The following is a 54,144-nucleotide window of genomic DNA, read 5'->3' as shown; positions in this document are numbered from 1 at the left end:
GTTCACCGTGCGTCCCGCCGTGTACGCCAACGACGACCGGCTCCGCGTCCGCAACCCCTTCCGGACCATCGCGCTGCCCTGGGCGTCCGTCGCGACGCTCCGCTCGGGCTACTCGAACGAGGTCCTCACCAACGACGGCACCAAGTACCAGCTCTGGGCGATCCCCGTCTCCCTGCGCGGCCGCAAGAAGGCCGCGCGCAGGCAGTCCCAGGCCGCCGCCTCCGGCGACCCGACGGCCGGCGGCCGCCCCTTCCTCGACCCCGGCCGCTCGTCGACCCGCGCCAGCGGCGACCAGGCCATGGACGAGCTGCGCGAGATCTCCGAACGGCAGGCCGGATCCGAGTCCGCGCAGGGCGAGCCCGCGGTCCGCTGGGCGTACGAGATCGTCGCCCCGGCCGCGGCGGGTGCGGTGCTCCTCGCCGTGCTGCTCGCGGTGACCTGACCTCCGGTCCCGAGGCTTCCTACGGCGGGCCGAGCCACGCCAGGAGCATGTGGCCGCCGAACGCGGCCGACGTGAGCGCCGCCGCCGAAAGGACCGTCACCGCCACCCGCGTCCGCGCCCGCGCGAGCGCCACGGCGAGCGGCAGCAGCAGCGGGAAGCCCGGCAGCAGGAAACGGGCCCGCGGGAAGTAGACCCCGCTGCTGCCGAGCACGATCAGCAGGAGCAGGCCCGTGAAGAGCAGCAGGGGCAGCGGCTGGCGGTCCGCCGCCGAGAGGACGTAGAGCACGACCGAGCCGAGCAGCACCGCCGTCACCATCGCGAGGAACAGCTGCGGCCGCTCGACCACGAAGAGCCCGTGCATGCGGCGCAGCGTCTCCACGCCGCCGTCCCATTCGTTGTGCCACAGCCGCTGTACGGCGAAGTAGCCGTCCCAGCGGCCCAGGCGCAGGCCCACCCAGCCGACGTACGCCAGCCAGCCGAGCGGGGCGAGCAGGGCGCCCGCGAGCGCGCGGGCGTGAAAGGGGGCGCGGCGCAGGGAGAGCAGCGCGGCCACGGACACCGCCGCCGCGAGCGCCACCCCCGTGGGACGGGTCAGGCCCGCGAGCGAGGCCAGCGCCCCCGCCCACACCCAGCGGCCCGTCAGGACCGCGTACAGCGCCCACGCGGCGAACGCCGTGAACAGCGACTCGGTGTAGCCCATCCACTGCACGAGCGCGACGGGCAGGCTGCCCCAGAGCGTGGCGAGCACGACGCCGGTCCGCCGGCCGTACAGGCGGTCGCCCACCGCGAAGATCCCCCACGCGGCGGCGAACGACGACACGAGCGCGACCGCGAGGCCCGCCGCGCCGCGCGGCAGCGCGGGGACGAGGGTGTCGCCCGCCCTGATCAGGGCGGGGAAGAGCGGGAAGAACGCGAGGTTGTTCGCGTCGAAGTGCGTGCCCAGCGCGTGCGCGTAACCGTGCTCGGCGATCTTCAGGTACCAGTCGCAGTCCCACGACTCCATCAGCAGGTGCCGGACCCCGCGGCGCTCGCGGTGGGCCCACGCGGCGAACACCAGCAGCCCGAGGGCGCGCACGGCCGCGTACGCGAGGAGCGCGGGGGAGGCGTGCCGCAGGGCGCGCACCGCACGGTCCGCGCGGCCCGTGCGCGGGCGTGCGGTGCCCAGGGGGCTCCTGGACGCGGGGACCCGGGACGGGGCGGCGGCCCTGGGCTCGGAGATTCCGTACGGCACTGCGGCAGCTCCCGGAACGTGATCGTGCGCTACCGGTCGACCCTTCCTGGGGGACCGGCAGCGCACCGGATCGCTGCGGCAGCTGCCCTAGCGGAACCACTCGGACGGGTGGCTCCCCTCGGGATCAGATGCCCGCCGCCGCCGAGAGGTCGCGCTTGATCGTGGCGAGGAGGTCCGTCGCCTTCGCGCGGGCCGCCGGGAGCTCCGACCGCCCGGAGACCGGGACGACGACCTCCAGGTAGCACTTGAGCTTCGGCTCCGTGCCGCTCGGGCGCACGATGACGCGGGCACCGTCGAGCGTGTAGCGCAGGCCGTCCGTGGGCGGGAGCTTGTCCGTGCCCCGCGTCAGGTCCTCCGCCTTCGTCACGGGCAGGCCCGCCAGCTCCGTCGGCGGCTGCTCGCGCAGGCGGCGCATCGCGTCCGCGATCAGCGACAGGTCCTCCACGCGGACCGACAGCTGGTCGGTGGCGTGCAGGCCGTGCTCCACGGCCAGGTCGTCGAGGAGGTCCAGGAGGGTGCGGTTCTCTTCCTTGAGACCGGAGGCCAGCTCGGTGAGCAGCAGTGCGGCGGTGATGCCGTCCTTGTCGCGTACGCCCTCGGGGTCCACGCAGTAGCCGAGCGCCTCCTCGTAGCCGTAGCGCAGGCCGTCGACGCGGGCGATCCACTTGAAGCCGGTGAGGGTCTCCTCGTAGCCGAGGCCCGCCTTCTCGGCGATCCGGCCGAGGAGGGAGGAGGAGACGATCGACTCGGCGAAGGTGCCCTGTGCGCCGCGCTCGACCAGGTGCGCGGCGAGGAGCGCCCCGACCTCGTCGCCGCGGAGCATCCGCCAGTCCGCGCCGTCCTTGACCGCGGCGGCGCAGCGGTCCGCGTCGGGGTCGTTGGCGATGATCAGGTCCGGGGCGGGGGTGGTGCGGGCCGCCGTCGCGAAGGACAGGTCCATCGCGCCCGGCTCCTCCGGGTTCGGGAACGCGACCGTGGGGAAGTCCGGGTCCGGCTCGGCCTGCTCGGCGACGAGGACCGGGGCGGGGAAGCCGGCGCGGGCGAAGGCCGCGAGGAGGGTGTCCTTGCCGACGCCGTGCATGGCCGTGTAGACGGCGCGGGCGGTGCGGGGGGAGTCCGGGGCCAGGACGGCGTCCGTACGCACCAGATAGGCCTCCAGGACGTCCTCGGACAGGATTTCCCAGCCGGCCTCGGGGCGGGGCACGTCGTGGAGGCTCGCGATCGCGTCGATCTCGGCGGCGATCTCCGCGTCGGCGGGCGGGACGATCTGGGAGCCGTCGCCGAGGTAGACCTTGTAGCCGTTGTCGCGCGGGGGGTTGTGGCTGGCGGTGACCTCCACGCCCGCGACCGCGCCGAGGTGCCTTATGGCGAAGGCGAGGACGGGGGTGGGCAGGGGGCGGGGGAGCACGGCCGCGCGGAGGCCGGCGCCGGTCATCACGGCGGCGGTGTCGCGGGCGAAGTCGGCGGACTTGTGGCGGGCGTCGTAGCCGATGACGACGAGGCCGTCGGTCTGTCCCTTGCCCTTGAGGTACGCGGCGAGGCCGGCGGCGGCGCGGATGACCACGGAGCGGTTCATGCGCATGGGGCCCGCGCCGAGTTCGCCGCGGAGGCCGGCGGTGCCGAACTGGAGGGTGCCGGTGAAGCGTGCGGTGAGCTCGTCCGTGTCCGCGGATTCGATGAGCTTGGCCAGCTCCTCGCGGGTCTCGGGGTCCGGGTCCTCGGCCAGCCAGGCCTGGGCCCGCGCGATGAGTTCGGAGGTGTCCTGCGAGTCGTCCTGCACGGTGTCTTCAGCCTCTCGTGTTCGGGGGTGTCGTTGACGGGCGTCACGCCTCGTTCTGGCGGGGGCGCCTTGGGGCTGGCTCCTGAGCCTTGGGCGGTGCGCCTTTGTCCGTCTGTGGGGCGGGGCCGCGGGGGTATGTGCGTACTCGCCATCCCTGCGCCCCGCCCCAAGTCCAAAGACGCCAGAGCTGGCTCGGTGCTCCGTTCGCACATACCCCCACGTCCCCTCGGGAGCGCGTGCGCCTGCCGGCCGGTGGGGGCCGGTGCGCCCACGCCGCGGCGGGCGGGACCGTGCCGCTCCGCTGTGGGCAGGCGTTCCGCAAGGCGGAACGGGTGGGCACAGCCCACGGTGCCGGGCAGCGACAAGTGTGGCTCCCGCCCCGGTGCAGGTGGGGCGTCGGCCCAGGAGCGGGCAGCGGTGAGCGAGGGCCCCGCCCCGGTGCAGGCGGGGAGCCACGGTGCGGGGCGCCCCGCCAGGCAAGGCGCCCCCGCCCGCTAGATGCGGCCCAGCACCTGGCCGAGGAGTTCGCCCATCCGGGTGGCGCTGTCGCGGCCCGCCTGGAGCACCTCCTCGTGGTTGAGGGGCTCACCCGTCATGCCCGCGGCGAGGTTCGTGACCAGAGAGATGCCGAGCACCTCCGCACCCGCCTCGCGCGCGGCGATCGCCTCGAGGACGGTCGACATGCCCACCAGGTCCGCACCGATCGTGCGGGCCATGCGGATCTCCGCCGGCGTCTCGTAGTGCGGGCCGGGGAACTGCGCGTACACACCCTCTTCGAGGGTCGGGTCGATCTCCTTGCAGAGGGCCCGGAGACGGGGGGAGTACAGGTCCGTCAGGTCGACGAAGTTCGCGCCGACGATCGGCGACGTCGCCGTGAGGTTCAGGTGGTCGCTGATCAGCACCGGCTGACCGGGCCGCATGCCCTCGCGCAGCCCACCGCAGCCGTTGGTGAGCACGATGGTCTTGCAGCCCGCGGCCACGGCGGTGCGGACACCGTGCGCGACGGCGGCCACGCCACGGCCCTCGTAGTAGTGGGTGCGGCCCAGGAAGACCAGGGCGCGCTTGTCGCCGACCTTGAAGGAGCGGATGCGACCGCCGTGGCCCGCCACCGCCGGCGGCGGGAAGCCGGGCAGCTCGGTGACCGGGAACTCGGCCTCGGGGGTGCCGAGCGCCTCGACGGCCGGCGCCCAGCCGGAGCCCATCACGAGGGCGACGTCGTGGGTCTCGGCGCCCGTCAGCTCGCGCAGGCGCGCGGCGGCGGCGTCGGCGGCGGCGTAGGGGTCGCCCTGGATGTCGTCCGGAATAACTGAAGCGTTCACGTCGATGAGAGTAGCCGCTCGCGCCCTACGCGCGTAGATGACGATGCTCACGGGATTTCGATCGTTGTCTTGTCGTTTTCGACGAGACCCGTCAGCAGGGGCGCTTGCGCAGCTCCATCACGTAGTCGTGGGGGGCGCCCGCGGACTCCGCAGCGTCGGCCAGTTCGCCCAGGTAGCGGGCCGAGGGGAGGCCGCCCTCGTAGCCGTTGAGGACGTACACCCATGCGGGTTCCTCGCCCTCCAGCGTGTGGACGCGCACCCGCATGCGCCGGTAGATGTCGAGGCCGACGCCTTCCCAGCGGTCCATGGAGTCCTCGTCCATGGGAGCGATGTCGTACAGGGTCACGAAGACCTGGGAGCGCGGGGCCTCGACGATGGTGGCGAGCGCGCCCTCCCACCCCATGTGCTCCCCGCCGAAGGTGAGCCGCCAGCCGTTCAGCCAGCCGGTCGCGCGCAGCGGCGAGTGCGGGGCGCGGCGTGACATGAGCCGCGGATCCAGATTGCCGGCGTACGCGGCGTAGAGCGACATGAGGTCGAGGGTACGACAGCAATCGGGTGTGCCTCTCCCGCGTCCGGAGGACCGCACGGACGGGGCCGTCGCACGGACGGAGGGCCCCGGCGCGTTGCTGTCTTGAAGCGTGCGGGACAATGGAGTACGTGACTCGGATCGTGATCATTGGTGGCGGACCCGGCGGATACGAGGCGGCCCTCGTGGCCGCCCAGCTCGGCGCGGAGGTGACCGTCGTCGACTGCGACGGTCTGGGCGGGGCGTCGGTGCTCACCGACTGCGTGCCGTCGAAGACTCTGATCGCGACGGCCGAGGTGATGACCAGCTTCGATTCGTCGTACGAGGAGCTCGGGATCATCGTCGCGGACGACACCCCGCACATCGACACCCCCGCGCGCGTGGTCGGTGTGGACCTGGGGAAGGTCAACCGCCGTGTGAAGCGCCTGGCGCTCGCGCAGTCCCACGACATCACCGCCTCCGTCACGCGGGCGGGCGCGCGCGTGCTGCGCGGCCGCGGCCGCCTGGAGGGGCAGCAGGACATCGACGGGTCGCGCAAGGTGATCGTGCGCGCCGCCGACGGCACCGAGGAGACGCTCGTCGCCGACGCCGTGCTGATCGCCACCGGCGGTCACCCGCGCGAGGTGCCCGACGCCCAGCCCGACGGCGAGCGCATCCTGAACTGGACGCAGGTCTACGACCTCGACGAGCTGCCCGAGGAGCTCATCGTGGTCGGCTCCGGCGTCACCGGCGCCGAGTTCGCCGGCGCCTACCAGGCCCTGGGCTCCGAGGTCACCCTCGTGTCCAGCCGCGACCGCGTGCTGCCGGGCGAGGACCCGGACGCCGCCGCCGTCCTGGAGGACGTCTTCCGCCGCCGCGGGATGAACGTCATGTCCCGCTCCCGCGCCGCCTCCGCCAAGCGCGTCGGCGACCGGGTCGAGGTCACCCTCGCCGACGGACGCGTCATCTCCGGCACGCACTGCCTGATGGCCGTCGGCGCCATCCCGAACAGCAGCGGCATGGGCCTGGAGGAGGCCGGGGTCAAGCTGAAGGACTCCGGGCACATCTGGACCGACAAGGTCTCCAGGACGTCCGCCCCGGGCGTGTACGCCGCCGGTGACGTCACCGGGGTCTTCGCGCTCGCCTCCGTCGCCGCGATGCAGGGCCGCATCGCGATGTACCACTTCCTGGGCGACGCGGTCACCCCGCTGAACCTGAAGACCGTCTCGGCGAACGTCTTCACGGACCCGGAGATCGCGACCGTCGGCTACAGCCAGGCCGACGTCGACGCCGGAAAGATCGACGCCCGCGTCGTCAAGCTGCCGCTGCTGCGCAACCCGCGCGCGAAGATGCAGGGCATCCGCGACGGCTTCGTCAAGATCTTCTGCCGTCCCGGCACGGGCATCGTGGTCGGCGGTGTGGTCGTCGCACCGCGCGCTTCGGAACTGATCCATCCCATCTCGATCGCGGTCGACAACAATCTGACGGTCGAGCAGATCGCGAATGCGTTCACCGTGTACCCATCCCTTTCGGGGTCGATCGCCGAGGTGGCGCGTCAACTCCACACCCGGAAGGCCGCGGGCGAAGGCTGATCCCGGCTCCGGCGCGAATGAACTCTTCGCAGGTCACGCGCTGTTGCGGCCCATTCGCGCGGCATAGGCGTACTGAGTGGGCACCTATACCACTTCCCACCCTGCCGTGCGAACAACTTCTGTAATTCGGCGCAAACTGCTGAAAGCAGACGGTCGTTGGGGTTACTGTCAGTTTCGTGTTCGCTGCAGAACGTCGCCAATTGATCCTCGAAATGGTGCGAGCCAACGGAGCGGTATCGCTTCGTGAGCTCGCCCGCGTCGTCCAGACCTCCGAAGTGACCGTACGGCGGGACGTGCGCGCGCTGGAGGCAGAAGGACTCCTCGACCGCCGACATGGCGGTGCGGTATTGCCGGGCGGATTCACGCGGGAGTCCGGCTTTCCGCAGAAATCACATCTCGCGACCGCCGAGAAGACGGCCATCGCCGATCTCGCGGCGGGACTCGTCGAAGAGGGCGAGGCCATCGTCGTCGGGGCGGGTACGACCACGCAGGAGCTGGCCCGACGGCTCGCGCGGGTGCCCGGCCTGACCGTTGTCACCAACTCCCTGCTGGTGGCGCAGGCGCTGGCCCATGCCAACCGGGTCGAAGTCGTCATGACGGGCGGCACCCTGCGCGGTTCGAACTACGCGCTGGTGGGCAGCGGCGCCGAGCAGTCCCTCCAGGGGCTGCGGGTGTCGCGCGCCTTCCTCTCGGGCAGTGGTCTGACCGCCGAGCGCGGCCTGTCCACGTCCAACATGCTCTCCGCGAGCGTGGACCGCGCGCTGGTGCAGGCGGCGGCCGAGGTCGTGGTGCTCGCCGACCACACCAAGCTCGGCACCGACACGATGTTCCAGACGGTGCCGACGGACGTCATCACCCGGCTGGTCACGGACGAACCGCCCGCGCACGACGACCGGGCCGCCACGGAGCTGCAGGCCCTGGCCGACCAGGGTGTGCAGATCGCGGTGGCGGGCGGCTCCGCGGGCCCTAACGCGGGGCCCGGTGCCGAATCCGTGCCGGCGGGGCGTCAGTCGCGCCGGGACGTGCCCCTGCCGGGTCAGCGTCGCAACCACGGGGCGGGTCCGGGTCAGCAGCTGCGCAGCGCGCTCCTCGGGGAGCAGCCGCCCGGCGAGCGGGCCGCCCGGGTCGCGGATCTGCGCCGCCGCTGACCTCCGGCGGGGCCGGGACGGCCGCGCCGGGACGTGACGCACCGTGACGGCACGGCCGCCGGAGCGGGCGTCACGCCGCGGGCTGCCCGTCGGCCTTCAGGCCCCGCAAGGTCAGTGTGAGCAGCCGGTCGGCCAACTTCGGGTCGTCCGGGGTCTCTTCGGCCGCCAGCGAGATCGCGTTGGTCAGCTGGAGCAGGTCGGAGATGGAGACGTCGGGGCGCACGGCCCCCGCCTCCTGCGCCCGCGCGAGCAGCGCCGCGCCCGCCTCGCGCATCGGCATGGAGCACTGCGCCAGCGCCGAACTGTCGTCGTGCGACGCCGACATGAGCGCGCTCGACAGGCCGCGGTACTCACCCGCATGAGTGACGATGGCGCGCAGCCACGCCACCAGCGCCGCGCAGGGCTGCGGATCGTCGAGCAGCGCCCGCGAGCGCGCGAGGAGATCGCTCACCGCGTCCTCCCAGACCGCGCTCATCAGCGCGTGCCGGTTCGGGAAGTGCCGGTAGAGCGTGCCGATGCCGACGCCCGCGCGGCGCGCCACGTCCTCCAGGGACGCGCCCGTGCCGTGCTCGGCGAAGGCGGAGCGCGCCTCGGCGAGCAGCCGGTCGTAGTTGCGGCGGGCGTCGGCCCGCATGGTGCGCGCCGACTGTGCCCCCTGCTGCGGCGCTCTCGCCTGCTGGCCCGTGCCGGTCGTCATCCCCGCACCCTTCGTGAACGTACGCGTCCCTCAAGGATGCCACTGCCCGCGGGGCGCGACCGGGTGAGGTCAGGACGGCCGCCGGCCGAAGAAGGCGTCCAGCTCCGCCCTGGCCCTGCGCTCGCGCCGGTGCGGGGGCAGGGCGCCCCCGCTCAGGTTCCGGGTCAGCCACAGCACCAGCGGATACGTGACGCAGGTGCCGACGACCGTGCCGCTCAGCACCCCGGTGGCCAGGTCCCCCATGATCATCAACTCACTCTCGTACGAAGCTTCTTGGTGGCGCTCGCGCGGCCGCTCCCGGCGCCGGGGCGGAAGCCGTCGCGGGCCGTGGCGATCATCGTGGCGCCGTTGTCGGGGACCACCGCGCCGTAGCCGAGCAGGCGCCAGCGCGTGTCGACGGCGTCGCTCGCGTAGTACGGCACCGGGCCGGCCGCGGACGGCACCAGGAGCGGCGCGGGCTCCCGTGCGCAGCGGTGGCAGGCGGCGACCTCCTCGACGCCCTCCACGGCGACCGGGGGCGCCACCCGCGCGTGCCCGCGCGCGTGCAGCGGATTGAAGTAGCAGGGCGGATCGGGCCGCAGCGGCCTCTCCGTCACCAGCGCCTCCAGGGCGCGCATCCCGATGCGGCCGAACTCCACGCCCGCGACGAGCTCCCCGAGCGCGTACGCGGCGTCGTAGGCGGGGTCCGGGCTGCGCGGCCCCGCGTCGGCGGGGCTCAGCACGGAGTGGATCACCGAGTTGCTCGCCTGGATCGACGCCGTGACCGCGAACGCGTTCAGCTCGTGGCGCAGTCCGGGCGAGAGCGCGCAGGTGTCGCGCAGGGTGTCGCCGAGCGCGGACGCGTCGCCGAGCAGCTCCGCGCGCTGTTCGGCGTGCGGGCGCAGGGCCTCCGGATCGCCGCGCGGGTCCGGCGGCGGGGCGCGCCAGTCGGGCGCGGGCAGCGGCAGGGCGAAGGTGTAGGGGCGGCGCCGGCCGAGCGGCAGTGCGGTGAAGCGGCGCAGCAGCGCCACGGACAGGCTCACGGCCAGGCCGAGGACGAGCCCCGCCTCGTAGTGCTCCCCGGTCCCGGCGCCCGCCGCGAGCCACCCGGCGCCGGTGATCGCCCCCGCGGCGGCGAGCACACCGATGACATCCCCCGTGCGTTTCACTGAAGTCCCCCCGTGGCCTTCGGTTCTACGTGGGAGTAGGACGCGGGGAGAGGGGCGGGCGGTTGCGCGGGGCGGGCCCGGACGATCACCGGTTCCGCGCGCGTGCGCCCGTAGAAACGCCGGACGGGCTGGATCGCTCCAGCCCGTCCGGTCCCGGTGCGCCGACGCGGTCGCCGGCGCCGGTTCAGTCCTTGATCTCGCAGATGACCGCACCGGAGGTCAGGCTTCCGCCCACCTCCGCGGCCAGGCCCTTGATCGTGCCCGAGCGGTGCGCGTTCAGGGGCTGCTCCATCTTCATGGCCTCCAGGACGACGATCAGGTCGCCCTCCTTGACCTCCTGGCCCTCCTCGACCGCGACCTTGACGATCGTGCCCTGCATGGGCGAGGCGAGGGTGTCGCCGGAGGCGGCCGGGCCCGACTTCTTGGCCGCGCGGCGCTTGGGACGGGCGCCGCCCGCCGCCGCGGTGCGCGCGATCGTCATGCCCAGCGAGGACGGCAGCGAGACCTCCAGGCGCTTGCCGCCGACCTCGACGACGACCGTCTCGCGGCCCGGCTCCTCGTCCGCCTCGGCGTCCGCGGGGGGCGCGGCGAACGGCGGGATCTCGTTGACGAACTCCGTCTCGATCCAGCGCGTGAAGATCGTGAACGGCTCGTCGGAACCGGTGAGTTCGGGCGCGAACGCCGGGTCCTTGACGACGGCGCGGTGGAACGGGATGGCCGTGGCCATGCCCTCCACCGTGAACTCCGCGAGGGCGCGCGCGGCACGCTGGAGCGCCTGCTCACGCGTGGCGCCGGTGACGATCAGCTTGGCCAGGAGCGAGTCCCAGGCCGGGCCGATGACCGAGCCGGACTCGACGCCCGCGTCCAGGCGCACGCCGGGACCCGAGGGGGCGTCGAAGCGGGTGACGGTGCCGGGCGCGGGCAGGAAGTTGCGGCCCGGGTCCTCGCCGTTGATGCGGAACTCGAAGGAGTGACCGCGCAGTTCGGGGTCGCCGTAGCCGAGCTCCTCGCCGTCGGCGATGCGGAACATCTCGCGCACGAGGTCGATGCCCGCGACCTCTTCGGTGACCGGGTGCTCCACCTGGAGACGGGTGTTGACCTCCAGGAAGGAGATCGTGCCGTCGGCGCCGACGAGGAACTCGACGGTGCCCGCGCCGACGTAACCGGCCTCCTTGAGGATGGCCTTCGAGGCGCTGTAGAGCTCCTCGACCTGCGCGTCCGAGAGGAACGGCGCCGGGGCCTCCTCGACGAGCTTCTGGTGGCGGCGCTGCAGCGAGCAGTCACGGGTCGAGACGACGACCACGTTGCCGTGCTGGTCCGCGAGGCACTGGGTCTCCACGTGCCGCGGCTTGTCGAGGTAGCGCTCGACGAAGCACTCGCCGCGGCCGAAGGCCGCCACGGCCTCGCGCACCGCGGAGTCGTACAGCTCGGGGACCTCTTCGAGGGTGCGGGCCACCTTCAGGCCGCGGCCACCGCCGCCGAACGCCGCCTTGATGGCGATCGGCAGGCCGTGCTCCTCGGCGAAGGCGACGACCTCGTCGGCGCCCGAGACCGGGTCCGGGGTGCCCGCGACCAGCGGGGCACCGGCGCGCTGCGCGATGTGGCGGGCGGCGACCTTGTCGCCCAGGTCGCGGATGGCGTGCGGCGGCGGGCCGATCCAGATCAGGCCCGCGTCGAGGACGGCCTGCGCGAACTCGGCGTTCTCGGACAGGAACCCGTAGCCGGGGTGGATCGCGTCCGCGCCCGCGTCCTTGGCCGCGGCCAGCACCTTGGAGATGTCCAGGTAGCTGGTGGCCGGAGTGTCACCGCCCAGGGCGAACGCCTCATCTGCCGCGCGGACGTGCAGAGCGTCCCGGTCCGGGTCTGCGTAGACGGCTACGCTCGTGATCCCTGCATCCCGGCATGCCCGAGCAACGCGGACAGCGATTTCGCCACGGTTGGCGATGAGCACCTTGCGCACGATGGCTCCCTCCTTGAAACAAGCCGAGTTTAGGGACTGCCGACACGGGCTTACGACCCGTCCCCATTAGTGAGCTTGCCCACACGGAGGGTGATTCGAGGCCGGCTGGGTCCGCGAAATCCCTTGTCGTACCGCGGTACGCAGGGTCCTTCCCCGGCAGCGTAGCCCTCCGGTGTGGTCAAGGTCTCTGTGAGGCCGCGCTGCGGCGGGACGGCTTTCTTTGTGGAGTCCCTACGAATGGCCCAATGATTCTTTGCCTGCGACACAGCCCTTGTCCCTGGGTTTACCCGTTAGTAGCGTTCGCGATGGCTCGAACGTACTTGGGGTAACAGCAGCGGAAAGAGGGTGGGGCGCCGTGGCGCGCAGACCGGTGGCCTGGGTGGCCGCGATCGTTCTCGTCGCGGAGGCGATTGGCATCGCGCTCCTCAACTGGTTCCTCGGCCTCGTCGTCGACAAGCAGGACATGTCGCTGGCGGGCCTCGACCCGCGCGCGACGACCGTGTCGACCTGGATCGCCGGCGCCCTCTTCGGCGGCTATCTGCTGCTGTGTGCCCTGGTCCTGGCCCGCACCGCGGCCCGCGACCGGGGCCCCGGCGGCTTCGGACGGCTGCTCCTGATCAGCTGCGCCGTCGTGCACGGGCTGCTCGGCGCCTTCTCCGTCGGCCTGGTGGGCTGGGCCGCGTTCGCCTTCATGATGGTCGTGCTCGGCCTGATCGTCCTCACGCTCGTGGCGTACGACAAGAAGCAGCGGCAGGACGAGGGCGAGGCCCGGCAGGGCGGTGCGGCGCAGGAGAACGGGGCGCCCGAGAACGGCGCCCCGCAGCCCGCCTGAGCCGCCCGGCGGCCCGCCCGGGCCGCCCGCACCGCCCCTCGGCTACTTCTGCCACAACTCCGTGATGCCCACGCCCAGTTCGGCAAGGAGGCGGCGCAGCAGCGGCAGTGAGAGGCCGATGACGTTGCCGTGGTCGCCGTCGATGCCCTCGACGAAGGGCGCCGAGCGGCCGTCCAGCGTGAACGCGCCCGCCACGTGCAGCGGTTCGCCGCTCGCGACGTACGCGGCGATCTCCTCGTCGGAGGGCTCGCCGAAGCGGACCACGGTCGACGCGGTCGCCGACGCGTACCGGCCCGAGACCGTGTCGCGGACGCAGTGGCCGGTCTGCAGGACGCCCGCGCGCCCGCGCATGTCCTTCCAGCGCGCGGTGGCCTCCTCGGCGTCGGCCGGCTTGCCGAGCGCCCGGCCGTCCAGTTCGAGGACCGAGTCGCAGCCGATCACCAGCGCGCCCTTGGCGTCGGGCCGCGCGGCCACCACGGACGCCTTGGCCTCGGCCAGGGCGAGGGCGAGCTCGGCGGGGGTGGGCGCGGAGACCTTGTCCTCGTCGACGCCGCTGACGATCACCTCGGGGGCCAGACCGGCCTGCCGCAGCAGGCCGAGGCGCGCGGGGGACTGGGAGGCGAGGACGAGACGGCGGGGCTGATCACTCATGCGGTCAGCGTAGGCGCTCCGCCGCGGGGCCGGGGCCGGCCGGGACGCTCAGCGGATGCTCAGCACGAACATCGCCACGACCATGGCCAGGGCCAGGACGACTCCCGCGCGGCGCATCTTGGCCTGCATGTCCCGCATGTCCTTGGGAGGGGTGTCCTCCGGGTCCGACCACAGCATGGACTCGATACTGCGGCCGGGGTGGCCGGGGCGCCTGAGTACGCGTACTCAAGTTCCCCGGCCCGACTCACCCATGCCCGGGCCCCTCTGGGCCTATCCGGACCTATCCGGGCCAGTAGGTGCGGCCCCACGCCGTGGGGGAGGGCGCGGGCAGCCGGTGGCGGGCCACCCGCGCGGGGTCGGCCCAGGAGTCGGGCAGCGCCGGCGCGCCGGACGGCTGGTCCGCCACCGCCGCGGCGCGCGCCTGGACCACCGCCAGGGCGGCGGCGAGCTCCTCGGGGGTCGGGTTGCCCCGAACGACCTTGATCATGAGGGCTCCTAACGGGTTCGCGGCTTACAGGGGGATGTTGCCGTGCTTCTTCGGAGGCAGGGATTCCCGCTTCGTACGCAGTTGACGCAGGCCGCGCACCAGGTGGGACCGGGTCTCCGACGGCATGATCACGGCGTCGATGTAGCCGCGCTCGGCCGCGGTGTAGGGGTTGAGGAGCGTGTCCTCGTACTCCTGGATGAGCCGCGCGCGGACCTCCTCGACGTCGTCCCCGGCCTCGGCGATCGTGCGGCGGTGCAGGATGTTCACCGCGCCCTGCGCGCCCATCACCGCGATCTGCGCGGTCGGCCAGGCGAGGTTGAGGTCGGCGCCCAGGTGCTTGGAGCCCATGACGTCGTACGCGCCGCCGAAGGCCTTGCGCGTGATGATCGTGATCAGCGGGACCGTGGCCTCCGCGTACGCGTAGATCAGCTTGGCGCCGCGGCGGATGATGCCGGTGTGCTCCTGCTCGACGCCCGGCAGGAAGCCCGGCACGTCGACGAAGGTGACGACCGGGATGTTGAACGCGTCGCAGGTGCGGACGAAGCGGGCGCCCTTCTCGGACGCGTCGATGTTCAGACAGCCGGCGAACTGCGTGGGCTGGTTGGCGACGATGCCCACCGGGCGGCCCTCGATCCGGCCGAATCCGGTGAGGATGTTCGGCGCGAACAGCGGCTGCGTCTCGAAGAACTCCGCGTCGTCCAGGACGTGCTCGATCACGCCGTGCATGTCGTACGGCTGGTTCGCGCTGTCCGGGATGATCGTGTCCAGCTCCCGGTCCTCGTCGGTGAGTTCCAGGTCCGCCTCCTCGGGGAAGGCGGGCGGCTCGCTGAGGTTGTTCGACGGCAGGTACGACAGGAGCGACTTGACGTACTCGATGGCGTCCTTCTCGTCGCCCGCCATGTGGTGGGCCACGCCCGAGGTGGAGTTGTGGGTGCGGGCGCCGCCCAGCTCCTCGAAGCCGACGTCCTCGCCGGTGACCGTCTTGATGACGTCCGGGCCCGTGATGAACATGTGCGAGGTCTGGTCGACCATGACCGTGAAGTCGGTGATCGCGGGGGAGTAGACCGCGCCGCCCGCGCACGGGCCGACGACCAGGGAGATCTGCGGGATCACGCCGGAGGCGTGCGTGTTGCGGCGGAAGATCTCGCCGTACATCCCGAGGGCCATGACGCCCTCCTGGATGCGGGCGCCGCCCGAGTCGTTGATGCCGACCACCGGGCAGCCGGTCTTCAGCGCGAAGTCCATGACCTTGACGATCTTCTGTCCGAAGACCTCGCCGAGCGCGCCGCCGAAGACGGTGAAGTCCTGCGAGAACACCGCGACCGGGCGGCCGTCGACCGTGCCGTAACCCGTCACCACGCCGTCGCCGTACGGCCGGTTCTTCTCCAGGCCGAAGTTGGTCGAGCGGTGCTGCGCGAACTCGTCGAACTCGACGAAGGAACCCTCGTCGAGGAGCAGTTCGAGCCGCTCGCGCGCCGTCAGCTTCCCCTTCGCGTGCTGCTTCTCGACCGCGCGGGCCGAGCCCGCGTGCTTGGCCTCCTCGATGCGGCGCTGGAGATCCGCGAGCTTTCCGGCGGTCGTGTGGATGTCGATCTCGGACATAGGGATGCGGCTCCCTGCCTGCTCAAAGGTGCGTACGGCGGCTTACGGCTGGCTGCTGCGACCGGCGACTGCGACTGGCGGCCACGGCTGGCTACTGACCCGTAGCGTATCGGCGTCGATACCGTTCGGCAGTGCGGCGTTTACCACACCTAAGGTGGCTTGCATGACGCCGTCAGATGCTCAAGACAACCGCTGGTCCGACCTCGACCGGCCGCCGCTGGGCGCGGCCTCCCTGCGGCGGGCGCTGGTGCGGGACGGGGGGCTGTGGACCTCGCTCGACGTGGTGGCCGCCACCGGGTCCACCAACAGCGACCTCGCGGCGCGGGCCGACGAGCTGCCCGAAGGGGCGGTGCTCGTCGCCGAGGAGCAGAGCGCGGGGCGCGGGCGCCTGGACCGCCGGTGGTCGGCGCCGCCGCGCTCCGGGCTCTTCTTCTCCGTGCTGCTCAAGCCGTCGGACGTGCCCGTGGAGCGGTGGGGGTGGCTGCCGCTGCTCACCGGGGTCGCCGTCGCGACCGCGCTTTCGCGGGCGGCGGGGGTCGACACGGCACTCAAGTGGCCCAACGACCTGCTGGTGACCGTGGGCGGGGAGGAGCGCAAGGCGGGCGGGATCCTGGCGGAGCGGGCCGGGTCCGCGGACGGCGGGGGTGTCGTCGTGGGCGTCGGCCTCAACGTCACGCTCCGCGCGGACGAGCTGCCCGTGCCGACGGCGGGGTCGCTGGCGCTGGCCGGGGCGAAGGTCACGGACCGGGATCCGGTGCTGCGGGCCGTGCTGCGGTCCCTGGAGCAGTGGTACGGGGACTGGCGGGCGGCGGGCGGTGATCCGGGGGCGTCCCGGCTCCAGGAGACGTACGCGGCGGGGTGCGCGACGCTCGGGCGGCGGGTGCGGGCGGAGTTGCCGGGGGATCGGGAGCTGGTGGGCGAGGCGGTGGCGCTCGACGCGGACGGCCGCCTGGTCCTGACCCTCCCGGACGGCGAACGCCGCGCTGTGGGCGCGGGCGACATCGTCCACCTGCGCCCTGCGTCGGCTTGACCCCTGCGCGTTGCCTGGCGGGGCGCCTTGGGCGGTGCACCTAGGGTCCGTCTGCGGGGCGGGTGCGTGGGCGTCTGGCGGGTCGTCTTGGGCGGTGCTGCGCCTTGGGCCCGTCTTGGGGGTGGGCGTCGTGGGCGTCTGGCGGGTCGTCTTGGGCTGGTGCGCCTTTTGTCCGTCTCGGGGGCGGGGCCGCGGGGGTATGTGCGTACTCGCCATCCCTGCGCCCCGCCTCAAGTCCAAAGGCGCTATTGCTGGCTCGGTGCTCCGTTCGCACATACCCCCACGTCCCCTCGGGAGCGTTTGCGCCTGCCGGCCGGTGGGGGCCGGTGCGCCCGTGCCGCGGCCGGTGGGCAGCAGACCGGCCGTCCGTGCTGTGAGCGGCGGCGCGGTGGGTATGTGGCCGCCCCCCCCCGCTGTGGTCGGCGGCACTGGCCGGGTAGCCGCTCCTGCTGTGGTCGGCGGCACGGTGGGCATGTGGCCGCCCCCTGCTGTGGGCAGGCGTTCCGCAGGGCGGAACGGGTGGGCACAGCCCCCGGTGCCGGGTGGCGGGAAGTGTGGCTCCAGCCCCGGCGCAGCCGGACCGTGCCGGGTGGTGGTGAAGGGGGCGCCCGCCCCGGCGCAGGCGGGGAAGAACCCCGGGGCCGGGCGGCGATGAGCGCGGCGCCCGACCCGGTGCGGGGAGGCAGGGACCCCGGGGCCGGGCGGCGAGGTGAGGGCGTCGGCGCCGGGACCGGTGGAGTCGGGAGTGAGCTGCGGCACACCTGCCGTAAAGTTGACGCCGGTCGATACCTGACCGCGGCAGATCGGAAGGGCAGCAGGCGTGACCGTCGACGACACGGGCTCCGGCACGGGTGCACACCCCGCCCCCGACGGCGGGACAGCCGGAGCCGTCGCCGCACATGAGGCGGGGAGCGCGGTACCGGACGTACCCGAGGTGGACGAGAAGCAGGACGGCGAGGCGAAGGACCCGCTCGCCCTCCGGCTTGAGCAGCTCATCCTCGGCGCGGACCGGCGCTACACCCCCTTCCAGGCGGCCCGCAGCGCGGGCGTCTCCATGGAGCTGGCGTCCCGGTTCTGGCGGGCCATGGGCTTCCCCGACATCGGCCAGGCCAAGGCCCTGACCGAGGCCGACGTACTCGCGCTGCGCCGCCTCGCGGGCCTCGTCGAGGCGGGCCTGCTGAGCGAGGCCATGGCCGTGCAGGTGGCGAGATCGACGGGCCAGACCACGGCCCGGCTCGCCGAATGGCAGATCGACTCCTTCCTGGAGGGGCTCACGGAGCCTCCCGAGCCGGGCATGACCCGCACGGAGGTCACGTATCCGCTCGTCGAGCTGCTCCTGCCCGAGCTGGAGGAGTTCCTCGTCTACGTGTGGCGCCGCCAGCTCGCCGCCGCCACCGGCCGCGTCGTGCAGGCCGCGGACGACGAGGAGATGGTCGACCGGCGCCTGGCCGTGGGCTTCGCCGACCTGGTCGGGTTCACGCGGCTGACGCGGCGGATGGAGGAGGAGGAGCTCGGCGAGCTCGTGGAGGCCTTCGAGACCACCGCCGCCGACCTCGTCGCCGCGCACGGCGGCCGCCTCATCAAGACGCTCGGCGACGAGGTCCTGTACGTCGCCGACGACGCCGGTACCGCCGCCGAGATCGCGCTGCGGCTGATCGAGACCATGGCCAACGACGAGACCATGCCGGAGCTGCGCGTCGGCATCGCCTTCGGGACCGTGACGACCCGGATGGGCGACGTGTTCGGTACGACGGTGAACCTCGCGAGCCGGCTCACGTCGATAGCTCCCCGCGACGCCGTCCTCGTGGACGGCGCCTTCGCGGAGGAGCTGACGCGCACGGGCGAGGCACCGGCCTCCGAGACGGAGGCCGCGGAGGCGGCGGCCGTGGCGGAGAAGGAGGGCGAGGAGCCCCCCTCGTACCGCTTCGCGCTCCAGCCGATGTGGCAGCGGCCCGTCCGCGGCCTCGGCGTCGTCGAGCCGTGGCTGCTGGCCCGCCGGAGCTGACGGCCGCCCCTTCCCGGGGCGGCGCCCGGCTGACATGATCCCCGGGTAACGGTCGTTAACCGGAGGAGGCGTCATGGGCGACGAGCAGCGGTACGGGGAGTACGTGGCGGTCAGGCGGCACGGACACGTCGCCGAGCTCGTCCTGGACCGGCCCAAGGCGATGAACGCTGTCTCCTCGGAGATGGCCCGTTCCATCGCCGGGGCCTGCGCCGCCCTGTCCGATGACCAGGACGCCCGGGTCGTCGTGCTGACCTCCACCCATGAGCGCGCGTTCTGCGTCGGCGCCGACCTCAAGGAGCGGAACTCCTTCAGCGACGCCGAGTTGCGCCGTCAGCGGCCGACCTCCCGTGGCGCCTACGGCGGCGTCCTCGACCTGCCCATGCCCACGGTCGCCGCGGTGCACGGCTTCGCGCTCGGCGGCGGCTTCGAGCTCGCGCTCTCCTGCGACGTGATCGTCGCCGACGCGACCGCGGTCGTCGGGCTGCCCGAGGTGTCCGTCGGCGTCATCCCCGGCGGTGGCGGCACCCAGCTCCTGCCGCGCCGCGTGGGCGCCGCCCGCGCCGCCGAGCTGATCTTCTCGGCGCGCCGCGTGGAGGCCGCGGAGGCGCGGGAGTTGGGCCTGGTCGACCTGCTGGTCGACGCGGGCGGGGCCCGTACGGAGGCGCTCGCGCTCGGTGCCCGCATGGCCGCCAACTCGCCCGTCGGCCTGCGCGCCGCCAAGCGCGCCCTGCGCCTCGGGCAGGGCCTCGACCTTCAGGCGGGTCTGGAGGTCGAGGACGCGGCGTGGCGGACGGTGGCGTTCTCGGGGGACCGGGCGGAGGGCGTCGCGGCGTTCAACGAGAAGCGCAAGCCGGAGTGGCCGGGGGAGTAGGGGCAGGCTGCGGGTGCCGGTGCCGGTGCCGGTGCCGGTTCCTGCGCCGGTTCCTGTGCTCGTGCGGGTGCGGGGCTTGGTCCGTACTATGTCCCGAAGTTCCAAAATGCCGTAAACCTCCTAGCCTGGAGGGATGGGTGAGGATGTTCGGCTCCGGGCCGTGGTGGAGCTCGCGCAGGGAATGGCCGCCGCGCACACTCCGCGCGAGTCCTGGCGGGCGGCCGCTCTCGGTGCCTGCCGCGCGCTGAACGGGAGCTTCTCCGCGCTGTCCGTGTGGGAGCGGGACCTCGGCCGGCTGCGCGTCCTGGTGAACGTGGGCCAACGCGTCCCGGGCGAGGAGGAGTTCCCGGAAGGGGAGGCCTACCCCGTCCACCAGTTCCCGGAGATCACCGAGTTCCTGCACGAACGCTGGGCGGGCGGCGGCGAGCCGAACGCCTGGGTCGAGACCGCCGAGGGCCCCGAGGGCGCCCGCGCGGCCGGCTACTGCCATCAGCGCGTGGCCGCCCTGCGCCGTCGCGGGCGCGGCTGCTGCGTGGTCGCGCCGATCGTGCTGCACGGGCGGGCCTGGGGCGAGCTGTATGTGGCGCGCCCGCTCGGGGAGCCGGTCTTCGACCGGGCCGACGCCGACTTCGCGACGGTCCTCGCGGCGGTGGTCGCCGCCGGGATCGCCCAGACCGAACGCCTGGAGGAGGCGCGCCGGCTGGCCTTCACGGACGCGCTCACCGGGCTCGCCAACCGCCGCGCGGTCGACCTCAGGCTCGACGAGGCGGTGGAGCGGCACCGCGCCGACGGCTCCGTGGTGAGCCTGGTCGTCTGCGACGTGAACGGGCTCAAGCGGGTCAACGACACCCGGGGCCACGCGGTCGGCGACCGCCTCCTCGAACGCTTCGGCTCGGTCCTCTCGCTCTGCGGCGCGATGCTGCCGGGGACGCTCGCGGCGCGGCTCGGCGGCGACGAGTTCTGCCTCCTCTCGGTGGGGCCGGGCGCCGACGAAGTGGTGCGGGTCGCCGACGAACTCTGCTTGCGGGCCGCCGAGTTGGAGCTCGGAGACGGGGTCGCCTGCGGGGTCGCATCGACCGGCGACCCGATCGGTCCGGTGCGCTCGGCCCGCCGTCTCTTCCGCCTCGCCGACGCGGCGCAGTACCGCGCGAAGGCCGCCCGCGCCGCCAAGCCGGTGGTCGCCGGGCGCGAGGGCGCGGACGACCCGGTGGTCCGCCTCGCCGACTCGGCGGCGGGGGCGCCGGAGGAGGGGGAGCGGCGGAGGTTCAGGGGACGGGGCTGACCTGGCGGTAAGTGGTCCGGGCCAATCTCACCCGTGACACCTGGCGATTCAGTCCGTACGCTGCTGAATATGGATATGCACAGCGTGGGCACCGTGGCCCTTGGGACGTCCGGGACGACCGCCTCGGACGTCGTCGCCGTCGCGCGCGGGAACGCGCGGATCGAACTGACCGAGGAGGCGCGGACCGCGCTCGCCGCCTCGCGCGAGATCGTCGACGCGCTCGCGGCCAAGCCCGAGCCCGTGTACGGCGTCTCGACCGGCTTCGGCGCCCTCGCCACGCGCCACATCGGCCCCGACCTCCGTGCCCAGCTGCAGCGCAACATCGTCCGCTCGCACGCGGCCGGGATGGGCCCGCGCGTGGAGCGCGAGGTGGTCCGCGCGCTGATGTTCCTGCGCCTGAAGACGGTCTGCTCCGGCCACACGGGCGTACGCCCCGAGGTCGCGCAGACGATGGCCGACGTCCTGAACGCGGGCATCACGCCCGTCGTCCACGAGTACGGCTCGCTCGGCTGCTCCGGCGACCTCGCCCCGCTCAGCCACTGCGCGCTGACGCTCATGGGCGAGGGCGACGCCGAGGGCCCCGACGGCGCGGTGCGCCCCGCGGGCGAGCTGCTCGCCGCGCACGGCATCACCCCCGTCGAGCTGCGCGAGAAGGAGGGCCTCGCCCTCCTCAACGGCACCGACGGCATGCTCGGCATGCTGGTCATGGCCCTCGCCGACCTGGAGACCCTCTACAAGTCGGCGGACGTCACCGCGGCCCTGACGCTGGAGGCTCTGCTCGGCACCGACAAGGTCCTCGCGCCCGAGCTGCACGCCATCCGCCCGCACCCGGGCCAGGCCGCGTCCGCCGCCAACATGCTCGCCGTCCTGGCCGGTTCGGGCCTCACCGGACACCACCAGGACGACGCGCCGCGCGTCCAGGACGCGTACTCGGTGCGCTGCGCCCCGCAGGTCGCGGGCGCGGGCCGCGACACGATGGCGCACGCGCGCCTGGTCGCCGACCGCGAGCTGGCCGCCGCCGTCGACAACCCCGTCGTCCTGCCCGACGGCCGCGTCGAGTCGAACGGCAACTTCCACGGCGCCCCGGTCGCGTACGTCCTGGACTTCCTGGCCATCGCGGCGGCGGACCTCGGCTCGATCGCCGAGCGCCGCACGGACCGCCTCCTCGACAAGAACCGCTCGCACGGCCTGCCGCCGTTCCTCGCGGACGACGCGGGCGTCGACTCGGGCCTGATGATCGCCCAGTACACGCAGGCCGCCCTGGTCAGCGAGTTGAAGCGGCTCGCGGTCCCGGCCTCGGCCGACTCGATCCCGTCCTCGGCCATGCAGGAGGACCACGTCTCCATGGGCTGGTCGGCGGCCCGCAAGCTGCGCACCGCCGTCGACAACCTCGCCCGCATCGTGGCGATCGAGCTGTACGCCGCCACGCGCGCCGTCGAGCTGCGCGAGGGCCTCACCCCGGCGCCCGCGACGCAGGCCGTCATCGCCGCCGTCCGCAAGGCGGGCGTCGAGGGCCCCGGCCCCGACCGCTTCCTGGCGCCGGACCTGGCGGCGGCGGACGAGTTCGTCCGCTCGGGGGCGCTCGTCGCGGCGGTCGAGCCGGTGACCGGGGCGCTGGCCTAGCGTTCTCCGCCCGTACGCCGAAGGGGGCGCGGTCACCACGCGGTGGCCGCGCCCCCTTCGTCGTACTCCAGGGCGAGAGCCTCGCGCACGCGGGGCACGAGGGTGCTCCAGGGGAGGGACGCGACCACGGGCAGGCCGTGCCGGGCGGCCTCGCCGCCGAGCCAGCGGCCGTACGCGGCGCTGACCTCGGCGCGTGCCACCTGGCTTCCGCTCTCCGGCTCGCGCGCGGCGTAGTTGGCGGTGATCTGCCGCGGGTCGTCCTCGTGCAGGAACACGGCCCGCACGGTACGGCCGGCCGCCGCGCCCTCGGTGACGGCCCGCGCCGCGACGGCCGGGGTGAGGTAGTCGCCCTCGACCACGGCGGGCACGTCGACGCTCAGGCGGTTGCGCACCACGCCGAGGACGGCGGGCTCCAGGGCGCGGGCGGTGGCGATCTGAAGGGCGAGGACGCGGTCGGCGGGCAGGTCCGCGTCCGCGTCCGCGAGGTCGTCGAAGAGGTGGAGGCCGGGGTGGTGCGCGGCGGTGGTGATCGCCTGCACCGCCTCGACGACGTCGTCGAACTCGACCACGAACGCCTTCGACTCCTCGGCCAGCAGGGCCGCGGCCCTGCTCTTGCCGATGCCGGAGGCGCCGCCGATCAGCACGATGTCCCGGCGCGGGCCCGTCACCGGGCACCCGCCACGCGTGCGGCGATGCCCGCCACGAGCAGGTCGAGGGTGAACTCGAAGAGCTCGTCCGGGTCGTGGGGGTGCGGGTCCTCGGCGGCCCGGCGCAGGTGGGGGAGGTCCTCGACCCCGTCCCGCAGCCAGGGCGGGGGCGCCTGGCGCAGGTCGGCCGGGTCGAGGTCCGGCGGCGGCCGGTCGTGCGCGCGGTCCTCGAACTCGACGAAGCCGACGACCTGACGGATCGTCTCCATGCAGGCGCGGTAGGCGTCCCGGGGCGGCAGGCCCGTCCCGTCGACCCCGGCGAAGAAGCCGATGGCGGCGTCCACGTTGCGGAGCATCGCGGGGTGGCGGGCCAGGGTGACGTTCTCGTGCAGGGCCAGCGTGGTCATGCCGGGGTGGCGTCGGTAGTGCGCGCGCAGGTCGCGGCAGTACGCGCGCAGGGAGTCGGGCCAGCGCCCGGGGGCGGGGTCGAGCGCCGGCGGCCGCCACCGCGACTCGAAGATCTCGGCGGCCACGGTGATCAAGTCCCTGCGGTCCTCCACGTAGTTGTAGAGCGCGCGCGGCGAGACGCCGAGCTCGGCCGCGAGGGACCGCATCGTCAGCTCGGCGGGCCCGTGCCGCCCGAGGTGGTCCAGCGCGGCCCGGCCCACGGAGTCGCGGGTGAGGGTGGCGCGGCCCTTGCGGTGGGTGGGGCGGCGGCGGGTTCCGGCGGGCGGTGGCGGGGTGTCGGGGGCCGGTGTCTCGCTGGTCATCGGGCCAGCGTACGGGCGGCGGCCGGCGGGCGGCGCGGGGCCCGGACCGATGGCGGGGCGGGGCCCGGACCGACGGGCGGCGCCGGACGCGACCCAGAACTTCACACATGTTGACTTTAAGGATGACCCTCGGCAGGGTGATCCAAGTAAGGCTGCCCTCACCAGACTTGGAGCCGCTCATGTCCCGTGTGTCCGGGCTCGCCATGGACCTCGCCCCGCTCCGCGAGAGCCGCGACTTCCGGCTGCTGTACGCCGGATTCCTCGGCGCCCTGCTCGGCACCCTCATGACGAGCGTCGCGGTGGCCGTGCAGGTCTACGACCTCACCGCGTCACCGCTGCAGATCGGCCTGGTCAGCCTCGCGCGGGCGCTGCCGATGGTCGTGGGCGTGCTGGTCGGCGGCGTCCTTGCCGACCGCCACGACCGGCGGACGCTGATGCTGGTGACCCGCCTGCCGCTGACGCTCGTCGCGCTGGGCCTGATGACCAACGCCCTGCTGCCGCAGCCGCAGTTGTGGGTGATCTACGGGGCGACCGGCCTCACCGGGCTCCTCGCGGGGCTCGGCGGACCGGCGATGATGGCGGCCGTACCCGCCCTCGTCGGCACGGAACGCCTCGCGGCGGCGGGCGCGTTGACCGCGGCCTCCACGCAACTGGCCGCGCTGGCGGGACCGGCGCTCGGCGGCGTCCTGGTCGCGGGACCCGGCCTCGCGGCGTGCTTCGCGGTCGACGCGGCGGGGTTCCTGGTCTTCTCGTTGGCGCTGCTCTTCGTACGCCCGCTGCCGCCCGCGGGGACGCCAGCGGGCAAGGGGGTCCGCCCGGCCTTCGTCGCGGTGGCGGACGGGGTGCGGTTCGTGCGGGGGCACCGGCTCATCGTGGGGCTGCTGCTGATCGACGCGGCGGCGATGGTCTTCACGATGCCGCAGGCGCTGTACCCGGTCCTCGCGGACGAGCAGTTCGGCGGCGGCCCCGGGGTGGTCGGACTGCTCTACGCCGCGCCCGCCCTCGGCGCGCTCGTCGGGGCCGCCACCAGCGGCTGGACGGCACGGGCGGGCGGCCACGCGCTGATCGGGGCGGTCCTGGTGTGGGGCCTCTCCCTGGCCGGCTTCGGCCTCACCTCGTCCCTCCCCCTGGCCCTCGCCCTGCTCGCCCTGGCGGGCCTCGGCGACCTGATCTCCGAGACCCTCCGCTCGGCCCTGCTCCAGCACGGCACACCGGACGACCTGCGCGGCCGCGTCAGCGCCCTCTGGATGGTCCAGGCAACGGTCTCCCCGGCCCTCGGCAACGCGGCGGTCGGCTTCCTGGCGGAACTGACCGACGCCCGCTCCGCGGTGCTGACGGGCGGCCTGATCTGCGTGGCGGCGACCCTGGCGGTGGCCTGGAGGTGTCCGGCGCTGCGGGGGGCACGGCTGGGGGCGGACCGGACCGCCGCCGACGTGTCACGTCGAGCGGCGGCGCCGTAGGCCCGTCAGTACGCGGACGGCGACCCGCTCTCGCGTTCCCTGCGCACCGAGTACGCCACGAAGCCCGCGCCCAGGCACAGGAACGTCGTTCCGCCGATCACGTACGGGGTCGAGTCGAAGCCGCCCGTGTCGGCCAGGCGGCCGGTCGCGGCGGGGGACGCGGTCGTTCTGTGGTCGGGGGAGGGCGACGTCGCGGTGCGGTCGTCGCGGGGGGTGTCGTGCGAGGCGGGGGCCGTCGCGTTTGCTGAGGGGACGAACCACAGGGCGCCGAGCAGGGCTCCGGCGGCGGTGGCGGTCAGCAACGGTCGACGTGCGGACACGGGATCGGATCCCCCTTGTGGTGCTGGCGAATTGGCCGTGTGGGCCGATGGTAGTGAAAGCCGCGGGTCGTGGGAAAGCCGCGGGGGACGGGGGCCGTACGCTCCGGCGTATGAGTGGAGACGAGACATCACGTTATGTACGACTGCGGGTCGAAATGGTGGTCGAGGTCGACGACGTGGAGAAGCTGACCGGCGCCGCGCTCGCCCGTATCGCCGAGGACGAACAGATGCCCGCCGAGGAGCGCGCGCACGCCGAGGCGGCCGTCAAGGAGGACGGGGCCGAGGCCCTCGCCTACCTCGTGGACCCCTTCGACCTGGTCAGCCAGGTGCCCGGCACCGAGCTCACCCAGGCCTCGTGGAGCAGTGAGGCGATCGACTACGACCCCGACGCGCCGGGCTGGGACCCGGACGAGGATGATGGCGACGAGGACGACGAGCTGTAGTCCGGATCGAACGGGGTACGCGAGGGACGCAAGGGACCCGCGAGACCCGAGAGATCCGGAATCCGGGGCCCCGGGCGGCAACCGCCGCCCGGGGTTCCGTCGTCTCACCCGGCATGGTCATCGGCCGTCCCGTCCGTCACGATGGTCGACAGGAGACAATCCAGCACCGCGGACGTGGTGTTCCCCACACTTCCCGCGGTTGTGGAACGGGACGAACCGGGCAGGACGTTATGCGGGACTACAGGGGAATCTCGGGGTTGATTTTGGGGATTCGGCAACTATGGAGATGCGTGTGATGACGGACAGTATGCGTCGCAAGCGTGGGCGCAAGGGCCTCGCGGCCGTGTCCGCCCTCGTGGGCGGCGTGCTCGTGCTCTCGGCGTGCAGCAGCGACGACGGCGACAAGGCTTCGGGCGGCAAGGAGTCGCAGAACCAGGTCGACGAGGCGGCCGCCAAGAAGTCCTCCGCCGCCCAGATCAAGATCGCCCCGAAGAACGGCTCCGACAACGCGAGCATCAACAGCGCCGCCAAGGTGACGGTCAGCGACGGCACGCTCACCAAGGTCACGATGAAGAGCGACGCCGGCACCGCCGTCGCCGGCCAGATATCCGCGGACAAGAAGAGCTGGAAGCCCAGCGGCCAGCTGGAGCGCGCCACGAAGTACGAGATCGCGGCGACCGCCACGGACTCCGAGGGCCTCAAGGCGCACGAGAACTCGACGTTCACGACCGTCTCCCAGGCCAACAGCTTCATCGGTAACTTCACGCCCGAGGACGGCTCGACCGTCGGCGTCGGCATGCCCGTGTCGATCAACTTCGACAAGGCGATCAGCAACAAGAAGGAAGTCCAGTCCGCGATCAAGGTGGAGTCCAGCAGCGGTCAGGAGGTCGTCGGCCACTGGTTCGGCGCCAACCGCCTGGACTTCCGCCCCGAGGACTACTGGAAGGGCAACTCCACCGTCACCCTGAAGCTCTCCCTTGACGGCGTCGAGGGCGCCGACGGGATCTACGGCGTGCAGGACAAGACCGTCCAGTTCAAGATCGGCCGCAACCAGGTCTCCATCGTCGACGCCAAGACCAAGACGATGAAGATCACGCGCGACGGCAAGGTCGTGAAGAGCATCCCGATCTCCGCGGGCTCGCCCGAGAACAAGACGTACAACGGCAAGATGGTGATCTCCGAGAAGTTCAAGGAGACCCGGATGAACGGCGCGACCGTCGGCTTCACCGACGGCGACGGCAAGGGCGAGTACGACATCAAGGACGTGCCGCACGCCATGCGCCTGTCGAACTCCGGCACCTTCATCCACGGCAACTACTGGGGCTCGCCGTCCATCTTCGGCAGCGCCAACACCAGCCACGGCTGCATCGGCCTCCAGGACGCCAAGGGCGCGGGCGACAAGGGCACCCCGGGCTCCTGGTTCTACGAGAACTCGATCACCGGTGACGTCGTCGACGTGCGCAACACCGGCGACAAGGTCATCGCCCCGGACAACGGCCTCAACGGCTGGAACATGGACTGGGCGCAGTGGAAGGCCGGCTCCGCCGTCTGATCCCACGGCGCCGCAGGGCGCGTACGCGGTGGCCCGCATCCCGGACGGGGGTGCGGGCCACCGCCGTTCCCGGCACCTTCTCATCGGGCTCTCACCACCGGCTCAGCCCGCTCTTACGCCCGCCTCAGGCGTTCATCACGACGAGCGCCTACTTTTTCGCGACATGTATCACCTCAGCGGTGTCACCAAGCGGTACCTCCGCGACGAGGGGGCGGTCGACGCGCTCGTCGGGGTCGACCTGGTCATCGGCGACGGCGAGCGGATCCTGGTGCGCGGGCCCGCCGGCGGCGGCAAGTCCACGCTCCTGCGGCTGCTCGGCGGCCTCGACCGGCCCACCCGCGGCAGCGTCCTGCTGGACGGCACGGACCTGGCCGCGCTCCCCGAGGCGCGCCTCGCCAACGTCCGCGCCGAGTCGATCGGGTTCGTCTGCCGGTCGTCCGGCCTGGTGCCCGCCCTCAGCGCGCGGCAGAACGTCGAGACGGCGCTCGTCCCGCTGGGCCTCGGCCCGGACGCCCGCGGCGAACGCGCCGCCGCCGCGCTGGACTCGGTGGGCCTGCGGGCGCGCGGCGGACGGCTGCCCGCCGAGCTGGACGGCGGCGAGATCCGGCGCGTCGCCCTCGCCCGCGCCCTGGTCAAGCGCCCCAAGGTGCTCCTCGCCGACGATCCGGCCGGCGGTCTCGCAGGTCCCGGGCGCGCGGCGGTCATGGAGCTGCTCGACGGGCTCCGGGAGGACCACGGCCTCACCCTCGTCCTCGCCACCCGTGACGGCTGCCCCGGCCGTCGCGCCGCACGGGTGATCACGCTCCAGAGCGGCCGTGTCACCCGCCACGGCGGCCGTGCGGCACGCCCCACAGGCCGTGCCGCGCCCTCCGCCGACCGTGCCGCGTCCTCCGCCGACGGTGCCGCGCCCCCTTCGAACGCGGTCGCCGAATAGCCGAACAGGGGCGGTGATTGGCCTGATCCGGGCCAACCACTGTTAAGGCGCCATGAATTGCCCGGCGCATCAACTCTTGACTTCTGTCCCGCTATTGAGCGGCACATCCCCCCTCGGCATACTTCGCTGTCCGAGGGGCGGCAGCCCCTTAACCTCCAGGGGGAGACTTGCACAGACAAGTGAAGAGAGCGTGCGGCGCCACCGTCGCCACGGCGGTCGCCGTGGCCCTCGCGGCGGGCATGACCAGCCCGGCGGCCGCACAGCCGGAGTCCGCCGGCCGCACGGCCGGCGCCGCCGAGGCCGCGGGGACCTCCCGCGTCACCCTCATCACCGGTGACCGCGCCGTCCTGGACGCCAAGGGCCGCGTGATCGGCCTCGACCGGGCCAAGGGGCGGGAGCACGTACCCGTGCAGGTGCGGCGGACCGGCGGGCACACCCTGCTGATACCCGCCGACGCGCAGCGTCTGATAGCCGACGGCAGGATCGACCAACGGCTCTTCGACGTCACCGAGTTGAACAAGAAGCGCAACCGGGCGGCCCAGAAGAAGGGCCTGAAGGTCATCGTCGGCTACCAGGGCGCCGCCACGGCCGCCAAGGCCGACGTCCGCTCGGCCGGCGACACCACGGTCCGCAGGACCCTCAAGGCGCTGAACGCCGACGCCATCACCACGCCCAAGCAGGACGCGCCCGACCTGTGGGCCGCGCTGACCAGCGGCAAGGGCGACACCCGCGCCGCCGCCGGGGTGAGCCACGTCTGGCTGGACGGCGTGCGCAAGGCGAGCCTCGACAAGAGCGTCAAGCAGATCGGCGCCGACAAGGCCTGGGCCGCCGGGTACGACGGCAAGGGCACCAGGATCGCCGTCCTGGACACCGGCGTCGACGCCACGCACCCGGACCTCAAGGACCAGGTCGTCGCCGAGAAGAACTTCACGGAGTCGGCGGACGCCAAGGACCGCTACGGCCACGGCACGCACGTCGCGTCCATCGCGGCGGGCACGGGCGCGAAGTCCGGCGGGAAGTTCAAGGGCGTCGCCCCGGGGGCCAAGCTCCTGAACGGCAAGGTGCTCGGCGACGACGGCTACGGCGAGGACTCCGGCATCATCGCCGCCATGGACTGGGCGGCGACCGAGAAGGCGGACGTCGTCAACCTCAGCCTCGGCGGCGGCGACACCCCTGGTATCGACCCGCTCGAAGCGCAGGTCAACAAGCTCTCCGCGGAGAAGGGCATCCTCTTCGCGATCGCCGCGGGCAACGCGGGCGCGCCCGGCTCGGTGGACTCGCCGGGCAGCGCGGACGCCGCCCTGACCGTCGGCGCGGTCGACGACAACGACAAGCTCGCCGACTTCTCCAGCCAGGGCCCGCGGGTCGGTGACGGCGCGATCAAGCCCGACGTCACCGGTCCGGGCGTGGACATCACGGCCGCCGCGGCGCCGGGCAGCGTCATCGAGAAGGAGGTCGGCCAGAACCCCGAGGGGTATCTGACGATCTCCGGTACGTCGATGGCGACCCCGCACGTCGCGGGCGCCGCCGCCCTCCTCAAGCAGCAGCACCCCGACTGGAAGTACACCGAGCTCAAGGGTGCGCTGACCGCGTCCACCAAGGGCGGCGCGTACACGCCGTTCCAGCAGGGCTCGGGCCGGATCGCCGTCGACAAGGCCATCAAGCAGTCCGTGATCGCCGACCCGGTGTCGGTGAGCTTCGGCGCGCAGCAGTGGCCGCACACCGACGACAAGCCGGTCACCAAGAAGGTGACGTACAAGAACCTCGGCAAGGACGACGTCACCCTCGATCTGACGGTGAGCGCCACCGACCCCAAGGGCCGTCCGGCCCCGGCCGGCTTCTTCGCGCTCGGCGCGAAGAAGGTGACGGTCCCCGCGGGCGGCACCGCCGCGGTCGACCTGACGGCCGACTCCAAGCGGGGCGCGGGCCTGGACGGCACGTACTCCGCGTACGTCGTGGCGAACGGCGGCGGCCAGTCGGTGCGCACGGCGGCCGCGGTCGAGAACGAGGTGGAGTCGTACGACCTGACGCTGAAGTTCATCGGCAGGGACGGCGCCCCCGCGAAGTTCTACGACGGTGACCTGGAGGGCCTGAGCGGGCTCGCCGCGGGCAGGTCCTACGACCCGTACGACGAGTCCGGCACCGTCAAGGTCCGTGTCCCCAAGGGCGGTTACGTCCTGAACTCCGGCATCTACGTCGACCCCGCCGACTTCACCAAGGGCGCCGACTGGATCGCCCAGCCGAAGCTGAGCATCACCAAGGACACGACGGTGACGCTGGACGCGCGGACCACGAAGCCGGTCGACATCACGGTGCCCGAGGCGGGCGCCAAGCTGGAGTTCGCGGCCCCGGACTACAGTCTCGACACCCCCGAGACCAACTACGGCTTCGGCTGGTTCCTCGACTCGTACGCCAACTTCCGTTCCAAGCACCAGGGTCCGCAGGTCACCGACGGCTCGCTGTTCCAGCAGTGGGACGGGCACTGGACCAAGGGCGGCGACACCGAGTACGACATCGTCACCGGCGGCAAGGTCAAGCAGGTCGCGACCGGGTACACCAAGCACTTCAAGGCGAGCGAGCTCGCCACGGTCAAGGTGGGCCTCGGCGCCTCCTCGCCGGGCAAGACGGGCGCGCTGAGCGCCATGGGCCACATCCCGGGCAGCACGAGCGGCGCCTCGATCGGTGTCCCGCAGCCGCTGCCGGGCACCCGGACGCTGCACCTGTCCACGGCGGACAAGGTCAAGTGGAGCCTCGACCTGGAGCAGCAGGCCGGGCGTGACCCGGAGGGCTGGCCCGTCGTCGACGCCGGATACTCGCTCGGCGCCGCGCAGACCTTCAAGGCGGGCCAGACGTACGAGAAGACGTTCAACACGGCCGTGTTCGGGCCGCGCATCGGCGGCGACTTCGGTGTCTTCCGCGACGGCAACGAGATCACGGGCGTCCTGCCGCTGTTCGCCGACGGCAAGACGCACGTGGGCTCCTCGCTGTACACGTCGGTGAAGACGACGCTGTACCGCAACGGCACCAAGCTCGCCGAGAACGAGGACCCGCTGGCCGGCGGCGCGCCGCCGTTCAAGGTGCCTTCGGCGGACGCCGAGTACAAGCTGTCGACGTCCGTGAAGCGCAGCGTCAAGGTGGCCGCGGCCTCCACGCGCATCGACGCGAGCTTCACCTTCCGCTCCAAGAAGGCGGACGCCGTCAGGCTCCCGGTCTCCTCGGTGCGCTTCAGCCCGAAGGTCGACCTGAGCAGCAGGGCCAAGGCCGACGAGAAGCAGTCGATCCCGGTCACGGTCCAGGGCTCGGCGGCGGGCGCCAACCTCAAGTCCCTTTCCGTGTACGTGTCCTACGACTACGGCCAGACCTGGAAGAAGGCCACGGTCACGGGCGGAAAGATCTCCGTGAAGAACCCGGCGAAGGGCAAGGGCATCTCCTTCCACGCCAAGATCGCGGACAAGAAGGGCAACAAGTCGACGCTGTCGATCTACAACGCGTACTACGGCAAGTGAACGCGTAGCGCATAGCCCTTCTGGCTCCACCCGGGCCGATCCGAGGTGTTCGGATCGGCCCGGGGTCGAGTTGAAGGTGGGCGAATGGCGGGTCCGGTCACGTCGGTCGCGGGGCGGTGCCGAACGGGTTGTCGATCGCGTATCGCCAGAAGCCGTCGGCGCCGCGTCGTACCACGTCCGTGGCCGTGGCGACCGTCTCGTCGGCGCCGATCCGCCAGTCGACGATCAGGAGCGCGAGGTCGCCCGCGACGTGCACGTGGCGGGGGTGCACCGAGATCGGCAGGCCGAGGGCGAGGAAGGGGGCGTTCGCGGCGGCGATGCGGGCGTCGCCGTGCACGGCCTCCCCGGACTCGGGGACGAACGCCGCCCCCTGCTCGTACAGCGCGCGCACGGCGTCGGGATCGCCGCTGTTGAACCGTTCGGCGAACGCGGCGGGGACGTCCTCGGGGCGGGTGGGCAGGGCGGGCGAGGGGGACGGGGTGGTTATCGTCGTGGTGGTCATGACCGCACCGTAGGAGGCCCTCTCGTGACTCACCGAACGGTAAGCGGCGTGCGTCCCGGGCTGCCCGACGACGCCCGGGCCGAGGTCGCGGCGCCGAGCCCCGACTGTCCCGTGGAGATCACCCTCGCCGCGCTGCGCGGGCGCTGGACCACGCTCGTGGTCCGCGAACTGCTGCGGCGCGAGCGCCATACCTACGGTGAACTGGCCACCGCACTCCCGCAGTTGTCTGACAAGGTGCTCTCGGAACGCCTCGCGCAACTCACCGACGCGGGCGTCGCGCGGCGCGTCCGCACGGCCGGCTGGCCTTCCACGGTCTCTTATGAACTCACCCCGCGTGGGGCGGAGTTGGGGACCGTTCTGCAGGCGCTCTGGGACTGGGGCGCCGCGGGGGCGGCGGCTCAGGCGGGGGACATCAGCTCGTAGAGGTTGCGCGACGCGTCGACGAAGAACAGGCCGCGCGGGCACAGCGGATGGTCGACGCGGCCGTTGTCCCGGGCGTGCGGCTCGCTCCCGTAGGGGATGCCGAGCTCCTCGATCCGGGCGAGCACCCGGTCGAACGTGGCGGGGTCCACGTCGAAGGCCAGGTGGTGGCCCTCGGGGTCCGGCACCGTCATGAAGTCGAGCGTCAGCTGCTCGTTGACGCGTACCGGGGCGAAGTGGCCGTCGCGGCCCGCGGGCGGCAGCTGCTCCAGGCCCATCACGGAGGCGAAGAAGCGGGCCGCCTCGTGGTGGTCGACGGCGGGGACGATGGTGTGGTTCAGCGTGACGGTCATGGCGTGTCGCTCTCTGGTCGAGGGCCGAGCGCTCCGTGCAGGAGGACGTCGACCAGGTCGGCCGGGGTCGGGTCGAGGCCGTCCACCGGGCCGCGCAGCCCGCTGAACAGCATGCCGAGGAAGATCGCGGCGATCTTCTCGGGGGAGTGGCGCAGGGCCGCGCGGTCGGGCTCGACGAGGTCGGCGAGGCCCTCGCGCAGGGCACGGACGGACGCCTCGCGGCCCGACTGGTCGGGCCGTTCCCCGGCGGAGGGGCCCGAGGGGCGTCCGCGCCGCCGCCCGGTGGCGTGCAGCCCGCCCACCACCGCGCCCATGCGCTCCAGATGGGCGCGCAGCGCGTCGGCGGCCTGCGTCAGACGCTCGGCGAGCGGCTCGTCCAGGGGGATCGAGGCGAGCTCGCGCACCACGTGGTCGGGGCTGACCGCCTCGTGCACACAGGCGTCGAGCACCTCGTCCTTGTCCTTGAAGGCCCGGAAGATCGTGGCCTCGCCGATGCCCGCGGCACGGGCGATCTGCCCGGTGGTGACGGCGGCGCCGTACTCGGCGACCAGGGGAAGGGCGGCGGCGACGATCATCGCCCTGCGCTGCTCGGCGCTCATGCCGGGGGCGCGGCGCCGCGGCGCGTTCGAAGAGGGCGGTGCGTTCGAAGAGGACGGCATGCCCGACAACGTACGGAGTGAGCGCTCACTCCGTCAAGGGTGACGGGCGGCCGGTGGCGCTACTGTGGGGCCATGACGAAGATCCAGGACGCGGACCGCGACGACGCCCACGCGCCGCTCCCCAAGGCCGAGTTCGCCTTCCCCGGGCCGCTGCGCGACCAGCTCGTCGCCGCGATCCTCGACGGGTCCAAGACCTCGACGACGGGTCTGCTCGCCGACTACGAGAACGACGGCGAACCGCTGCCCGCCGTGGGGGAGCGCGCCGTCGTCGTCGACTCCGCGGACCGGCCCGTGGCCGTCGTCGAGACGACCGCCGTCCGCGTCGTGCCGCTCTCCGACGTGGACCTCGCCCACGCCGTCGACGAGGGCGAGGGGTACACGACCGTCGCCGACTGGCGGGCCGGGCACGAGAGGTTCTGGCACAGCGCCGAGATGCGGGCCGCGCTCGGCGACCCCGGCTTCACCGTCGACGACGCCACCCGGGTCGTCCTCGAGCGCTTCCGGATCGTGTCCGACCCGCGGGAGAAGTGACCGGCCGTGCCCTTCGCGAAGGCAGCCGACGGCGCCGCGATCCACTATGAACTGCACGGATCCGGCGAGCCGTTGGTGCTCATCGCCGGGCAGTCCAACAACCACCACTGGTGGGACCCGGTGCGCGCCGACTTCGCCGCGCGCTTCACCGTCGTCGACGTCGACCACCGCGGCACCGGCGAGAGCGACCGCCCCGATACCGACACCTACAGCACGCCCGGCTTCGCCCGTGACGTGCTCGCCGTGCTCGACCACGCGGGCATCGGCCGCGCGCACGTCTACGGCACGTCGATGGGCGGCCGCATCGCGCAGTGGCTGGCCGCCGACCACCCGGAGCGGGTGGACCGCCTGGTCCTCGGCTGCACCTCGCCCGGCGGCCCGCACGGCGTCGAGCGCGGGCCCGCCGTCCGCAGGGCACTGACCGCGGCCGATCCGGACGCCGTGCGCCGCGCCCTGCTGGAGCTGATGTACACCCCGGCCTGGCTGGCCGAGCAGGAACGCGCCCACCCCGGGCGGGAGTTCCACACGCTGGGCGACGCGACCATGCCCGCGTACGCCCGCCGCCGCCATCTGCGGGCCAGCGCCCGCCACGACGCCTGGGACGCACTGGTACGGATCACGGCGCCGACTCTCGTCGTCCACGGCACGGACGACGCGTTCAACCCGACGGCGAACGCCCCGCTCATCGCCGCCCGCGTCCCGGACGCCAGGACCCTGCTGGTCCCCGGCGCCCGGCACGCGTACTTCGAGGAGCGCGCGGACCTCGCCACCGGGCCGGTGCTCGCGTTCCTGGCTCAGTCCCCGGAGCCGTAGGGCCTGGTGATGATCTCCAGGTTGTGGCCGTTCGGGTCCTCCCAGTACACGCCCCGCCCGCCGTCGTTCGTGTTGATCTCGTTGACGCGCCGGTGGTACGGGTCGGCCCAGTAGGTCAGGTCCCGCTCCTTGATGCGCCCGAAGATCGCGTCGAAGTCGTCCTCCGAGACGAGGAAGGCGTAGTGCTGCGCCGCGATCGGGCCGCCGTCGCTCTCGTAGTAGTCGAGGGTCACGCCGTTGGGGATCTCCACCGGGCTGAAGGGGCCGTACTGCGGTCCCACTTCGAGCCCCAGGATGTCCGCGAGGAACTGCGCGGACGCCTTGCTGTCCTTGGCGACGACGATCGTGTGGTTCAGCTCGATGGGCATCGTGCGACCTCCGGTTTGTCCGAACTACCGTTGTTCTGCGGTGACATGGACAACGTTAGGGGCGGACGTCCGGATGCCGTATCGGTCACGGGGTCCCACGTACTGAGCAATGCGGACTAGGCCCTGCGACCCAGTCGGGATCGCGCCACGCGCGGTGGCGCGAGGGCGCGACGGCTCAGATCGTCGCGGTGTCGATCACGAAGCGGTAGCGCACGTCGCTGGCCAGGACCCGCTCGTACGCCTCGTTGATCTGCTCGGCGCGGATCAGCTCGATCTCCGCGCCGAGCCCGTGCTCCGCACAGAAGTCCAGCATCTCCTGGGTCTCGCGGATGCCGCCGATGCCGGAGCCCGCCAGCGTCTTGCGGCACCCGATCACGGAGAACAGGTTGAGCGAGACCGGCTCCTCGGGCGCGCCGACGTTCACGAAGGCGCCGTCGGTGCGCAGCAGACCCAGGTACTTGTCCAGCGGCAGCGGCGCCGAGACCGTCGAGACGATCAGGTCGAAGGAGCCGGCGAGCGCCTCGAAGGTGGCCTCGTCGCCGGTCGCGTAGTAGTGGTCGGCGCCCAGCTGGAGGCCGTCGGCCTTCTTGCGCAGGGTCTGCGACAGGACGGTCACCTCGGCGCCCATGGCGTGCGCGATCTTGACGGCCATGTGGCCGAGACCGCCGAGGCCGACGATCGCGACCTTCTTGCCGGGGCCCGCGTTCCAGTGCGCGAGCGGGGAGTACGTCGTGATGCCGGCGCACAGCAGCGGCGCGGCCACGTCCAGCGAGAGCCCGTCGGGGATGCGGACGGTGAACGCCTCGTCCACGACGATGTGCGTGGAGTAACCGCCGTAGGTCGGCTCGCCGTCCTTGCCGAGGCCGTTGTAGGTGGGCACATTGCCCTTCAGGCAGTACTGCTCCAGGCCCGCCACGCAGTTCTCGCACTCGCGGCAGGAGTCGACCATGCAGCCGACGCCGACGCGGTCACCGACGGCGAACTTGGTGACACCGGGGCCGACCTCGGTGACGACACCGGCGATCTCGTGGCCCGGCACCATGGGGTAGATGCCCTCGCCCCAGCCGTCGCGGGCCTGGTGGATGTCGGAGTGGCAGATCCCGGCGTATTTGATGTCGATCAGGACGTCGGTCTCGCCGACGGCGCGGCGCGGCACGGTGGTGCGCTCCAGGGGCGCCTCGGGGGCGGGAGCGGCGTAGGCGGAAACGGTGGTGATCTGCTCAGTCATGCCATCGAGGCTGCCAGCGCGCCGGCACGTCACCCAGACACCCGCTTTGCCTACGACCACTGTGCCTACCACTGGCGGGGACAGGCTCACGGTCGTACGACCCCCGATACTGGACATATGGACGAGAACCCCGAGGCAGCGGCCCAGCCCCCGCAGGGCGCCCCCGGCGCCGACGGAGGCCGCCCCCTGGACAGCAGGGCCGAGCTCAGCGAGTTCCTGCGCACCCGCAGGGCGCGGCTCCAGCCCCAGGACGTCGGCCTGCCCGACTTCGGACGGCACCGCAGGGTGCCGGGGCTGCGCCGCGAAGAGCTGGCGCAGCTCGCGGGCGTCTCCGTCGCGTACTACACCCGGCTCGAACAGGGCAACGGCCGCAACGTCTCCGGCGAGGTCCTCGACGCCATCGCGCGCGCCCTGCGCCTGACCGACGCCGAGCACAACCACCTCACCCACCTCGCCAAGCCCAAGACGCTCAAGAAGAAGAAGTCCGCGCGCCCCCAGCCCATGCGGCCCGCGCTCCAGCAGCTCCTGGACTCCATCCACGACGTGCCCGCCTACGTGGTCGGCCGCCGCTCGGACATCCTCGGCTGGAACGCGCTCGCGGCGGCGCTCTTCGGCGACTGGGCCGAGCTCGCGCCCAAGGACCGCAACTGGGCGCGAATCTGCTTCCTCGACGAGCGCGCCCGCGACCTTTTCGTCGACTGGGAGCAGAAGGCGTCCGACATGGTCAGCTATCTGCGCATGGACGCGGGCTGCTACCCCAACGACCCGCAGCTGTCCTCACTGGTGGGCGAACTCTCCGTCAAGAGCGAGGAGTTCAGGAGCCTGTGGGCCACCCACGACGTGCGGGAGAAGGGCCACGGCAGCAAGCGGATGCGCCACCCGCTGGTGGGTGAGCTGACGCTGTCGTACGAGACGCTGCGGCTGCCCGACGACTGCGACCAGTCACTGGTCATGTACCACGCGGAGCCGGGCTCGGCGTCCGCGCAGGCGCTGCGGCTGCTGGCCAGCTGGGGGCGGGACGCCTCCTCGGTGGGGTCGGCCGCGAAGAAGAGCTGACGGCCGCGAAGCAGGGCTGTGACGGTCGCCGGGAGCGGCTGACGACCGCGGAGAGCGCCTGACGGCGGGGGATTTCGCGGGCGGCGGAACGCCGCGCGCTGCGCCGGCGGCCCTCCCGCTCCTAGGCTGAGGAAGTGACCAGCCACGAGCCGAACGAAGCCCGCGTCATTCCCCTGCGCCCGCTCAAGGCGGCGCCGATCCCCTCTCGCTCCCAGGAGGCCGAAGGCCCCCGGGAGACCCGGCAGGCCAAGGAACCGCTCTGGCGGGACGTCGTCGGCGACGTCCTGCGCCGTGAGCGCCTCGCCCAGGAGCGCACGCTCAAGGACGTGGCCGACGCCGCCCGGATCTCCATGCCCTACCTCTCCGAGCTGGAGCGCGGCCGCAAGGAGGGCTCCTCCGAGGTGCTCGCGGCCGCCGCCCACGCGCTCGGCCTGCGCCTGACGGACCTGCTGTCCCTGGCGCAGGGGCAGCTGGCCGGCCTCCCCCGTGCGAGGCCGGCCGGGACGTCCGGGGCGTCCCGGGCCGCGTACCAGGGCGAGGTGCGCCTGGCCGCCTGACCGCGGGTGCCCGTCGCCGCCCTCACGCCGCGACGGGCACCGCCCGCCTGCTCAGCACCTGGTCCGCGAGGCCGTACGCGACGGCCTCCTGCGCGGTGAAGACCTTGTCGCGGTCCATGTCGGCGCGGAGCGTGGCCACGTCGTGGTGCGTGTGGTGGGCGAGCACCTCCTCGACCTGCGAGCGGATCCGGAGCATCTCCTTGGCCTCCAGGCTGAGATCGGACACCGTGCCCTGCCGGCCGCGGCTCGCGGGCTGGCCGAGCAGCACGCGCGCGTGGTCGAGCACGAACCGCCGCCCCGGGTCGCCCCCGGCCAGCAGCACGGCCGCGGTGGAGGCGGCCTGGCCCACGCAGAACGTGGAGATCGGCGCGGTCACGAAGCTCATCGTGTCGTAGATCGCCATGAGCGAAGTGAACGATCCGCCGGGCGAGTTGATGTAGATGGCGACCTCGCGCTCGGGGGCGGAGGACTCCAGGTGCAGCAGCTGGGCGATGACGACGTTGGCGACGCCGTCGTCGATCTCGGTGCCGAGGAAGATGATGCGCTCGGACAGCAGCCGGCTGTAGATGTCGTAGGCGCGCTCGCCCTGCGGGGTGCGCTCGACGACGGTGGGAATGGTGTACTGGCTCATCGCTGACAACCCCTCAGATACCCAGTCCGATACGGCGCTTCGACCCGGCGGGCCGCACGTCCTCCAGTGACTCGACGACCCGGTCGACCATGCCGTACTCCCTGGCCTGCTCTGCCGTGAACCAGCGGTCGCGGTCGCCGTCGTGCGAGATCGTCTCCTGGCTCTGCCCGGTGTGCTCGGCGGTGATCCGCTCGATGGCCCGCTTGGTGAACTCCAGGTTCTCCGCCTGGATGGCGATGTCGGCGGTGGTGCCGCCGATGCCGGCCGACGGCTGATGCATCATGATCCGCGCGTTGGGCAGCGCGAACCGCTTGCCGCGCGTGCCCACGCTCAGCAGGAACTGGCCCATGCTCGCGGCGAATCCCATGGCGAGGGTGGCGACGTCGTTCGGGATGAGCCGCATGGTGTCGTAGATGGCGAGCCCGGCCGTCACGGACCCGCCGGGGCTGTTGATGTACAGGCTGATGTCCGTCTTCGGGTCCTCCGCGGACAGCAGCAGCATCTGCGCGCACACGCGGTTGGCGGACACCTCGTCGACCTGCGTCCCGAGGAACACGATCCGCTGGTTGAGCAGTTGCGCGGCGAGATGGTCGTCGAACCGCGACGGAGCGGTCTCCCCGTCCTCACCCCGCGGCCGCGCCGCGTCCCACCCACTGCCGAGCACCGTCATGACGCCTCCTCGAAGTCCGGCGGCCGTCGGGGCCGCGCTGTGACTTCACTGTTGCCCGGAGGGGGCGGCGTTGTCAGAGATCTCTGCCGGTGGCAGATTCGCCGAGGGCAGAGCGGTACGGAACTCCTCGCCCAGCCACTGGAGGACCGCCGACGTGAGCCCCTCGGGCTCGTAGTCGGTGAGCGGGAACGCGACCCGGTGGACGGTGACCGTGGTGTGCGCCGGGGCGTGCCGGGACTCGACGGCGGGCGCGGCCAGGGCCACCCCGTGCCGCAGCCGGTCCGCCTCCTCAGGGGTGATGCGCCAGCCCGTGCGGTCGGCGGGCGGATGGGTGAGGACGGGGGAGGCGTCCAGCCACACGTGCGCGCTGATCCGGTCGGCGCCCTCGGGGGCCTCCGTGCCCGTCGAGACCGAGGCGGTGAGGTCCACGGCGATGCCCCAGGCACCGCGCCGCAGGCGGTACCTGGTCGTCCGGGGCTCGCTCACCCGCTCAGCCGCCCACCCGCTCAGCCCTCGGCCCGCGCCACCCCGATCGGGCAGGAGACGCCGGTGCCGCCGATGCCGCAGTAGCCGTCGGGGTTCTTGTCCAAGTATTGCTGGTGGTAGGCCTCGGCGGGCCAGAACGTGCGGTCGTCGGCCGGGAGGACCGTCGTCGTGATCGTGCCGTGGCCGGAGGCCGTGAGGACCTTCTGGTAGGCGTCGCGGGAGGCCTCGGCGGCGGCCTGCTGGGCGGGGGAGTGGGTGTAGAGCGCCGAGCGGTACTGCGTGCCGACGTCGTTGCCCTGGCGGAAGCCCTGCGTGGGGTCGTGGGACTCCCAGAAGAGCTTCAGGAGCTGCTCGTAGGTGACCTTCGACGGGTCGAAGACGACGCGGACGGCCTCCGTGTGGCCGGTCTGGCCGGAGCAGACCTCTTCGTAGGAGGGGTTCTCGGTGAAGCCGCCCTGGTAGCCGACGTACGTCGTCCAGACGCCGTCCGCCTGCCAGAACTTGCGCTCCGCGCCCCAGAAGCAGCCCAGCGCGAAGTCCGCGACCTCCAGGCCCTCCGGGTAGGGGCCGAGCAGGGCGTTGCCGAGGACCGTGTGGCGCGAGGGGACCTCGAATTCCGGGGTCGCCCGGCCCTTCAGGGCCTGCTCGGGGGTGGGGAGCTCGGGCGTGCGGCCGAAGATCATGTCGGTCTCTCCTCGTGCGTGACAGGGGTCTGTCGGGTCAACGTACGGAGAGGTCGTGGCATTCCGTACGCACGGCCGGGGCGGGCCGGGGCCGCCCGGTGCGGCGCGCGGGGCGGCTCAGTGCGAGAGCGTCGCCGGGCTGCCGCCGTTCGCCTCGTACCCCGCGACCGCCAGCGCGCGGTACACCGCGTAGACCTCGGCGGGGTCCTCGGACAGGGTCCAGGGCAGCGCGCCGACGTGGCCGTCGACGCGCACCAGCTGGTTCATGGCCTCCGCCCAGCGCTCGCTGCGGACCAGGAAGAAGACCAGGAGGTGGCGGACGTGCGCCAGCATCGGGTCGTCCGCGCGCGCGGAGTGCACCGCGAACAGCGCGCCCTCGACGGCCTTGGTGACGACCTCGCTCTCGTAGAACCCCCGGACCAGGTTGACCTCGGGCAGGTGCTCGTGGACGGCGAAGAGCGGGAGCGCGGCGAGCAGCGAGCCCCGGGGTGCGCGGGCGGCGGCGGCCTCCGTGAAGCCGTACGCCAGGTCGCGCGAGCCGTGCCACTTCTCGCACCAGTAGTGCAGCGCGGCCAGATGCGCGCCCATGTGCGCGGGCGCGCGGTCCAGGATCTTCAGCCACAGCTGCTCGAACTCCTCGCGGGAGTACGCCAGTCCGCGCGCGATGGAGAGCTCGATGATGTACGGCACCGGGTCGCCGGGGGAGAGCAGCGCGGCCTGCGCGCAGGCCTCCCTGGCCTCCTCCAGGATGATCCGGAACTCGTCCGTGCCCTGCGTGGCGGTGCGCCACGCCTGCTGGACGAGGAACTCCGCGTGCACCGCGGCGCCGCCCGCGTCCTTGGGCGCCTCGGCACGCCAGACCCGCAGCCACTGCCCGCCGGGGTTGTCGCCGACGCCGCCGGGCCGCCGGGCCAGCTCCAGCGAGGCCGCGCCCGCGAAGGCCTGCACGCGCTGCCAGCGCAGCTCGCCGTGCGTCTCCGTGCCCGCGAGGAGCTGCGAGGCGGCCTTCCACTCCTGGGTGCGCTGGACCAGGTCGAGCACTTCGAGGAGATCCGCGTCCGGTCCGGGCATGCGGATGTCCAGCTCCTCCTGGCGCAGGAAGCCGTAGTCCGCGGGGTCCGCGGCGTCCGGCGAGCCCGGTGCGACCTGCCGGATTCCGCCGCGCCTGCGCAGCAGTACGGGCCCCAGGACCGCACCGATCATGATCACCGCGAACAGGAACCAGAGAATCTCCATGACACAAGCGAACCAGACGCGTCCGACAATTGGCCAACCTGGCCGGACGTACCCGTACCGACCCGGCGGAAGCCCCCGCGCGCGCACTACGCTCAGGCCGCATGAGTGACTCGCACAGCACGCAGAATTTCGAGACCGTGGCGATCCACGCCGGGAACACCGCCGACCCCCTCACCGGCGCCGTCGTCCCGCCCATCTATCAGGTCTCGACCTACAAGCAGGACGGTGTCGGCGGACTGCGCGGCGGCTATGAGTACAGCCGTAGCGCGAACCCGACCAGGACCGCCCTGGAGGAGAACCTGGCCGCGCTGGAGGGCGGCCGCCGCGGCCTGGCCTTCGCCTCCGGCCTCGCCGCCGAGGACTGCCTTCTCCGTACGCTGCTCGCCCCCGGCGACCACGTGGTCATCCCCAACGACGCGTACGGCGGCACCTTCCGGCTGTTCGCCAAGGTCGTCTCGCGGTGGGGCGTGGAGTGGTCGGTGGCCGACACCTCCGACCCGGAGTCGGTGCGGGCCGCGCTGACCGACCGTACGAAGGCCATCTGGGTGGAGACCCCCTCCAACCCGCTGCTCGGCATCACCGACATCGCCGCCGTCGCGCAGATCGCCCGCGAGGCCGGCGCGCGCCTCGTGGTCGACAACACCTTCGCCAGCCCCTACCTCCAGCAGCCGCTCGCGCTCGGCGCGGACGTCGTCGTGCACTCCATGACGAAGTACATGGGCGGTCACTCGGACGTGGTCGGCGGCGCGCTCGTCGTGGGCGACGACGCCCTCGGCGAGGAGCTCGCGTACCACCAGAACGCGATGGGTGCCGTCGCGGGGCCCTTCGACTCCTGGCTGGTGCTGCGCGGCATCAAGACCCTCGCGGTCCGCATGGACCGGCACAGCGAGAACGCCGGCAAGGTCACCGAGATGCTGACCCGGCACGCGCGCGTGACGCGCGTCCTGTACCCGGGCCTTCCGGAGCACCCCGGTCACGAGATCGCCGCCAAGCAGATGCGCGCCTTCGGCGGCATGGTGTCGTTCCAGGTGGAGGGCGGCGAGGAGGCGGCCGTCGAGGTCTGCAACCGCGCCAAGCTGTTCACCCTGGGCGAGTCCCTGGGCGGCGTCGAGTCGCTGATCGAGCACCCGGGCCGCATGACGCACGCCTCGGTGGCGGGCTCGGCCCTGGAGGTCCCCGCGGACCTGGTGCGCCTGTCGGTCGGCATCGAGTCGGCGGACGACCTCGTCGCCGACCTTCAGCAGGCGCTGGGCTAGCCGCTACCAGCGCGTGAGGGGTGGGGTCGTGTCGGACGGCGGCTCCACCCACGGCCGGGCGACCGACGCCCACACGAGGAACGCCACCGCGGCCGCGAACAGCAGCGTCCAGCAGACCCGCCGCACCGCCGTGCGGCGCCGCAGCATCCGGCCGCCCCGCCGCACCGCGTCGTCGCACAGCTCGGGCGGCACCGCGGGCGCCGTGCCCTCCAGCAGGCGGCGCACGGCGCTCTCCTTGCGCTCGTACTGACTCATGAGGGCGCCGCCCCGCTCAGCGCGCGGGCCGGCGCGGGGCCGCGCGGCGGGTGCAGGACCGTCGCCATGGCGCGGGCGCAGATCGCGGAGACCCGCTCGGCGGGCAGGCCGAGCAGCGCGGCCGTCTGTTCCTCGGCCACGCCCTCGTACATGCGCAGCACGAGAATCAGCCGCTCCTGCGGGCCGAGCCGCTCCAGGACCCCGCCGTGGCCGCGGCGGCGGCGCCAGGCCGCGCGCGCGAAGCGGACGGCGACCTGTTGGCGGGCGCGGTCGTAGGGGTCCTCGCCGCGCAGCCGGTCCCAGGTCGCGTACGTGTGCGCGAGCGCCGCGGTCAGCAGGGCACGCGCGCGTGGGTTGTCGTCCGGGGGCTCGGCCGTGAGCAGTGTGGTGGCATGCAGGAGCCGCCCTGCCGCGCCCGCGACGAATGCCTCGAACTCCCGGGCACGGCGGGCGCTCTGGAGCGCCTGCCGTTCTCGCACCGTGCCTCCCGGCCGGAAGGAAGGGGGATCCCGGTCTCATATGAGGCCAGACGCGGGGCCGGGGTCAAGACTCCGGAGTGGCCGAAACCTCTCCACCGGGCGCCGTCTGCGACGTCTGCCGTGCCGAGAGGGCGGAATTGAAGCGTGTGAGGAGCGCACAGAAGCTCTCGCGCTCCTCGGGGGCCCAGTCCTGCGTCAACTCGGCCATCAGCTCGCGGCGCGAGGAGCGCACCTCGTCGAGCCTGGCCTGCCCGCGCGGCGAGAGCTGGAGCACCACGGCACGGCCGTCCTCGGGGTGCGAGGTGCGTTTGACGAGTCCCGTGTCGACCAGCGGGGCGACCTGCCGGGTGACTGTGGAGGAGTCGATGCCCATGCTTGCCGCGAGCGCCTTGACGCCCATCGGGCCTTCCTTGTCCAGGCGGTTGAGCAGCAGATATGCGGCGCGGTCCATGGAGTTGCGGACCTGTCCTACGCCGCCGAGGCGGGTCTGTTCCGCGCGGCGGGCGAACACCGCCACCTGGTGCTGCAGGCTGTCGAGAAGGCCGGGTTCACTGGCGGTCGTCATGTCCGGAGTTGTGGGCATGGCCGGGGGCTCACTTCATGCGAGGGCAATGGATTGGGGGACAGGGTACGCGGACACGGCGCAGACCGTACCTGCGCTGCGCAAACCTACGGGGAGAACGGTCTCGTCCCTTGGGCATCCCCTGAGGACTCCGGCGACGGCTGCGAGACTGCCGTCATGAGCTACCCCATGCGTGACTCCTTGCCGGCGGTGACCCTCGACGACGTGCGGGGCGCGCAGAAGATCCTCTCCGGAGTGGCCAGGATGACGGCGATGGAGGGCAGCAGGCACCTGTCGCAGCTGGTCGGGGCGCCGGTGCACCTGAAGTGCGAGAACCTCCAGCGGACCGGCTCGTTCAAGCTCCGCGGCGCCTACGTGCGGATCGCGGGCCTGCTCCCCGAGGAGCGCGCGGCCGGTGTCGTGGCCGCCAGCGCGGGCAACCACGCGCAGGGCGTGGCGCTGGCCTCCGCACTGCTCGGCGTGCGCTCCACGGTGTTCATGCCGGCCGGGGCGCCGCTGCCCAAGGTCGCGGCGACGCGGGACTACGGCGCGCAGGTGAGGCTGCACGGCCAGGTCGTCGACGAGACGCTGGCCGCCGCCGAGGAGTACGCGCGCGAGACGGGCGCGGTGTTCATCCACCCCTTCGACCACCCGGACATCATCGCGGGGCAGGGCACGGTCGGCCTGGAGATCCTGGAGCAGTGCCCGGAGGTGCGGACCCTGGTCGTGGGCGTCGGGGGCGGCGGCCTGGCGGCGGGCATCGCGGTCGCGGTCAAGGCGCTGCGTCCGGACGTGCGGGTGGTCGGCGTGCAGGCGGCGGGCGCCGCGGCCTACCCGCCCTCGCTGGCCGCCGGGCACCCGGTGTCGATCGTCAGCCCCGCGACGATGGCCGACGGCATCAAGGTGGGGCGCCCCGGAGACGTACCGTTTCAGCTGGTCGAGGAGCTGGTCGACGACGTCGTCACGGTCTCCGAGGACGAGCTGTCCAGCGCGCTGCTGCTCTGCCTGGAGCGGGCCAAGATGGTCGTCGAGCCCGCCGGCGCGAGCCCGGTCGCCGCGCTGCTGGGCGACCCGCGGGCGTTCGAGGGCCCGGTCGTGGCGCTGCTGTCCGGCGGCAACGTGGACCCGCTCCTGATCCAGCGGATCCTGCGGCACGGCATGGCGGCGGCGGGCCGCTACCTCTCGCTGCGGCTGCGCCTGACGGACCGCCCCGGGGCGCTGGCCACGCTGCTCGCGGTGCTCTCGACGGTCGACGCCAACGTCCTGGACGTGAGCCATGTGCGCACCGACCCGCGGCTGGGGCTCGCGGAGGCGGAGGTCGAGCTGCACCTGGAGACGAAGGGCCCCGCGCACTGCGTCGAGGTGAGCGCGGCGCTGCGGGACGCGGGCTACACCGTCATCGGCTGACCCGAGGCGGGCCGGGGCGGGCCGGGGCGGTCCGAGGCGGTACGAGGCGGTACGGGCCGGTTCGGGACGGTCCGGGGCGGTCCGAAGGAGGCCGAGGGGAGGCCGCCCGAGGAGAGGCCGTCCGAGGGGAGGCCGAGGGGTCCGGAGCCGCCGGCGGCGATCATCGGTCGCCTCCAAGCGGTCGTAGACGTCTACGACCGCTCGTTCTCGATCGTCCGAAAAAACCTCGGGAAAAATGGATGAGCAGACGCGATGTATCGCGTTATGGTGTGTCGCATGCCACCGGTCGCCGGGCGTGCGAAGTCCGGCAAATCTAAGATTTTGCCCAGGAAGTCACCCAAAACACTGGGAGAACCCACATGCCAGGCGCCATCTACGCCGAAGGCCTGGTGAAGACCTTCGGCGACGTAAGGGCTCTGGACGGCGTCGATCTGGACGTCCCGGAGGGCACCGTGCTCGGCCTCCTCGGGCCGAACGGCGCGGGGAAGACCACCGCGGTCCGCTGCCTGACGACCCTCCTCGCCCCGGACAGCGGGAAGGCGGTCGTCGCGGGCATCGACGTGCTCAAGCACCCGAACGAGGTGCGGCGCTCGATCGGCCTGTCCGGTCAGTTCGCCGCCGTGGACGAGTATCTGACGGGCCGTGAGAACCTCCAGATGGTCGGCCAGCTGTACCAGATGCGGGCCAAGGAGGCGAAGGCCAGGGCGGGTGAACTGCTCGACCGGTTCAACCTCGCCGACGCCGCGGACCGCCCCTCCAAGACGTACTCGGGAGGCATGCGCCGCCGCCTCGACCTCGCGGCCGCCCTCGTCGTCTCGCCGCCCGTGATGTTCATGGACGAGCCGACCACCGGCCTCGACCCGCGCAACCGCCAGCAGCTCTGGGAGGTCATCCAGGAGCTCGTCTCGGGCGGCACCACCCTGCTCCTCACCACGCAGTACCTCGAAGAGGCCGACCACCTGGCGCACGACATCTGCGTCGTCGACCACGGCCGCGTCATCGCCCGCGGCACCTCCGACCAGCTCAAGGCCCAGACCGGCGGCGAGCGCGTCGAGGTCGTCGTGCACGACCGCGACCGCATCCCCGCCGCCTCCGAGGTGCTGCGCGGCTTCGGCAAGGGCGAGGTGGCCGTCGCCGAGCACACCCGCAAGCTGACCGTGCCGGTCACCGGCGGCGCCAAGCTGCTCGCCGAGGTCATCCGCGAGCTGGACGCCCGCGGCATCGAGATCGACGACATCGGCCTGCGCCGCCCGACCCTCGACGACGTGTTCATCTCCCTCACCGGCCACGTCGCCGAGCAGGCGGACGACGGCGAGGCAGAGGGCGACGGCGCGGGCGCGGGGGCCGCGTCGCAGCAGCAGCGCACGAAGGAGGCCGACAAGTGAGCACCGTCTCCGACACCGTCCGCACGGCGGCACCCAGGCCCGCCGGCGGCATCGGCCAGTCCGTCAGGGACTCCCTGGTCGTCGCCAAGCGCAACCTCATCCGGATGACCAGGATCCCCGAGATGATCCTCTTCGGGATCATCCAGCCGGTGATGTTCGTGGTCCTGTTCACGTACGTCTTCGGCGGCTCCATCAACATCCCGGGGGCGCCCTCGGGCAGCGCGAGCGCCTACAAGGAATTCCTGATGGCGGGCATCTTCGCGCAGACCGTCACCTTCGCGACCGCCGGCGCGGGAGCCGGAATCGCCGACGACATGCACAAGGGCCTCATCGACCGCTTCCGCTCGCTGCCCATGGCGCGCGGCGCGGTCCTCACCGGCCGCACCATCGCCGACCTGGTGCAGACGGCCGTGACGCTGGCCGTGCTGGCCGTGGTCGCGCTGATCGTCGGCTGGCGTGCGCACGAGAACATCGGCAAGGTGCTGGCCGGCTTCGCCCTGCTCCTGCTGCTCGGTTACGCGTTCACCTGGATCGGCGCCCTGATCGGCCTGTCCGTGCGGACCCCGGAGGCGGCGACCTCGGGCGGCCTGATCTGGCTGTTCCCGCTGACGTTCATCTCGAACGCGTTCGTCCCGGTCGACGGCATGCCGAAGTTCCTTCAGTACGTCGCCGAATGGAACCCCTTCAGTGCCACGGTGGCCGCGGCCCGCGAGCTGTTCGGCAACACGATCGAGGGAGTCCCGAAGTCGGTGACCGGCGCCTGGCCGATGGAGCACCCCGTCTGGGCCTCGCTGATCTGGTCCGTCGTGATCATCGTGGTGTTCCGGACGCTCGCGGTGCGCAAGTACCGCTCGGCGACGGCCTGACGGACATGCGAAAGGGCCCCGGCACACACGGTGCCGGGGCCCTTTCGCGGCCGAAGCGGAAAGCGGGCGTCAGCCCACGTACGGCTTGGCCTCGAGGATCTTGACGGAGGCGAACTTGCCGTTCGGCAGCTCGTACTCCGCGTTCTCGCCGATCTTCTTGCCGTTCACGCCGGTGCCCAGCGGGGACTGCGGCGAATACGTCTCGATGTCGTCGCTCGCGTACTCACGGGAGGCGAGCAGGAAGGTCGTGGTGTCGTCCTCGTCGCCGTCGAAGGCGATGGTCACGACCATGCCGGGCTCCACGACACCGTCGTCGGCGGGGGCCTCGCCGACCCGTGCGGTCTCCAGGAGCTGGGTCAGCTGGCGGACGCGGAGCTCCTGCTTGCCCTGCTCCTCCTTGGCCGCGTGGTACCCGCCGTTCTCGCGCAGGTCGCCCTCCTCACGCGCGGCCGCGATCTTCGCTGCGATCTCGGTGCGCGCGGGACCAGACAGGTACTCAAGCTCGTCCTTGAGCTTGTTGTACGCCTCCTGGGTCAGCCAGGTGACGTTCTCGCTGGTCTGGGTCACAGGTGCTCCTCGTAGGTACTGGGAATACAAAGCATCGCCCTACCCAGAAGGATGTTCCCTCACGGGTGGGCGAAACCACGAGCCTAACAATTCAGGCGCGGAAGGGGGAGGACATAAGCCATCAGATTTGCGTCAACGCAGGTGAGCGCGGTAAAGCCGTCACGGCCTCCGGGACCGCGGGGTCAGTCGGAGTGACAGCCCAGCAGCTCGACGCTGGTGGCCTTCGCCGTCGTACGCAGGGTGACGACCTTGTCGATACGGCTCTTGTCCTGGTCGAAGCGGAAGTCCGCGCGGCCGACCTCGGCGCCGGACTCGGCCTGCGAGCGCAGGGTGCAGTAGCCCTTGGCGCCGGCGTCCTTGCGCACTTCGAGGTGCGCCTCGACGGAGCTGTCCGAGACGACGTCGAACTTGATGACCTCGGCGCTGAGCTTCGCGCCGTTGATGTAGTCGTAGCCGAACCAGCCGACGACGCCCAGCAGGAGCACGCCGAGCACGGAGCCGACGATCTTCAGCTTGCGGTCCGCGGCCTCGTCGGCCGTGCGCGAGCGGCCGTACCGGCCCTCGGGAATGCCGCCGGGCTGCCCCTCGGGGAGCTTCGAGCCCACCGCCGCCATGATCGTCCTCCAGGAACAGGGGATGCCGGAATTTTCCGCCCCCCGGTTCCGTCACTATAGAAGCCTCCCGCCCGCCGCAGACCGCCGCCCCTCAACGACGTTCCCGCGGGACGGCACCAACTTCATGGCGTCAATGCACACAGGACGCCCGATTACCGAGGATCGAGTCTTGACTGAGCAGCTGCGACTGATGGCCGTTCACGCCCACCCCGACGACGAGTCGAGCAAGGGCGCGGCCACCATGGCCAAGTATGTGTCCGAGGGGGTGGACGTCCTCGTCGTGACCTGCACGGGCGGGGAGCGTGGCGACATCCTCAACCCCAAGCTCCAGGGTGACACCTACATCCAGGAGCACATCCACGAGGTGCGCAAGAAGGAGATGGACGAGGCGCGCGAGATCCTCGGCGTCAAGCAGGAGTGGCTGGGCTTCGTCGACTCGGGGCTGCCCGAGGGCGATCCGCTGCCGCCGCTGCCCGAGGGCTGCTTCGCCCTGGAGGACGTCGACAAGGCGGCCGGTGAGCTGGTCCGCCAGATCCGTTCGTTCCGGCCGCAGGTCATCACGACGTACGACGAGAACGGCGGGTACCCGCACCCCGACCACATCATGACCCACAAGATCACGATGGTGGCCTTCGAGGGCGCGGCGGACGCAGAGAAGTACCCCGAGAGCGAGTTCGGCCCGGTCTTCCAGCCGCAGAAGCTCTACTACAACCAGGGCTTCAACCGCCCGCGCACCGAGGCGCTGCACCACGCCATGATCGAGCGCGGCATGGAGTCGCCGTACGGGGACTGGCTCAAGCGCTGGGACGAGTTCGAGCGGGTCGAGCGCACGCTGACCACGCACGTGCCGTGCGCCGACTTCTATGAGATCCGCGACAAGGCGCTGATCGCGCACGCCACGCAGATCGACCCCGAGGGCGGCTGGTTCCGGGTGCCGATGGAGCTCCAGAAGGAGGTCTGGCCCACGGAGGAGTACGAGCTCGCGAAGTCGCTCGTCGATACTTCCCTCCCCGAGGACGACCTCTTTGCGGGCATCCGCGACAATGCCTAGCGTGAACGTACATCTGGCAATGACGCATCTCGTCCCTCTTGCCAAGGAGGTCGACGACGACAAGGTGACCCCCGGCGTGCTGGGCTTCATCGTCTTCGCTGTGATGGCCCTGGCCGTCTGGGGCCTGATGAAGTCCATGAACCGGCACATGGGGAAGGTCGACTTCAAGGAGAAGGAGCCGGTCGGCGCGGCGGCCGGTGAGGACACCGCTGCCGCGAAGAAGACGTCCGGCGGCTCCTGAGCCGCTCCTGAGCCATGGGGACGGCCCCTGACGGGGGTCGTCCTCCGTTGACCGGGTGCCGGTGCGCCCAGCGGGTGGGCTCGTACGCGCCGCGGCGCCGTGGTCCGCGCCTACCGGTGGACCGCCGCTTAGCGTGAGGGCCATGCCACCCGCCGCACGCACCACGGCGCAGCGCTACCCAGAGCGGGTCACCCACGACCGCGACGCCGCCTACGCAGTCCTGGACGAGGCGCTCGCGGTCCATGTCGGCTTCGCCACCGACGACGGTCCGGTCGTCATCCCCACCCTCCACATGCGTGAGGGCGACCGACTGCTCCTGCACGGTTCCGCCTTCGGCCGTTTCATGACGGCCGCCGCCGCGGGCGCCCCCTTGTGCGTGACGGCCACGCTGATCGACGGCGTCATCCTGGGCCGCGCCTCCTCCCACCACTCGGCCGCCTACCGGTCGGTGATGGTCTTCGGGCAGGCCTCCCCGATCGAGGACGCGCACGAACGCGCCGAGGCGCTGGCCCGCGTCGTGGAGAGCGTCGTCCCCGGGCGGCTCTCCGGCCCCCACGCGGCCCGCAGGCCGAGTGTGGCGGAGGCGCACTACACCGCCGTGCTCACCCTGCCCATCGAGGAGTTCTCGATGAAGGTGCGCGCCGGCTTCGCACGGGACGAGCCCAAGGACGACGGGGTCGAGGCCTGGGCCGGGCACATCCCGCTCACCACGACGGCCGGGACCCCGGTCCCCGACGCCCTCACCGGCACGCGCTTCCCCGCCCCCGTCTACGACCCGTCGGTCCACCGCTTCCGTCAGGACCGCTGACCGCTCCGCCTGCACGGGCCGCCCCCTCAGGCCGCGGGCACCGGGACCCCCATCACCTCCCGCGCGTGGCGGTTGGGGACCATGCCGAGGCGCCAGGCCTGCCAGCCCGCCTCCAGGTCGGCGCCGCGCTCCAGGAGCAGGGCGTACGCCTGGACGTACTCGGCGAGCTTGCCGTCGCGGGTCGGGTGGTCCTCGCGGGCCAGCTGGGCCAGCTCCTCCTGGGCGACCGCCGTGCCGATCTCCCAGCCGCCGGGCGACGCGTACGGCAGCAGGGTGCAGCGCAGGAAGCGGGCCCAGTCGCCGCCGCGGCGGTCCTCGTACGAGGCGAACAGGGCGATGGCCTCGTCGCACAGGGTGAGCGCCTGCTGGGTGCGGGTGTTGCCGGCGTCCACGACCACCAGCTCCAGGCACGTCCAGGCCTCGCCGTGCGCGACGCCGATCCGCTGGAAGTCGGCGCGGGCGTCCACCAGGAGCTGGCGGGCGAAGCCGGAGTTGCGCAGCGAGCCCGTCTGGGCGGCGCGCTGGTCGCGGGTCACGCGCGCGGAGTGGTGGCGCGCGCACGCCAGGCCGTACACGTCCCGCATCCGGGAGAACATCGTCCGTGCCCGCTCCAGGTCCCGCACCGCCTCGTCGAGGTTGCCGGTCTCCTCCAGGGCCTGGCCGAGGTAGTACAGGGACCAGGCCTCGCCGCGCGCGTCCTCGTTGTCGCGGTGCCGCGAGACCGCCTGGCGCAGGCCGTCGACCGCGGGCGACGGATCGCCGTCCACCAGCCGCGCCCGCGCCAGCTGCGTCATCGCCCAGGCCTCGCCGCGCGGGTCACGGGTGCGGCCGTACAGGTCGAGGGCCGCGCGCAGCTCGCCCTCCGCGCGCGGTACGTCGCCCTTGCGCAGGCAGAGCTGGCCGAGCTGGAAGTGCGTCCACGCCTCGCCGTGCACCGAGCCGCTGCGGTGGTGCAGCTCCAGCGCCGTGGTCAGCATCTCCAGGGCGTGCGCGAGGTGCGCGCGGTCGCGCTCGACGGCCGCGAGCGCGTGCAGCGTCCAGGCGCGGTCGCCCGCGAGCTCGTCGGCGGCCTGCAGGTCGAGCGCCTCGGTGAGCCGGGCCGCGGCCTCCGTCAGGTTGCCCTGGTGGTGCAGCGTGATGCCGAGGGAGCCGAGCGCGCGGGCGGCGGCCGCGTCCTGGTGGGCCTCGAAGTAGAGGTCGACCACCGAGTTCAGCGTCGTGCGCGACTGGTCGAGTTCGCCGAGCTGGCGGGCCGCGATGCCCGTGCGCCACTGCACGCTGCGGCCCAGCAGGCCCTGGTCGATGGCCTGCGTCAGTTCGTTGATCTCGCCCAGGCGGTAGAGGTCGCCGCGCAGCAGGCAGTAGTCGCACAGCGCGCCCAGGAGGTTGAGCACGGCCTGCTGGTCGACGCCCTCCGCGTGCCGCAGCGCCGCCGTGATGAACGTCGACTCGTCGTCCAGCCAGCGCAGCGCCGCGTCCAGGGAGGCGAAGCCGTGCTGCCCGAACTGGTCGGCGCGCGTGGACGTCTTGCCGTCGACCAGCCGGATCACCGTGTCGGCCAGCTCGCCGTAGCTCGCGATGAGGCGCTCCTGCGCTGCGGTCCGCTCGGCGGGCTCCTCCTCGTCAAGGAGCCGGGCCTGGGCGAAGGACCGGACGAGGTCGTGCAGCCGGTGACGGCCGCCCCGCAGCTCGTCGACCAGGCCCGCGCGGGAGAGCGCGGACAGTTGGCGGGCCGCCTCGTGCTCGTCGGTGGCGAGCAGCGCGGCGGCCGCCGCCGCGCCCAGCGAGGCGCGCCCGGCCAGCGCGAGCCGCCGCAGCAGCCGCCGGGCCGTTTCTGACTGGTCGGTGTAGCGCAGCCACAGGACGCGTTCGACGGGGCCGACCTTCTCGGTGGGGCCGTACGCGGAGAGGTCGGTGGCCAGCTCCCGCGGCGTCCGCGGACCGAGCGAGGAGCCCGCGGCGCGCAGCGCCAGCGGCAGGCCGCCGCACAACTGCCGCACCGCGTCGGCCGATTCGGCGTCGTAGGGCCCGGAGAGGTCCTCGGCGCTGGCGCGCAGCAGCTCCTCGGCGCCCGCCTCGTCCAGGGCCTCGACCGGCAGCATGTGCACCCAGGCCGGCAGGTCCGCGGGCAGTTCGAGGGGCTCCCGGGCGGTGACGACGACGAGGCTGTCGGAGCGCTCGGGGATCAGCGTGCGGACCTGCTCGGCGTCGCTCGCGTCGTCGAGCACGATCGTCACGGCGAGGCCCGTCAGGTACTGGCTGTACAGCTCGCTGAGCCGCTTGACCTGCTGCTCCTGCGAGGAGCGCTCCCGGAAGAGGAGCTGCTCGCGCGGGGCGCCCAACCGATTCAGCAGATGCAGCAGGGCGTCGCGCGTGGACAGCGGGCTCTCCTGCGGGGCGTCGCCGCGCAGGTCCACCACGCACGCGCCGCGGAACTGGTCGCGCAGGTCGTGCGCGGCCCGCACCGCGAGCGAGGTCCGCCCCGAGCCGGGCACGCCGTGCAGCACGACGACCGTGGGCCGGGTGTCGGTGCTGGCGCGCGCCGCGTGCACCCACTGCGCGATCCGTCCGAGCTCGGCCCTGCGGCCGGCGAACGGTCCGGTGTTCTCCGGGAGTTGGGCGA

General features: G+C 72.6%; 57 protein-coding genes (2 of these 57 cut by a window edge). 26 read left to right on the top strand and 31 right to left on the bottom strand.

The genetic code is table 11. The annotated features are described in order from the left end of the window. On the top strand, positions 1–442 hold the 3' portion of the coding sequence (locus AB0L89_RS13825) for a PH domain-containing protein (protein WP_365139378.1). 197 nt of this gene lie to the left of the window's left edge; the window shows 442 of its 639 coding nt (coding positions 198–639); the start codon falls outside the window, past its left edge; it ends in the stop codon at positions 440–442. 19 nt (positions 443–461) lie between these two features. Here AB0L89_RS13825 and AB0L89_RS13820 read toward each other — a convergent pair whose 3' ends face one another. From AB0L89_RS13820 to AB0L89_RS13805, 4 genes are all read right to left on the bottom strand, one after another. Further along, entirely contained in the window at positions 462–1,607 is a 1,146-nt protein-coding gene (locus AB0L89_RS13820) for a hypothetical protein (protein ID WP_365139830.1), read from the bottom strand. A gap of 190 nt (positions 1,608–1,797) precedes the next feature. Beyond that, on the bottom strand, positions 1,798–3,453 hold the full coding sequence (locus tag AB0L89_RS13815) for a phospho-sugar mutase (RefSeq protein ID WP_365139375.1): 1,656 nt from the start codon (positions 3,451–3,453) through the stop codon (positions 1,798–1,800). A 494-nt stretch (positions 3,454–3,947) separates the two neighbouring features. Further along, entirely contained in the window at positions 3,948–4,772 is an 825-nt protein-coding gene (locus AB0L89_RS13810; protein WP_365139372.1) for a purine-nucleoside phosphorylase, read from the bottom strand. A gap of 91 nt (positions 4,773–4,863) precedes the next feature. Next, positions 4,864–5,301, bottom strand: coding sequence for a gamma-glutamylcyclotransferase (locus AB0L89_RS13805; protein WP_361170463.1), 438 nt, complete (start codon positions 5,299–5,301; stop codon positions 4,864–4,866). 119 nt (positions 5,302–5,420) lie between these two features. Here AB0L89_RS13805 and AB0L89_RS13800 point away from each other — a divergent pair, with 119 nt between their 5' ends. Together AB0L89_RS13800 and AB0L89_RS13795 are read left to right on the top strand one after the other, a co-directional pair. Continuing rightward, on the top strand, positions 5,421–6,869 hold the full coding sequence (locus AB0L89_RS13800; RefSeq protein ID WP_365139369.1) for an NAD(P)H-quinone dehydrogenase: 1,449 nt from the start codon (positions 5,421–5,423) through the stop codon (positions 6,867–6,869). 176 nt (positions 6,870–7,045) lie between these two features. Then, complete coding sequence (locus AB0L89_RS13795) at positions 7,046–8,017, top strand: DeoR/GlpR family DNA-binding transcription regulator (protein WP_365139366.1); 972 nt, start codon at positions 7,046–7,048, stop codon at positions 8,015–8,017. A gap of 70 nt (positions 8,018–8,087) precedes the next feature. On the opposite strand, the gene AB0L89_RS13790 is transcribed toward AB0L89_RS13795, so the two are convergent. From AB0L89_RS13790 to AB0L89_RS13775, 4 genes are all read right to left on the bottom strand, one after another. Continuing rightward, complete coding sequence (locus AB0L89_RS13790) at positions 8,088–8,651, bottom strand: helix-turn-helix domain-containing protein (protein ID WP_365139827.1); 564 nt, start codon at positions 8,649–8,651, stop codon at positions 8,088–8,090. Between the two features lie 132 nt (positions 8,652–8,783). Then, positions 8,784–8,963, bottom strand: coding sequence for a hypothetical protein (locus AB0L89_RS13785; RefSeq protein WP_365139363.1), 180 nt, complete (start codon positions 8,961–8,963; stop codon positions 8,784–8,786). Next, positions 8,963–9,862, bottom strand: a complete 900-nt coding sequence (locus AB0L89_RS13780; RefSeq protein ID WP_365139360.1) for a hypothetical protein — start codon at positions 9,860–9,862, stop codon at positions 8,963–8,965. The genes AB0L89_RS13785 and AB0L89_RS13780 overlap by 1 nt, the downstream gene beginning before the upstream one ends. Before the next feature lie 184 nt (positions 9,863–10,046). Further along, positions 10,047–11,822: a biotin carboxylase N-terminal domain-containing protein gene (locus AB0L89_RS13775; RefSeq protein ID WP_365139357.1), complete on the bottom strand. Its 1,776-nt coding sequence runs from the start codon at positions 11,820–11,822 to the stop codon at positions 10,047–10,049. A gap of 355 nt (positions 11,823–12,177) precedes the next feature. On the opposite strand from AB0L89_RS13775, the gene AB0L89_RS13770 reads away from it, so the two are divergent. Continuing rightward, positions 12,178–12,654: a hypothetical protein gene (locus tag AB0L89_RS13770; protein WP_365139354.1), complete on the top strand. Its 477-nt coding sequence runs from the start codon at positions 12,178–12,180 to the stop codon at positions 12,652–12,654. A 42-nt stretch (positions 12,655–12,696) separates the two neighbouring features. Here the strand turns inward: AB0L89_RS13770 and AB0L89_RS13765 are convergent, their stop codons facing one another. From AB0L89_RS13765 to AB0L89_RS13750, 4 genes are all read right to left on the bottom strand, one after another. Continuing rightward, positions 12,697–13,305 (bottom strand): nucleoside triphosphate pyrophosphatase, encoded by a 609-nt coding sequence (locus AB0L89_RS13765; RefSeq protein ID WP_365139351.1) that lies wholly within the window; start codon positions 13,303–13,305, stop codon positions 12,697–12,699. Between the two features lie 48 nt (positions 13,306–13,353). After that, a complete protein-coding gene (locus AB0L89_RS13760; protein ID WP_365139348.1) occupies positions 13,354–13,482 on the bottom strand; it encodes a hypothetical protein in 129 nt (42 codons plus the stop codon). Between the two features lie 103 nt (positions 13,483–13,585). Beyond that, entirely contained in the window at positions 13,586–13,792 is a 207-nt protein-coding gene (locus tag AB0L89_RS13755) for an acyl-CoA carboxylase subunit epsilon (RefSeq protein ID WP_365139345.1), read from the bottom strand. 24 nt (positions 13,793–13,816) lie between these two features. Next, complete coding sequence (locus AB0L89_RS13750) at positions 13,817–15,394, bottom strand: acyl-CoA carboxylase subunit beta (RefSeq protein ID WP_365139342.1); 1,578 nt, start codon at positions 15,392–15,394, stop codon at positions 13,817–13,819. Between the two features lie 163 nt (positions 15,395–15,557). Here AB0L89_RS13750 and AB0L89_RS13745 point away from each other — a divergent pair, with 163 nt between their 5' ends. From AB0L89_RS13745 to hutH, 5 genes are all read left to right on the top strand, one after another. After that, positions 15,558–16,424 (top strand): biotin--[acetyl-CoA-carboxylase] ligase, encoded by an 867-nt coding sequence (locus AB0L89_RS13745; protein ID WP_365139339.1) that lies wholly within the window; start codon positions 15,558–15,560, stop codon positions 16,422–16,424. A gap of 934 nt (positions 16,425–17,358) precedes the next feature. Continuing rightward, on the top strand, positions 17,359–18,429 hold the full coding sequence (locus AB0L89_RS13740; protein WP_365139824.1) for an adenylate/guanylate cyclase domain-containing protein: 1,071 nt from the start codon (positions 17,359–17,361) through the stop codon (positions 18,427–18,429). A 73-nt stretch (positions 18,430–18,502) separates the two neighbouring features. Beyond that, positions 18,503–19,300 carry an enoyl-CoA hydratase-related protein gene (locus tag AB0L89_RS13735; protein WP_365139336.1) on the top strand — a complete coding sequence of 266 codons (798 nt, stop codon included), beginning with the start codon at positions 18,503–18,505 and terminating at the stop codon, positions 19,298–19,300. 133 nt (positions 19,301–19,433) lie between these two features. Further along, on the top strand, positions 19,434–20,582 hold the full coding sequence (locus AB0L89_RS13730; RefSeq protein ID WP_365139333.1) for a GGDEF domain-containing protein: 1,149 nt from the start codon (positions 19,434–19,436) through the stop codon (positions 20,580–20,582). Between the two features lie 75 nt (positions 20,583–20,657). Continuing rightward, the gene (gene hutH, locus AB0L89_RS13725; protein ID WP_365139821.1) at positions 20,658–22,205 is read left to right on the top strand and encodes a histidine ammonia-lyase; all 1,548 of its coding nucleotides are present in this window, start codon (positions 20,658–20,660) and stop codon (positions 22,203–22,205) included. A gap of 32 nt (positions 22,206–22,237) precedes the next feature. On the opposite strand, the gene AB0L89_RS13720 is transcribed toward hutH, so the two are convergent. Together AB0L89_RS13720 and AB0L89_RS13715 are read right to left on the bottom strand one after the other, a co-directional pair. Then, positions 22,238–22,873, bottom strand: coding sequence for an AAA family ATPase (locus AB0L89_RS13720; RefSeq protein WP_365139330.1), 636 nt, complete (start codon positions 22,871–22,873; stop codon positions 22,238–22,240). Further along, entirely contained in the window at positions 22,870–23,622 is a 753-nt protein-coding gene (locus tag AB0L89_RS13715; protein ID WP_365139327.1) for a TetR/AcrR family transcriptional regulator C-terminal domain-containing protein, read from the bottom strand. The genes AB0L89_RS13720 and AB0L89_RS13715 overlap by 4 nt, the downstream gene beginning before the upstream one ends. A gap of 179 nt (positions 23,623–23,801) precedes the next feature. Between AB0L89_RS13715 and AB0L89_RS13710 the strand changes: the two genes are divergently transcribed. Then, positions 23,802–25,082, top strand: a complete 1,281-nt coding sequence (locus tag AB0L89_RS13710) for an MFS transporter (RefSeq protein WP_365139324.1) — start codon at positions 23,802–23,804, stop codon at positions 25,080–25,082. Between the two features lie 5 nt (positions 25,083–25,087). On the opposite strand, the gene AB0L89_RS13705 is transcribed toward AB0L89_RS13710, so the two are convergent. Further along, on the bottom strand, positions 25,088–25,402 hold the full coding sequence (locus tag AB0L89_RS13705) for a hypothetical protein (RefSeq protein WP_365139321.1): 315 nt from the start codon (positions 25,400–25,402) through the stop codon (positions 25,088–25,090). Between the two features lie 110 nt (positions 25,403–25,512). Here AB0L89_RS13705 and AB0L89_RS13700 point away from each other — a divergent pair, with 110 nt between their 5' ends. The 4 genes from AB0L89_RS13700 to AB0L89_RS13685 all read left to right on the top strand — a co-directional run bounded on the left by AB0L89_RS13700 (position 25,513) and on the right by AB0L89_RS13685 (position 31,837). Beyond that, complete coding sequence (locus tag AB0L89_RS13700) at positions 25,513–25,845, top strand: hypothetical protein (RefSeq protein ID WP_365139318.1); 333 nt, start codon at positions 25,513–25,515, stop codon at positions 25,843–25,845. Positions 25,846–26,140: 295 nt separating this feature from the next. Continuing rightward, entirely contained in the window at positions 26,141–27,397 is a 1,257-nt protein-coding gene (locus AB0L89_RS13695) for an Ig-like domain-containing protein (RefSeq protein ID WP_365139315.1), read from the top strand. Positions 27,398–27,560: 163 nt separating this feature from the next. Continuing rightward, on the top strand, positions 27,561–28,331 hold the full coding sequence (locus AB0L89_RS13690; protein WP_365139312.1) for an ATP-binding cassette domain-containing protein: 771 nt from the start codon (positions 27,561–27,563) through the stop codon (positions 28,329–28,331). Positions 28,332–28,510: 179 nt separating this feature from the next. Continuing rightward, a complete protein-coding gene (locus AB0L89_RS13685; protein WP_365139309.1) occupies positions 28,511–31,837 on the top strand; it encodes a S8 family serine peptidase in 3,327 nt (1,108 codons plus the stop codon). A gap of 97 nt (positions 31,838–31,934) precedes the next feature. Here AB0L89_RS13685 and AB0L89_RS13680 read toward each other — a convergent pair whose 3' ends face one another. Next, positions 31,935–32,339 carry a nuclear transport factor 2 family protein gene (locus tag AB0L89_RS13680; RefSeq protein ID WP_365139306.1) on the bottom strand — a complete coding sequence of 135 codons (405 nt, stop codon included), beginning with the start codon at positions 32,337–32,339 and terminating at the stop codon, positions 31,935–31,937. 24 nt (positions 32,340–32,363) lie between these two features. Between AB0L89_RS13680 and AB0L89_RS13675 the strand changes: the two genes are divergently transcribed. Further along, entirely contained in the window at positions 32,364–32,762 is a 399-nt protein-coding gene (locus AB0L89_RS13675) for a helix-turn-helix domain-containing protein (protein WP_365139303.1), read from the top strand. Here AB0L89_RS13675 and AB0L89_RS13670 read toward each other — a convergent pair. Continuing rightward, on the bottom strand, positions 32,738–33,112 hold the full coding sequence (locus AB0L89_RS13670; RefSeq protein ID WP_365139300.1) for a VOC family protein: 375 nt from the start codon (positions 33,110–33,112) through the stop codon (positions 32,738–32,740). The genes AB0L89_RS13675 and AB0L89_RS13670 overlap by 25 nt on opposite strands. Then, positions 33,109–33,687, bottom strand: coding sequence for a TetR/AcrR family transcriptional regulator (locus AB0L89_RS13665; protein ID WP_365139818.1), 579 nt, complete (start codon positions 33,685–33,687; stop codon positions 33,109–33,111). Before AB0L89_RS13665 ends, AB0L89_RS13670 begins: the two co-directional genes overlap by 4 nt. Before the next feature lie 156 nt (positions 33,688–33,843). Between AB0L89_RS13665 and AB0L89_RS13660 the strand changes: the two genes are divergently transcribed. Together AB0L89_RS13660 and AB0L89_RS13655 are read left to right on the top strand one after the other, a co-directional pair. Continuing rightward, a complete protein-coding gene (locus AB0L89_RS13660) occupies positions 33,844–34,302 on the top strand; it encodes an ASCH domain-containing protein (RefSeq protein ID WP_365139297.1) in 459 nt (152 codons plus the stop codon). 6 nt (positions 34,303–34,308) lie between these two features. After that, positions 34,309–35,115 carry an alpha/beta fold hydrolase gene (locus AB0L89_RS13655; protein ID WP_365139294.1) on the top strand — a complete coding sequence of 269 codons (807 nt, stop codon included), beginning with the start codon at positions 34,309–34,311 and terminating at the stop codon, positions 35,113–35,115. Here AB0L89_RS13655 and AB0L89_RS13650 read toward each other — a convergent pair. Together AB0L89_RS13650 and AB0L89_RS13645 are read right to left on the bottom strand one after the other, a co-directional pair. Next, a complete protein-coding gene (locus tag AB0L89_RS13650) occupies positions 35,097–35,483 on the bottom strand; it encodes a VOC family protein (RefSeq protein ID WP_365139291.1) in 387 nt (128 codons plus the stop codon). The two genes, AB0L89_RS13655 and AB0L89_RS13650, sit on opposite strands and share 19 nt — an antisense overlap. A 175-nt stretch (positions 35,484–35,658) precedes the next feature. Next, complete coding sequence (locus AB0L89_RS13645) at positions 35,659–36,711, bottom strand: NAD(P)-dependent alcohol dehydrogenase (RefSeq protein ID WP_365139288.1); 1,053 nt, start codon at positions 36,709–36,711, stop codon at positions 35,659–35,661. Positions 36,712–36,828: 117 nt separating this feature from the next. Here AB0L89_RS13645 and AB0L89_RS13640 point away from each other — a divergent pair, with 117 nt between their 5' ends. Next, positions 36,829–37,767, top strand: a complete 939-nt coding sequence (locus AB0L89_RS13640; RefSeq protein ID WP_365139285.1) for a helix-turn-helix transcriptional regulator — start codon at positions 36,829–36,831, stop codon at positions 37,765–37,767. A gap of 134 nt (positions 37,768–37,901) precedes the next feature. After that, positions 37,902–38,324 (top strand): helix-turn-helix transcriptional regulator, encoded by a 423-nt coding sequence (locus AB0L89_RS13635; RefSeq protein ID WP_365139283.1) that lies wholly within the window; start codon positions 37,902–37,904, stop codon positions 38,322–38,324. Positions 38,325–38,346: 22 nt separating this feature from the next. On the opposite strand, the gene AB0L89_RS13630 is transcribed toward AB0L89_RS13635, so the two are convergent. From AB0L89_RS13630 to AB0L89_RS13610, 5 genes are all read right to left on the bottom strand, one after another. Further along, positions 38,347–38,955, bottom strand: coding sequence for an ATP-dependent Clp protease proteolytic subunit (locus tag AB0L89_RS13630; RefSeq protein WP_365139280.1), 609 nt, complete (start codon positions 38,953–38,955; stop codon positions 38,347–38,349). A 13-nt stretch (positions 38,956–38,968) separates the two neighbouring features. Further along, complete coding sequence (locus AB0L89_RS13625; protein WP_365139277.1) at positions 38,969–39,625, bottom strand: ATP-dependent Clp protease proteolytic subunit; 657 nt, start codon at positions 39,623–39,625, stop codon at positions 38,969–38,971. A gap of 45 nt (positions 39,626–39,670) precedes the next feature. Beyond that, on the bottom strand, positions 39,671–40,111 hold the full coding sequence (locus tag AB0L89_RS13620; RefSeq protein ID WP_365139274.1) for a hypothetical protein: 441 nt from the start codon (positions 40,109–40,111) through the stop codon (positions 39,671–39,673). A 20-nt stretch (positions 40,112–40,131) separates the two neighbouring features. Then, entirely contained in the window at positions 40,132–40,794 is a 663-nt protein-coding gene (gene msrA, locus AB0L89_RS13615) for a peptide-methionine (S)-S-oxide reductase MsrA (RefSeq protein WP_365139271.1), read from the bottom strand. Between the two features lie 117 nt (positions 40,795–40,911). Next, the gene (locus AB0L89_RS13610; RefSeq protein WP_365139268.1) at positions 40,912–42,030 is read right to left on the bottom strand and encodes a hypothetical protein; all 1,119 of its coding nucleotides are present in this window, start codon (positions 42,028–42,030) and stop codon (positions 40,912–40,914) included. 101 nt (positions 42,031–42,131) lie between these two features. Here AB0L89_RS13610 and AB0L89_RS13605 point away from each other — a divergent pair, with 101 nt between their 5' ends. After that, positions 42,132–43,286, top strand: coding sequence for a cystathionine gamma-synthase (locus AB0L89_RS13605; protein ID WP_365139265.1), 1,155 nt, complete (start codon positions 42,132–42,134; stop codon positions 43,284–43,286). A 3-nt stretch (positions 43,287–43,289) separates the two neighbouring features. Here AB0L89_RS13605 and AB0L89_RS13600 read toward each other — a convergent pair whose 3' ends face one another. The 3 genes from AB0L89_RS13600 to AB0L89_RS13590 all read right to left on the bottom strand — a co-directional run bounded on the left by AB0L89_RS13600 (position 43,290) and on the right by AB0L89_RS13590 (position 44,603). Further along, positions 43,290–43,541, bottom strand: a complete 252-nt coding sequence (locus tag AB0L89_RS13600; protein WP_365139262.1) for a hypothetical protein — start codon at positions 43,539–43,541, stop codon at positions 43,290–43,292. Beyond that, entirely contained in the window at positions 43,538–44,020 is a 483-nt protein-coding gene (locus AB0L89_RS13595) for a sigma factor-like helix-turn-helix DNA-binding protein (protein WP_365139259.1), read from the bottom strand. The genes AB0L89_RS13600 and AB0L89_RS13595 overlap by 4 nt, the downstream gene beginning before the upstream one ends. A gap of 64 nt (positions 44,021–44,084) precedes the next feature. Further along, positions 44,085–44,603, bottom strand: coding sequence for a MarR family transcriptional regulator (locus AB0L89_RS13590; RefSeq protein ID WP_055697689.1), 519 nt, complete (start codon positions 44,601–44,603; stop codon positions 44,085–44,087). Between the two features lie 156 nt (positions 44,604–44,759). Here AB0L89_RS13590 and ilvA point away from each other — a divergent pair, with 156 nt between their 5' ends. The 3 genes from ilvA (at position 44,760) to AB0L89_RS13575 (ending at position 48,240) form a co-directional block, all read left to right on the top strand. Next, on the top strand, positions 44,760–45,989 hold the full coding sequence (ilvA, locus tag AB0L89_RS13585) for a threonine ammonia-lyase (RefSeq protein ID WP_365139256.1): 1,230 nt from the start codon (positions 44,760–44,762) through the stop codon (positions 45,987–45,989). Positions 45,990–46,348: 359 nt separating this feature from the next. Further along, on the top strand, positions 46,349–47,374 hold the full coding sequence (locus tag AB0L89_RS13580) for an ATP-binding cassette domain-containing protein (RefSeq protein WP_365139253.1): 1,026 nt from the start codon (positions 46,349–46,351) through the stop codon (positions 47,372–47,374). After that, positions 47,371–48,240, top strand: a complete 870-nt coding sequence (locus tag AB0L89_RS13575) for an ABC transporter permease (RefSeq protein ID WP_365139250.1) — start codon at positions 47,371–47,373, stop codon at positions 48,238–48,240. The genes AB0L89_RS13580 and AB0L89_RS13575 overlap by 4 nt, the downstream gene beginning before the upstream one ends. A 69-nt stretch (positions 48,241–48,309) precedes the next feature. On the opposite strand, the gene greA is transcribed toward AB0L89_RS13575, so the two are convergent. Both greA and AB0L89_RS13565 read right to left on the bottom strand, forming a co-directional pair. Then, complete coding sequence (gene greA, locus AB0L89_RS13570) at positions 48,310–48,807, bottom strand: transcription elongation factor GreA (protein WP_365139247.1); 498 nt, start codon at positions 48,805–48,807, stop codon at positions 48,310–48,312. A gap of 182 nt (positions 48,808–48,989) precedes the next feature. Beyond that, on the bottom strand, positions 48,990–49,421 hold the full coding sequence (locus AB0L89_RS13565) for a DUF4307 domain-containing protein (RefSeq protein WP_365139244.1): 432 nt from the start codon (positions 49,419–49,421) through the stop codon (positions 48,990–48,992). A gap of 190 nt (positions 49,422–49,611) precedes the next feature. Between AB0L89_RS13565 and mca the strand changes: the two genes are divergently transcribed. The 3 genes from mca (at position 49,612) to AB0L89_RS13550 (ending at position 51,521) form a co-directional block, all read left to right on the top strand. Next, a complete protein-coding gene (gene mca, locus AB0L89_RS13560) occupies positions 49,612–50,472 on the top strand; it encodes a mycothiol conjugate amidase Mca (RefSeq protein ID WP_055697683.1) in 861 nt (286 codons plus the stop codon). A 1-nt stretch (position 50,473) separates the two neighbouring features. Further along, positions 50,474–50,713, top strand: coding sequence for a hypothetical protein (locus tag AB0L89_RS13555; protein ID WP_365139242.1), 240 nt, complete (start codon positions 50,474–50,476; stop codon positions 50,711–50,713). Positions 50,714–50,855: 142 nt separating this feature from the next. After that, entirely contained in the window at positions 50,856–51,521 is a 666-nt protein-coding gene (locus AB0L89_RS13550; protein WP_365139239.1) for a pyridoxamine 5'-phosphate oxidase family protein, read from the top strand. A gap of 26 nt (positions 51,522–51,547) precedes the next feature. Here AB0L89_RS13550 and AB0L89_RS13545 read toward each other — a convergent pair whose 3' ends face one another. Further along, a protein-coding gene (locus AB0L89_RS13545; protein WP_365139236.1) for a tetratricopeptide repeat protein crosses the window boundary here: on the bottom strand, positions 51,548–54,144 show its 3' portion. The gene runs 619 nt beyond the window's last position; 2,597 of the gene's 3,216 nt are visible here — the last part of the coding sequence; its start codon lies off the right edge, out of view — the gene reads right to left on this strand; it ends in the stop codon at positions 51,548–51,550.

This window comes from Streptomyces sp. NPDC052114, assembly GCF_040680155.1.
In the GTDB taxonomy this organism is placed as follows: Bacteria; Actinomycetota; Actinomycetes; order Streptomycetales; family Streptomycetaceae; genus Streptomyces.
Note: the sequence above shows the minus strand (reverse complement) of the source record. Positions and strands in the feature narration are given on the sequence as shown.

Excerpts from the sequence above, each read along its gene's own strand:
- AB0L89_RS13590 (WP_055697689.1), bottom strand. The coding sequence starts at position 44,603 with ATGCCCACAACTCCGGACATGACGACCGCCAGTGAACCCGGCCTTCTC.
- AB0L89_RS13600 (WP_365139262.1), bottom strand. The coding sequence starts at position 43,541 with ATGAGTCAGTACGAGCGCAAGGAGAGCGCCGTGCGCCGCCTGCTGGAG.
- AB0L89_RS13695 (WP_365139315.1), top strand. The coding sequence starts at position 26,141 with ATGACGGACAGTATGCGTCGCAAGCGTGGGCGCAAGGGCCTCGCGGCC.
- AB0L89_RS13640 (WP_365139285.1), top strand. The coding sequence starts at position 36,829 with ATGGACGAGAACCCCGAGGCAGCGGCCCAGCCCCCGCAGGGCGCCCCC.
- AB0L89_RS13690 (WP_365139312.1), top strand. The coding sequence starts at position 27,561 with ATGTATCACCTCAGCGGTGTCACCAAGCGGTACCTCCGCGACGAGGGG.
- AB0L89_RS13650 (WP_365139291.1), bottom strand. The coding sequence starts at position 35,483 with ATGCCCATCGAGCTGAACCACACGATCGTCGTCGCCAAGGACAGCAAG.
- mca (WP_055697683.1), top strand. The coding sequence starts at position 49,612 with ATGGCCGTTCACGCCCACCCCGACGACGAGTCGAGCAAGGGCGCGGCC.
- AB0L89_RS13680 (WP_365139306.1), bottom strand. The coding sequence starts at position 32,339 with ATGACCACCACGACGATAACCACCCCGTCCCCCTCGCCCGCCCTGCCC.
- AB0L89_RS13565 (WP_365139244.1), bottom strand. The coding sequence starts at position 49,421 with ATGGCGGCGGTGGGCTCGAAGCTCCCCGAGGGGCAGCCCGGCGGCATT.
- AB0L89_RS13735 (WP_365139336.1), top strand. The coding sequence starts at position 18,503 with ATGGGCGACGAGCAGCGGTACGGGGAGTACGTGGCGGTCAGGCGGCAC.
- AB0L89_RS13800 (WP_365139369.1), top strand. The coding sequence starts at position 5,421 with ATGGAGTACGTGACTCGGATCGTGATCATTGGTGGCGGACCCGGCGGA.
- AB0L89_RS13665 (WP_365139818.1), bottom strand. The coding sequence starts at position 33,687 with ATGATCGTCGCCGCCGCCCTTCCCCTGGTCGCCGAGTACGGCGCCGCC.
- AB0L89_RS13765 (WP_365139351.1), bottom strand. The coding sequence starts at position 13,305 with ATGAGTGATCAGCCCCGCCGTCTCGTCCTCGCCTCCCAGTCCCCCGCG.
- AB0L89_RS13580 (WP_365139253.1), top strand. The coding sequence starts at position 46,349 with ATGCCAGGCGCCATCTACGCCGAAGGCCTGGTGAAGACCTTCGGCGAC.
- AB0L89_RS13710 (WP_365139324.1), top strand. The coding sequence starts at position 23,802 with ATGTCCCGTGTGTCCGGGCTCGCCATGGACCTCGCCCCGCTCCGCGAG.
- AB0L89_RS13805 (WP_361170463.1), bottom strand. The coding sequence starts at position 5,301 with ATGTCGCTCTACGCCGCGTACGCCGGCAATCTGGATCCGCGGCTCATG.
- AB0L89_RS13760 (WP_365139348.1), bottom strand. The coding sequence starts at position 13,482 with ATGCTGTGGTCGGACCCGGAGGACACCCCTCCCAAGGACATGCGGGAC.
- AB0L89_RS13745 (WP_365139339.1), top strand. The coding sequence starts at position 15,558 with ATGACGCCGTCAGATGCTCAAGACAACCGCTGGTCCGACCTCGACCGG.
- AB0L89_RS13700 (WP_365139318.1), top strand. The coding sequence starts at position 25,513 with ATGAGTGGAGACGAGACATCACGTTATGTACGACTGCGGGTCGAAATG.
- AB0L89_RS13785 (WP_365139363.1), bottom strand. The coding sequence starts at position 8,963 with ATGATCATGGGGGACCTGGCCACCGGGGTGCTGAGCGGCACGGTCGTC.
- AB0L89_RS13670 (WP_365139300.1), bottom strand. The coding sequence starts at position 33,112 with ATGACCGTCACGCTGAACCACACCATCGTCCCCGCCGTCGACCACCAC.
- AB0L89_RS13755 (WP_365139345.1), bottom strand. The coding sequence starts at position 13,792 with ATGATCAAGGTCGTTCGGGGCAACCCGACCCCCGAGGAGCTCGCCGCC.
- AB0L89_RS13610 (WP_365139268.1), bottom strand. The coding sequence starts at position 42,030 with ATGGAGATTCTCTGGTTCCTGTTCGCGGTGATCATGATCGGTGCGGTC.
- AB0L89_RS13790 (WP_365139827.1), bottom strand. The coding sequence starts at position 8,651 with ATGCGGGCCGACGCCCGCCGCAACTACGACCGGCTGCTCGCCGAGGCG.
- AB0L89_RS13645 (WP_365139288.1), bottom strand. The coding sequence starts at position 36,711 with ATGACTGAGCAGATCACCACCGTTTCCGCCTACGCCGCTCCCGCCCCC.
- AB0L89_RS13715 (WP_365139327.1), bottom strand. The coding sequence starts at position 23,622 with ATGACCAGCGAGACACCGGCCCCCGACACCCCGCCACCGCCCGCCGGA.
- AB0L89_RS13630 (WP_365139280.1), bottom strand. The coding sequence starts at position 38,955 with ATGAGCCAGTACACCATTCCCACCGTCGTCGAGCGCACCCCGCAGGGC.
- hutH (WP_365139821.1), top strand. The coding sequence starts at position 20,658 with ATGCACAGCGTGGGCACCGTGGCCCTTGGGACGTCCGGGACGACCGCC.
- AB0L89_RS13550 (WP_365139239.1), top strand. The coding sequence starts at position 50,856 with ATGCCACCCGCCGCACGCACCACGGCGCAGCGCTACCCAGAGCGGGTC.
- AB0L89_RS13730 (WP_365139333.1), top strand. The coding sequence starts at position 19,434 with ATGGGTGAGGATGTTCGGCTCCGGGCCGTGGTGGAGCTCGCGCAGGGA.
- AB0L89_RS13605 (WP_365139265.1), top strand. The coding sequence starts at position 42,132 with ATGAGTGACTCGCACAGCACGCAGAATTTCGAGACCGTGGCGATCCAC.
- AB0L89_RS13625 (WP_365139277.1), bottom strand. The coding sequence starts at position 39,625 with ATGACGGTGCTCGGCAGTGGGTGGGACGCGGCGCGGCCGCGGGGTGAG.
- ilvA (WP_365139256.1), top strand. The coding sequence starts at position 44,760 with ATGAGCTACCCCATGCGTGACTCCTTGCCGGCGGTGACCCTCGACGAC.
- AB0L89_RS13750 (WP_365139342.1), bottom strand. The coding sequence starts at position 15,394 with ATGTCCGAGATCGACATCCACACGACCGCCGGAAAGCTCGCGGATCTC.
- msrA (WP_365139271.1), bottom strand. The coding sequence starts at position 40,794 with ATGATCTTCGGCCGCACGCCCGAGCTCCCCACCCCCGAGCAGGCCCTG.
- AB0L89_RS13660 (WP_365139297.1), top strand. The coding sequence starts at position 33,844 with ATGACGAAGATCCAGGACGCGGACCGCGACGACGCCCACGCGCCGCTC.